Raw genomic sequence first — 41,309 nt, 5'->3', positions numbered from 1 at the left:
GATGCTCAGGCCGAGATCCGCCGTCTCCAGAAAGAGCTGAAACGGGTTACCGACGAACGGGACATATTAAAAAAAGCCGCGGCGTACTTCGCAAAGCTGTCCGACTGAGGTACGCCTTTATCCGTGACAACTCCTGTTGCTGGCCTGTTCGCCTGCTCTGTCGGGTGCTGGATGTTCATCCCAGTGGTTTTTACGCCTGGCTTCAGCAGCCGCATTCACAACGCCATCAGGCAGACCTGAGACTGACAGGACAGATTAAACAGTTCTGGCTGGAGTCGGGATGCGTCTATGGTTATCGCAAAATCCATCTGGATCTGCGTGACAGCGGGCAACAGTGCGGAGTAAACAGAGTCTGGAGACTGATGAAACGTGTCGGAATAAAGGCTCAGGTCGGATACCGAAGCCCGCGGGCACGTAAAGGCGAGGCCAGTATCGTGTCACCCAACAGGCTCCAGCGACAGTTCAATCCGGATGCTCCTGATGAGCGTTGGGTAACGGACATAACCTACATCAGGACCCACGAAGGCTGGCTGTATCTTGCCGTTGTTGTTGATCTGTTCTCACGCAAAATTATCGGCTGGTCCATGCAATCCCGGATGACAAAGGACATTGTCCTGAACGCACTGCTGATGGCTGTATGGCGGCGTAATCCCGAAAAACAGGTGCTGGTTCATTCGGATCAGGGCAGTCAGTACACAAGCCATGAGTGGCAGTCGTTCCTGAAATCACACGGCCTGGAGGGTAGCATGAGCCGTCGCGGTAACTGCCATGATAATGCGGTTGCAGAAAGTTTTTTCCAGTTGTTGAAACGTGAACGGATAAAGAAAAAGATCTACGGAACGCGGGAAGAAGCCCGCAGTGATATTTTTGATTACATCGAAATGTTTTATAACAGTAAGCGTCGGCATGGTTCTAGCGAACAGATGTCACCGACAGAATATGAAAACCAGTATTATCAACGGCTCGGAAGTGTCTAGATTATCCGTGGCGATTCAAATTTCATGAAGCATGGTAACCTCGCTTGTATAGTCTGGAAGATTATCTTTAATGTAATTTAGGGTTTTTGCTGGCACTGAAAGCACTCTCATCTCTGGTTTTATCCGGTTTTCTACTTATCTTCCCCGGATTAATGTTTGTAAAATCATTGATAACGCTGTCAATTAATTGCTTGCGTGTGCCATCTATTTCACTGGCCTGCATAAGTCGCAATTGCTTAATCACTGCAGCTAACGAAACGTCTGTATGCATTCGCAAAATTTCTAGCACAGCCAAACCTGTAATTTCATGTTTCAGGCGTTCACTATCAGTTTTCTTCATAACTCCTTCACTACTTACCCCTATAAGTAAGGGGTTTGTTTTATTCAAAAAGCAGGCCAATTAACGCATTGTAATGTTTCTGTTCTTTCTCCCCGGATGCTTTTTCAAGACGACACAGAAGCTTGGTGCAAAGTGATTTGCGGTTCAGATTTCGTCCATCCTTGAGTATCTCAGTGACGATTTCTCCCAATGTTTCCTGTTGAGTTGGCAGATGCGCCTTCGCAAAGTAACGAGAAATCGCGCTTGCAGTATCAGTGCGAACGGTATGCTGCTGCATGTCATGCTCCTGTAACAAAATGCTGGTGAATATTAAGTTTTATAACAGTAGCAAAGTTGTACCAAAAATGTGTACAACACGAACCATCAATTTTTATCAAAAAGTGCTAAATCAATACAATCAACAACTTGCATCAATATACAACCACATAAAATCAAATTCATTTGTACAATTCACTTCTTTTAACAAATGAATTCGATCTGTTTAAGGACCTTTGTTTGTAAAAATAAAGTTAGAATAATGTATTAGAATCAGGACATAAGCTGGTTTGTTTGATACTGTCCATACCTCTTCCCTTCCCTTGATCCCGGACTGCCCATGCTCACGACCATTATTTACCGTAGCCATCTACGTGATGACGCCCCCCTCAGAGCGCTTGAGGATATGGTGACAGCCGCAAATCTAAAAAACCGGCGATCCGATGTTACGGGGATTTTACTCTTTAATGGCCGCCACTTTTTCCAACTGCTTGAAGGTCCTGAGGAGCAGGTAAAAGAGATTTATCGTTGTATATGTAGCGATCCACGGCACCACAATATCGTTGAGCTGATGTGTGATTACGCGCCTGCGAGAAGATTCGGAAAGGTGGGGATGGAGTTATTTGATTTACAAAAACATGAACGCAATGACGTCCTGCAAGAGGTACTTAACAAGGGAACATCAAAATTTCAGCTCACCTATGATGACCGGGCATTACAGTTTTTCCGCACATTTGTCCTTGCGACGGAAAAATCGAGTTATTTTGAAATACCTGCGCCTGATTACTGGAGTTTTATTGCCGACAACTCTTGTACTCTCCTGGATGAAAGCACACTCCCGTCCAATATCGATTTCAGCTTTGCTTTTCAACCCATTATCGATCCTATGTCGCAGCGCGTCATTGCTCTGGAAGCACTTATTCGTGGTAGAGACGGTGAAACGCCCGCAACTTATTTTGGCAACTTAAATCCTGAAGAACTGTATACCGCGGATCTGCAAAGCAAAAAGGCTGCTTTTGCAATGGCAAGCGCGCTGGGACTTAACGACAAAATGCTGTCAGTCAATCTGCTCCCCATGACCCTGGTAAACAAATCCGATGCAGTCAGCTTTCTGATAAACGAAATCGCGGCGCACGGACTGGTGCCTGAACAAATCATTGTAGAGTTTACCGAAAGCGAAGTTATATCGCGCTTTGATACGTTCGCGCAGGCCGTAAAGTCACTCAAGGCTGCGGGGATCTGTGTGGCGATAGATCATTTTGGGGCAGGTTTTGCCGGGCTTCAGCTTCTGTCTCGTTTTCAACCCGACCGAATTAAGATAAGCCGCGAGCTGATCACGGATGTGCATAAAAGTGGACCAAGACAGGCCATCATTCAGGCAATTATCAAATGCTGCACTTCACTGGAAATCATGATTTCCGCTGTCGGCGTTGAAAAACCTGAAGAGTGGATGTGGCTTGAGTCCGCAGGTATTGAAATCTTCCAGGGTAACCTTTTTGCACAAGCCTGCCTGAATGGTATTCCGTCTGTTGCATGGCCAGAGAAAAATGATTTCTCAGCGTCAAAATAACTAACGCATTGTTATAAATAAACAATCACCACAACCGCCCTCATGCTGAACATAAAAATTCAGCATTTGCTCCCTGCGTGATAGTAAAGTAAATCTTATTTTTGCTAGAATCCTCTGTATGTTTTGTACAATTTGATGCATGTTGTACAAAATAACAGGAACCGCATATCGGTGACGGAGAATCAGGAGTGTTCGGGGGAACTATGGCTTATTACAGCATTGGGGATGTCGCAGAACGTTGCGGGATAAATCCTGTCACCCTTCGGGCATGGCAACGACGTTACGGTTTACTCAAACCTCAACGCAGTGAAGGTGGCCACCGACTCTTTGATGAAGAAGATATTCAGCGTATTGAAGAAATAAAACGTTGGATTAGCAATGGCATACCTGTTGGGAAAGTTAAGGCATTGCTGGAAACCAGTACCCGTCAAGCTGACGACGACTGGAATCAATTACAAGAAGAGATGATGAGCATTCTTCGCATGGCGCATCCACCGAAGCTGCGAGCCAAAATTACCGCACTCGGTCGTGTTCACCCTGTAGATGCGCTGATCGATCACGTTTATCGCCCCGTACGTCAACGGCTGATACTTGACCATAATACATCTCGCATAATGAACAGCATGCTTGATGGCGCATTGATTGAATATGTTGCCACACTGCTGTCTGAAACGCGGCGCAAGTCAGGAAAGGATGCCCTCCTGATGGCCTGGGATGTTGAAGACAGAACCCGTCTGTGGCTCGAAGCCTGGCGCTTATCGCAATCTGGTTGGCACATTGCCGTTCTGGCTGAACCCATTGAATCGCCAAGACCCGAACTTTTCCCTGGGCAAACCCTTTTTGTCTGGACCGGTATTACGCCAACCCGCAGACAAAATGAACTGCTCCAACACTGGAATGAGCAAGGTTATAAGGTCATTTTCCACAGCCCATAACCTACACGTAATACGTGTAAGATAAATAATACAACTCTCATTTTGTGGGTGGTTATTTTGAGTACCATCCAGGGAATATGTTGCCCTCTATCCTCCTGACTTAACCTCGGCCATAGCATAAAAACAAAACAATATACTAACCCATTGGTATTATTTTTTTGCAGACGACATCACCTTTTTCCTAAGTAAAATTCATTAGATCAACTGGCGTACGTCTAATACTTATTCTAGGGTTAAATTATGTCTTCTTGTGCCACATTATTGTTTTTCTAAAGTAATAAATGTGGTTATTTGAAAAAGGTAAAGGATATGGCTCTAGTCTTAGACAAACGCTTAATTCTTTGTTGCTGCGCCTTTTCCATTATTTCTGTGGCTAATGCAGCAACCGTTAACGGAACATTTCAGGTGCTGATGACGATTCAAAAGGCCTGTACCGTGACTGCCGGATCGGCTTCAAATATTACACTTGGTCCGGTGAATACCACGGCGACAAATACCAGTGCAAGCAACACTATTTCAATTAATTGCTCAAAAACCACACCCTATTTTATCGGTCTGGCACCGTCGGCTGCCAATGGAGGGACGACAACGGGTTCGGGCGCCATGTCCTCCGTAGCTAACGCTGCCACCAATACCGATAAAGTGCCCTATCAGCTAAATCGTACGTCAGCAACAGGTCCGGTGTGGGGGAATACCGCCACCGACACCGCACCAGGAAATGGGGTAGCGGCGACGGGTACAGGTCTGGCGCAAACGTATACTGTTTATGCCACCGCACCGAGCGCCAACTTCACTCCTGACGACTATGCCGATACGGTAACGGTTAACGTTAACTACTAACTTCTGGAAGCCATATGAGAGTAAAACTGCCTGTAAAGCAGTGTGCCTGCGCATGCCTGCTAGGGATGGTTGCGAGCGTCAATCTAGCCACCGCCAGCGGACTGCAAATAGCCCCGGTCACGTTAACGTTGCAAGCGACGCAAAATGCCGATGGTATCTGGCTGAGTAACGCGGGTGAAAATGTGCTCAATGCCCAGGTTCGGGTTTTTCGCTGGAGTCAAAGCGCTTATGACGACAAACTTTCCCCCTCTCAGGGGCTGGTGATTAGCCCGCCGATGTTGGCATTAGCCCCAGGAGAACGTCAGTTGATTCGAGTTATTCGCACAAGCCCTCCCTCGGCACATGCCGAAGACGCTTATCGTTTATCGATAGATGAGTTACCGCCTGCAAAAGTCGAAAAAAACAAGCTTCAGTTTGTGCTGCATTATTCTGTTCCTGTTTTCATTCAACCAACATCAGCGGCACAAACGCAGGCAAAACTACAATGGAAATTACAACAACTGGATGGCAAAAAATTTATTGAAGTCAGTAATCAGGGAAATGGGCATGCACAGTTATCTGCTGCAACATTTATAAGCCCTGATGGTACTAAAAAAGTCATTACACCCGGACTATTAGGCTACGTTTTACCCGGCTCAACAATGCGCTGGATAGTCTCCCCGTCAGCCAGGAATAATCATTATGGCGGGAAAGTTGAAGTCACAATCAATGGCCAAAAAACAGTACAAGATCTGTAACAGATCCTGGCTTCTGGTGAAATATTGCTTTCTCAATGGAGTATTAATATCGGGAATGGTTTGCGCACAAACGCTGAATAATAACCAGAATGAAAGTGGTGTTATTAATAGCGCCTCGCAGATTACGGGTGTCGATTTGTATCTCGACGTCACCTTAAATGGAAATCCCGTTGGGCTGGTACATTTTGGCTACGATAATGGAAAGCTTTATGCAGGAGCAGATACTCTGCGTAAAATGGGCTTTCGCTTTGCTCCAGACGCCACTAACGCCGTCGGCCTGAACGATATCCCCCAGCTAACCATTGACTACAACGTTCAGTTGCAAACGCTCTCGCTTACTGCGCCACTCAGTTCACTCGATCTTGCGACCACGCAGCTTAACTCGCCCACCGAAACCGTGCCAACGGCAACAACATCACGCGGGGCGCTGCTCAATTATGATATCTATACGCAACAGGGGGATGAAAGCGCAATCAATACCTTCAGCGAAATTCGCGCCTTCAATGCGGCCGGCGTGCTCAGCACCACCCAGTTGACGCAGTACTCTACCGAGGAATATGCCGATAACAGCGTTGAGCGCCTTGATACCAGCTGGCGTACGTCATTTCCTGATTCGATGTTGGCGTTAACCGTTGGCGATACCCTGACAAGTTCACTCATCTGGTCCCGACCGACGCGAATCGGCGGCATTCAGATAGGCACCGATTTTGGGTTGCAGCCCTATATGCCAACCACCCCGCTTCCAGCATATCTGGGATCCGCGACGTTACCGTCAAACGTTGAGCTGTACGTCGACGGCGTCAGGTACTACAACGGAGAAGTCCCCGCAGGTAGCTTTCAGATCAACACAATGCCTAACATCAGCGGCGCGGGAACGGGTCAGGTAATGATGACAGATGCGCTGGGCAGAACGAGCGTACAAAATTTCTCGTTCTACAACGATCAGCAACTCCTGCGGGAAGGATTAACCGCCTGGTCGGCAGAATTAGGCACGGTACGCGAAAATTATGGTTACTCCTCTTTTGATTATGCCAGCGCACCAGTATTGAGCGCTACGTGGCGTCGCGGGTTTAGCAATACGTTCACCGCCGGGACTCATGCGGAAACCAGCGATGGACTGATTAACGCGGGCTTCAGTAACGACTGGATCCCGGGAACCCGCAGCGGCACGTTTTCGACCTCACTTGCCGCAAGTACCGACTCAGGAAAGAACGGTTATTTGTACAGTTTTGGTTACCGTTGGTCCGGTGAACGGTTTAATTTCAGTACCAGTACCACGGCAACTTCCGGCGATTATCGCGATGTCGCCACCCATTACGGCGAGCCGCCTCCCACGCTTAACAGCAACACAGTCATTGGCTATTCGTTGGAAGCAGCCGGTAATGTCAGCCTGAGCTATTTGCAGTTTCGTTATCCACACGAAAATGCGGTGCGCTACGCCAACGCCAGCTGGTTTAAGTCTGTTACAGACAACATCTCACTGAATGCCGGATTCAATCAGAACATTGACGATAACCGCGATCGCAGTCTCTATTTGATGGTGACGATCACGACCGACAACAATCTGAGCGCCAGCAGCACCCTACAACGTACCAACGACGAAACCGGCTACCAGCTCAATGCCAGCCTGACGCCCCCTGCCGACGGCGGCTGGGGCTGGAATCTGGCCGCCAGTCAGCAGGCTTCCCGGCAAAGTGGCCAGGGAGAAGTGGGATATCTGGGACGTTATGGTAAAGCGTACGCGGGATTCAGCCGTTTACCGGATAACCATTACGGTTATGCAGGCGCAACCGGATCGCTGGTGACCATGGGAGGCGGCCTGTTTGCAGCAAGAGAAATCAATAATGGTTTTGCCGTGGTTTCAACTGACGGCGTGCCTGATGTTCCGGTCAAATTGCAAAATAACCTGATTGGTCGCAGCGATGACCAGGGACTACTGTTGGTCACGCCGCTCAACAGTTATCAAAAAAACCTGATCAGTATTGACCCGATGGATCTCCCCACCAATGTGCGGATCGCACGCGTTGAGACGAATGCCACGCCAGCCGATCGTTCCGGTACCTTGGTTAGCTTTGGCATCACCCCCGTCCGCGCTGCGCAGATTATCCTCGTCGATAATCAGGGTAAGCCAATTCCTGAAGGCAGCATGGCTTACGCCATCAACGGAAAAGGACAATCGTCTGTCGTTGGCTTTGATGGAATGACATGGTTCGACACCCTGGAGCAGCACAACACGCTGCGCGTTGAGACGGACACCGGTAGTTGTCGCGTGCAATTTGACTATCCCGCGTCAGCAAAGGGGATTACGCAAATAGGCCCACTGGTTTGTCGCCCACACTAACAGGAGTGCGCTCATGAGGTTAAGACATTTGCTACTCATCGCTGCCGTACTTTTTTGTCCGGCAATTAGCCATGCGGTAACCTGTTCGGTGAGCAATGTGCAATCCATAAATTTAGGTTCGGTCAATCCACTGTCTGCGACAGGCGCAACGTCATCAATGACGTTCAGTTACACTTGCACCAAAGAGCTTGGTGACGTGCTGGCAGGGATCAATCTCTGTTTTAATATTGGCGCCTCGGCCGTCAGTGGCCAGGTGACACCGCGAAATATGTCGTTAAGCGGAAACCCCGCCAGAACGCTGGCATACCAGCTTTACCAGGATAGCGGGCGCACCAAAGTCTGGGGCAGCCAGTATCAGTCGGGAACCACTTTTCCCATGGTACAGCTTAACCTGCTGAATCTGACGCCAGTGACAGGTTCACTCACGGTATCGGCGCAGATCGTCACGCCACAAATCGCCGCCGTCCCCGGAAACTATCAGGATAGCTATACGGCGGCGACAGCCCTTGTCACCCTTAATCCTGGATTGCTTTTCCCGCCGACCACCTGTGGTGATACCGTTGCCGCCAGGTTTCCTTTCACCGTCACAGCTGCTGTCAGCAAACAGTGTAATATCACCTCCGCGACTAACATCAGCTTTGCTCCCACCAGCGGAACGGGTCGTAATCTCACGGCGTCAAATAACGTAGGCGTAGCCTGCTCTAATAACACGCCTTACACCATCGGACTTCAACCCTCCAACGGCAATACGGCAGGCAGCGGCGTGATGGCAGGCACGGGGTCAAATACGGATAAAGTCCCCTACCAGCTTAGTTCGACGCCAGGTCCTTCCGGTACGATCTGGGGCAATACTGCGCTTAATACCGTTGCGGGCAGCGGCACGGGGACAACGACTACCTACCCGGTTTACGCCACCGTTCCCAGCGCGAACTACACGCCAGACAACTATGCCGATACTGTCACCATCGCCGTGACCTACTGACGCCCAGCTTAACAGCAATAAAGCAAACACATTTTATTATCATATTATTTACTTTTAGAGGTGCGTCATAAATCTGACAAATTGCGATTTTTACAAGTTATGCATATTAAACTACATAAACCGCAAAAAAAACCGCGATGACAGCCAAAATAAAGAATAACTATTCACCACCAAGCCAAAATCCACACTACTCATACCGATAATCCGTGTTAGCCAGGCAGGCCGTTCTATGAAAAAAATGTTAAATTTAGGTTTATATGGTGAGATTCACTGTATACCACGGCCAAATTAAGAATATATTACTTTTATAACTAAGGTTTATCATGGATAAGTTATCTTACGCTTCAGATAGCAGCACATCTGCCTGGAATACCTACCTGCAACAAATCGAGCGTGTGGCCCCTTACCTGGGCGAACTTTCCCATTGGGTGGACACCCTGCGCCACCCAAAACGCGCGCTGATTGTCGATATCCCGGTGCAGATGGATGACGGCACTATCCGTCATTTTGAAGGGTATCGCGTGCAACATAACCTTTCCCGCGGTCCGGGCAAAGGCGGTGTGCGTTATCATCCTGATGTTGATCTTAATGAAGTGATGGCCCTGTCTGCATGGATGACCATCAAATGCGCAGCGTTGAATCTGCCGTACGGCGGAGCCAAAGGCGGTGTGCGCGTCGATCCGTTCTCACTTTCTGAAGGTGAACTGGAGCGTTTAACCCGCCGTTATACCAGCGAAATCGGCATTATCATTGGGCCGCAGAAAGACATTCCTGCCCCGGATGTAGGTACTAACGGAAAAGTCATGGCCTGGATGATGGATACCTACTCCATGAACCACGGCACCACCGTGACCAGTGTGGTCACCGGTAAACCTATTCACCTCGGCGGCTCGTTAGGGCGTGATAAAGCCACCGGTCGCGGCGTTTTCGTCAGCGGTCTGGAAGTCGCGCGTCGTGCGAACATTGAAGTTGAAGGCGCTCGCGTGGCGGTACAAGGTTTTGGTAACGTCGGCAGCGAAGCCGCCCGCCTGTTCGCCGCAGCGGGTGCGCGTGTCGTCGCTATTCAGGATCACACCGCAACGCTGTTTAACTCCACGGGTATCGACATGACCGCGCTGTCTGCCTGGCAGTTAGAGCACAAACAGATTGCCGGTTTCCCAGGCGCTGAAACCATCGCCAGCGAAGCCTTCTGGAGCGTGGAGATGGATATCCTGATCCCTGCCGCGCTGGAAGGACAGATTACCCGTCAGCGTGCAGAAATACTGACCTGCAAACTGGTACTTGAGGGCGCTAACGGCCCGACTTACCCGGATGCCGATGATATGCTGGCAAGCCGCGGTATCATCGTGGTACCTGACGTCGTATGTAACGCAGGCGGCGTAACCGTCAGCTACTTCGAATGGGTCCAGGATATGGCAAGCTTCTTCTGGAGTGAAGAAGAGATCAACAATCGCATGGACAAAATCATGACTGATGCGATGGTGCACGTATGGGAAAAAGCAGCTGAGAAATCCTGCTCCCTGCGTACCGCAGCCTACATTGTTGCCTGCGAACGCATTCTGCTGGCACGTAAAGATCGCGGAATTTATCCGGGCTAATACCGATAATTTCCCCTCGCATAAACCACCTGCCAGGCAGGTGGTTTTTTTTAGCAAAATCCTGCACATAGTCTATCCCCATTAAATACTGCCCGATCTCTCATTTTCGCTGTTTTATGCACCGCTACGTTTCAATATGGAACGTTATAAAATGATGGCGTTCCGTATTGAAACGCCCTTCACAGCAATTTTCTTTTGCGTACCCGTGTGCAAAATTACCTTATCGGCAGCGAGCGGTCGCCGTGACGTTGAACCAACCGATACCCTACATCAGATGCCTGCCCGAATTTGGCAGCCATCCAGGACTGTCTGCGGAGCATAAATAATGAAAAAATTGATCAACCGTGTTGAAGACGTACTGAATGAACAACTCGCCGGACTGGCGAAAGCGTATCCTTCCCTGGCATTGCATCAGGATCCGGTATATGTCACCCGCGCAGATGCGCCGGTGATGGGCAAAGTTGCACTGCTTTCCGGTGGCGGCAGCGGACACGAACCTATGCACTGCGGCTACATTGGTCAGGGCATGCTCTCTGGCGCCTGCCCGGGTGAGATTTTTACCTCCCCCACGCCGGATAAAATGTTCGAATGCGCCATGCAAATTGACGGTGGCGAAGGCGTGCTGCTGATAATCAAAAATTACACCGGCGACATTCTTAATTTCGAAACCGCTACCGAGCTGCTGCACGAAAGCGGTGTCAAAGTCACCACCATGGTGGTGGATGACGACGTGGCGGTGAAAGACAGTTTGTATACCGCCGGTCGACGTGGCGTGGCGAATACCGTATTGATCGAAAAACTGGTCGGCGCGGCCGCCGAACGTGGTGATTCGCTGGAAGCCTGTGCGGCGTTGGGCCGTAAGCTGAATAACCAGGGCCACTCCATTGGCATAGCCATTGGTGCCTGTACCGTTCCAGCCGCCGGACAACCGTCTTTCACGCTGCAGGATAACGAAATGGAATTTGGCGTAGGTATCCACGGGGAACCGGGCATAGACCGTCGCCCCTTCACCTCTCTCGATCAGACCGTTGATGAAATGTTCGATACCCTGCTGGAAAACGGTAACTACAGCCGTACACTCCGCCACTGGGACAACGTCCAGGGCGCGTGGCAGGAAGGTAAAGAAAGCAAGCGGGCGTTACAGAGTGGCGATCGCGTTATTGCGCTGGTCAATAATCTCGGCGCGACGCCGTTGTCTGAACTCTTCGGCGTATATAACCGCCTCGAAAGCCGTTGTCAGGATGCAGGCATTGTCATTGAGCGCAACCTGATCGGCTCTTACTGTACCTCTCTGGATATGACCGGTTTCTCGATCACCCTGTTACAGGTAGATGACGAAACGCTGAGCTTATGGGATGCACCGGTTCACACCCCTGCTCTCAACTGGGGTAAATAAGGAGATTTATGATGTCCCTCAACAGAACGCAAATTGTTAACTGGCTCTATCGTTGCGGCGAGATCTTCACCACAGAAAGTGATTTTCTCACCGGACTTGACCGGGAGATCGGCGATGCCGACCACGGTCTGAACATGCATCGTGGTTTCAGCAAAGTCGTTGAAAAGCTGCCGTCCATCGCAGACAAAGACATCGGCTTTATTTTGAAAAACACCGGTATGGTGCTGCTCTCAAGCGTCGGCGGGGCCAGTGGACCGCTGTTTGGCACCTTTTTTATTCGCGCCGCTCAGGTGACTCAGGCTCATCAAAGCCTGACGCTTGAAGAGCTGTATCAAATGATGCGTGATGGCGCAGAAGGTGTGATTAGCCGCGGTAAGGCTGAACCTGGCGACAAAACCATGTGCGACGTCTGGCTGCCAGTAGTCGAGTCCTTACGCCAGTCCTGCGAGCAGAAACTGAGTGTACAAGCAGCGCTGGAAGCGGCAAGCCAGCAAGCGGAAGCCGCAGCACAAAGCACCATCACCATGCAGGCTCGCAAAGGCCGTGCCAGCTATCTTGGTGAGCGCAGTATTGGGCATCAGGATCCCGGCGCAACATCGGTGATGTTTATGATGCAAATGCTGGCTCAGGCGTCCAGAGAGTAAGGATAAAGCGATGGTAAACCTGGTTATTGTTTCGCACAGCGCCCAACTGGGCGAAGGCGTCGGTGCGCTGGCCCGGCAGATGTTAATGGGCGGTGATTGCAAAATCGCCATTGCCGCAGGCATTGATGATCCTGAGAATCCGATTGGCACCGATCCGATCAAGGTGATGGAAGCCATCGAGTCCGTGGCCGATACGGACCACGTGCTGGTGATGATGGATATCGGTAGTGCATTACTGAGTGCGGAAACCGCGCTGGAACTGCTCGACCCTGGCATTGCCGCCAAAGTGCGTTTGTGCGCAGCACCACTGGTTGAAGGCACACTGGCCGCGACGGTTAGCGCCGCCGCGGGTGCTGATATCGATCGGGTCATCCGTGATGCCATGAACGCCCTCGACGCCAAATGTGAGCAACTGGGTTTACCTTCGCCATCCGCAGCGAAACCCGCATCTGCTGTACAGTCTCCCGATGCAGATGCCCGTTCTGTTGCCATTGTGGTGAAAAACCCTAACGGCATCCACGTTCGCCCGGCTTCGCGGCTGGTTTCCGCGTTGTCTGGTTTTAACGCCGACATGTGGCTGGAGAAAAACGGCAAGTGTGTGGTTCCTGATAGCCTGAATCAGATAGCTCTGCTGCAGGTTCGCTGTAATGACACGCTGCGCCTGATTGCCAAAGGCGAACAGGCAGAGGATGCGCTAGCCGCATTTAAACAGCTGGCAGCAGAGAATTTTGGTGAATCGCTCGAGTCCGCTAATGCTGATAACAAGGCAGCTCAGGCTCCCTCAAAAGTCACGGGGACGGCATTCTGTTACACGCCGTTCTCGCCCGAGGTAAACCCGCAGTTAGCCGCATCACTCCAGGCTGAGCAGCAGCGATTACAGACCGCTATCCAAAGTACGCTGAACGATCTGAGCGAACTCACCGCACTTGCTGAAGAACGATATTCCGCAGATATCGCTGCCATCTTCTCCGGTCACCACACGCTGTTGGACGATCCTGAACTTTTTGAAATGGCCTGCGATGTAATGCGCGAAAAGCAGTGCAGCGCCGCCTGGGCCTGGCATCAGGTGCTGAGCGATCTCAGCCAGCAGTATTTACAGCTCGATGATCCTTATCTGCAGGCGCGATACATTGATATTGAAGATTTGCTGTCTCGTTCACTGCAGCATTTGACGGGAGAGAGCGCACAAATTCCCGCATTTTTGCGCCCCACTATCCTGGTCGCTGATGTCATTTATCCGTCTACGGTACTGCAACTCGATCCGAAGACCATCAAAGGTATCTGCCTGCGGGACGGCAGCGAAGCCTCGCATCCGGCGATTATCGCTCGTGAAATGGGTCTGTGCTGGATGTGTCAGCAAGGCGCGGCTCTCGATAGCATCAAGATGGGCGATACTCTGACCATTGACTGTGTCACACAGCGGATAACCCGCGCAAACTGATTCCGAAGCACACCCTTTCCAACAAAGGGTGTGCTTCTTCTCTATTCACGTCGGGAAATGTCTGTTTATTCGCAAAATGGGGAGCCGATCACGCGCAACGGTCATTCCTGAACTAAGGTTTTCTCATGGTAAATGCCGCTACTTCGGCACGCCGCTAAGGAGATTAACCGATGATAACGCCAGCAACTCGCCATCCTGGCCTGCTCTCTGTTGCAATAAAACTGACGCTCGCAAGCACCTTTTTTGCCCTTTCCTCTTTTACCGTCAACGCCGAGGACGCACCAGCCGCTACGCCTGCGCCGCCTGATATTCTGCTTGGTCCCCTGTTTAACGATGTACAAACAGCAAAACTGTTTCCTGACCAGAAAACCTTTGCCGACGCGGTGCCAAACAGCGATCCATTAATGATCCTTGCCGATTACCGGATGCAGAAAAATCAGTCCGGATTCGACTTACGCCATTTTGTGCAAGTGAATTTCACCTTGCCGAAAGACGGCGAGAAATACGTGCCCCCGGCCGGGCAATCACTGCGCGAACATATTGACGGACTGTGGCCAGTACTCACTCGTTCGACCACTACCGCTGAAAAATGGGATTCGCTGCTGCCGCTCCCGGAGCCGTATGTGGTACCTGGCGGGCGTTTTCGCGAAATATATTATTGGGACAGCTATTTCACCATGCTGGGGCTTGCCGAGAGCAATCACTGGGATAAAGTCTCGGACATGGTGGCAAACTTCGCTTACGAGATTGATTCCTGGGGACACATTCCTAACGGCAACCGGACCTACTACCTGAGCCGTTCGCAACCGCCGTTCTTTGCCTTTATGGTTGAACTGCTGGCGCAACACGACGGAAATGATGCGCTGAAAAAATACCTCCCGCAGATGCTCAAAGAGTACAGCTACTGGATGGAGGGCATCGAAACACTCCAGCCCGGTCAGCAAAATAAGCGCGTGGTTAAACTGGATGACAGCACCATTTTGAACCGCTACTGGGATGAGCGCGATTCGCCTCGGCCAGAGTCGTGGGTAGAGGATATTGCCACCGCTAAAAGCAACCCAAACCGCCCGGCCACAGAAATCTACCGCGACCTGCGTTCAGCTGCCGCGTCCGGCTGGGATTTTAGTTCCCGCTGGATGGACAATCCTAATCAGCTGGGCACTCTGCGCACCACCAGCATCGTTCCGGTCGATCTCAATGCGTTGATGTACAAAATGGAAAAAATGATCGCCCTCGCCAGCAAGGCTGCCGGTGATGATGCCAAAGCGGCGCAGTACGATGGCTTCGCTAATGCCCGACAAAAAGGGATCGAGAAGTACCTGTGGAACGACAAAGAAGGCTGGTATGCCGACTACGATCTGAAAAGCCACAAAGTACGCAACCAGCTCACGGCTGCCGCCCTGTTCCCGCTATATGTCAAAGCAGCGGCAAAAGATCGCGCCAGTAAAGTCGCCACGGCCACCCAGGCACATCTGCTGCAACCGGGCGGCCTTGCTACCACGTCGGTGAAAAGCGGCCAGCAGTGGGATGCCCCCAACGGCTGGGCCCCGCTCCAGTGGGTCGCAGCATCCGGGTTACAGAATTACGGTCAGGATAACGTCGCCATGGACGTCACCTGGCGATTCCTCACCAATGTTCAACACACCTACGATCGCGAGAAAAAGCTGGTTGAAAAATATGACGTGAGCACCACTGGAACCGGCGGTGGTGGCGGTGAGTATCCGTTGCAGGATGGTTTCGGCTGGACCAACGGCGTAACGCTGAAAATGCTCGACCTGATTTGCGCCAAAGAAAAACCCTGTGACAACGTACCCGCATCACGACCGACCCCGGCAAGTACAGCGCCAGTCGAGTCTAAAAAACAGACTCAACCGACGCCATAACATCATAGCCTGAGCCGTTTTACTTCCTGAATCCGCGCTTCGTCGCGGATTTTTCTTTCTTATATTTCCCCCTTCCAGCTGTCTCTATGGCCTCTAGCCCTTATGGGGTATCCGGGGTTTTCATCCGTGAGAAATTGATTCTGAACATGTTTTTATTCGCTGTATATGTAAATATATAGCGATTTTGTAACCTTCAGGATACCGATAATGCCACTGACAAGACGGATGTTTGCCCAACTCGTGGCATCTGCACTGCTGCTACGCCATCTTCCCGCGTTTGCTCAAACCTCGCTGACTGTGGCCATTGGAGACTCTCCGAAGCCAGAAACGACCCAACGCGTGGTCAGCGCGGGCGCACCTGCTGACATGCTGCTGCTGGCCGTCGCACCGGAAAAACTGGTGGGGCTTTCCTCCTTTGATTTCTCTCGCCAGACCGCCATCCCGTTTAACGATAACATTCGGACTTTGCCGAAACTCGGCAGGCTGGCGGGGCGCGCCAGCACGCTCTCGCTTGAAGCACTCCTGGCGCTTAAACCTGACCTGGTTATTGACTGCGGTAATGCCGATGAAACCTGGCTTTCTCAGGCCAGACAAGTGAGCGCACAAACACACATTCCCTGGCTGCTGATTAACGGCGAATTGCGCCATACCCCAGAACAGCTGCGCGCAGTCGGTGAAGTATTGGGCGTCGTCTCGCGAACCGCAATGCAGGCCGCGCTGGCCCGTCGATTTATCGATGATGCAATAGCTTTCTCGCATTCACCCGCGGCGAATCTGCGTTTTTATGCCGCGCGCGGTGCCAGAGGACTGGAGACTGGTTTACAAGGTTCTCTGCATACCGAAGCAGCAGAACTATTGGGGTTGCACAATGTGGCGCACATCCCCGGACGACAGGGGCTCACACAGGTCTCAATGGAAAATCTGCTCAGCTGGCAGCCGGATATTATCCTGGTACAGGATGCGGTGACAGCGCAGTTCCTACGAGAAGATCCGGTCTGGCAAGGAGTCAAAGCGGTTGCTGACCGGCGCATTCTGTTTCTCAGCGGTCTGCCGTTTGGCTGGCTGGATGCACCTCCCGGCATCAACCGTTTACTGGGGTTACGCCGCCTGCACGCCTGGCTTGATCCGCAGGTTGAAGCGAGCTTTAAAACCGATATGCAGCGCTACAGCGAACTGTTCTGGCATACCACGCTCAGCGATGCACAGTATCAACGGCTGGTGGCCGCCTGATGAGAACATCTACCCTCGGTTTTCTGATGATTGCAGCGGTGGTGCTTTGCGCGAGCATCGCTGCGGTATCGGGCGCGTACCGCCTGGATGCACAACAGGTTGTGAATCTTATTACAGGTACTGATGGCGTACCGATGCAGGACAAAATCGTCTTCTGGCAAATCCGCCTGCCGCGCATTCTGGCTGCATTGCTGCTCGGCGCGGCGCTGGCGGGCGCAGGAACCACCTATCAGGGCATGTTCCGCAACCCGCTGGTCTCGCCAGACATTCTCGGCGTGGCGGCGGGTGCGGGTTTAGGTGCCTGTTTAGCAATCCTGTTAGGTTTACCGATCCTGTTCATTCAGCTGTATGCATTCATGGGCGGTTTATTCGTGGTCGCCGGTGTCTGGTTAATTACCCGGCGAGTTAAGCGTCACGACCCGGTGTTAACACTGGTGCTGGTCGGGATTGCGCTGGGTACGGTATGCGGTGCGGGAATTTCACTCATCAAAACGCTGGCCGACCCGTATACCCAACTCCCCTCTATCACTTTCTGGCTGCTTGGCGGTTTATCGACGATCACGCTGCACGACCTGTGGTTCTCGGCACCGCTGATCTTCGCAGGACTCGTCCCGCTATTGCTGCTGCGCTGGCGCATGAACCTGCTCACCCTGTCGGATGATGAAGCACGATCGTTTGGGATCAACGTCTCGCGATTGCGGCTGGGACTGATCGTCTGCGCTACGTTAATCACCGCCTGTACCGTTGCCATCGCGGGCATTATCGGCTGGATTGGGCTGGTTGTACCGCACATCGGCAGACTCCTCAGTGGCAATAACCACCAGCAGTTGCTGCCAGTTTCCATGGGGATCGGCGCCATTTTGCTGCTGCTCACCGATACCCTCGCCCGTACGCTAAGCAGCACGGAAATTCCGCTGGGGATCCTGACTGCATTTATTGGCGCACCGTTCTTTTTGCTGCTTTTGCTACGGGGAAATCGCCCATGACGCTACTGACCGTCCGCCATGCGTCGTTGGGATACCACAGTCACCAGCCCGTGTTACGCGATGTCTCATTTCAGGTTTCGCCCGGCTCCATCTGTTGTCTGATTGGGGCCAACGGCAGTGGAAAAACCACCCTGATGCGCACCATTCTCGGCGTTCTTCCGCCGCTTCACGGTGACATTCTGCTTGATGGCGTCGCCATAAATCATCTCAACGATCGGCAACGCGCCGCCGCTATCGCCTGGGTTCCTCAGGCACATGACGGCGCGTTTGCCTTCACTGCGCTGGACATGGTGATGATGGGGCTGGCCCCGCAATTGGCGGCATTTGTGGTTCCCGGCGCTAAAGAGCGTGAAAATGCGCACCAGCAGATGACGATGCTGGGAATCTCTCACCTGGCGCCCCGACGCTGGAACACGCTGAGCGGCGGAGAGCGGCAACTGGTGTTAATTGCCCGCGCGCTGGCGCAGCGTCCGCGTCTTTTGTTGCTGGATGAACCCGCTTCCAGCCTGGATTTTGGGCATCAAATCCGTCTGCTCGACACGCTAGTGACGCTGAAAAACTCGGGTATGGCCCTGCTGATGTCGACCCATCATCCGTTGCACGCCCGGGCAATCGCCGACAGCGTGGTACGCGTTGAACCGAACGGTGCAGTGTCGCAGGGGCTTCCTGAACAGCAGCTAGCCACCGATCGTCTGGCAGCGCTGTATCGCGTTACACCGTCACAAATCGCCCATCACCTCTTTGGCTCACACAACTAAGGAATAAGAATGCTCATTGACGACATTGATTTTGCCGATCTTTACCGTAAACAGTTACAGCTGGCGAACAGAACCGAGAAAAAACCGGAGCACTGGGATAAGCGTGCGGAAAAAATGGCAGAGAATTGCGCCTCATTAACCGACAGCTATCTGCTACAGCTGTTGGGAAAAATCGACCTGAAAGGGGCGGAGTCGCTGTTTGATATGGGCTGCGGTCCCGGTACGGTTTCGCTGGCGTTGGCTAAAAAGATGCCAATAGTTTACGGAGTAGATTACAGCCAGGGAATGCTGAGCGTAGCTGCCCGCCGCGCTGCGCAAATGAACGCCCGTCACGTACAGTGGGTGCAGCGGGCCTGGGAGGAACACTGGGATGATTTACCCCAGTGCGATATCGCCGTCGCTTCGCGCTCTACGCTGGTTGCCGATATGCGCCAGGCGATGACCAAACTGAATAATCAGGCCCGACTGCGGGTTTACACCACTCATCTCGTCAGTTCATCTTTCGTTTCCCCCACCATTCAGCGTGCACTGGGTCGCGAAGTGATTGAGCTTCCCAACTATATCTATGCGCTTAATGTCCTGTATCAGATGGGGATCCACGCGCATGTTGATTTTATCCGCGGACCCAACTGCCAGCAGGACAACAGTACCTGGACGCGTTTTCTGGAAAACGTGCGCTGGAGTATGGGTGAACTGAGCGCCGACGAGGTCGAACGTCTGGAAACCTGGTATCAACAGCAGGATCCACGCACGATTGCCCCCGCCAGCCGTGACTGGGCGCTTATCTGGTGGGACAGCGTTCCGCGGGAGGCACTGCAATGATCTACTTTTCGCAGGCGCAAACCGACGCGCTGCTGCTGGAAGATATTCAGGGCGGCGACCTGACTACCCGCGCGTTGGGTATTGGCGCACAGCCGGGCGTTATGGAATTTTACCATCGCCAGGGCGGGTGCGTTAGCGGCACCGCCGTTGCCAGGCAAATGCTCGCCTCATTAGGGCTGACCATCAGCGACATGGTTGCCGATGGTGAACAGGTAAGTGCAGGACAGCGATTGATTTGCGCACATGGGAATGCGGCGGCGCTGCATCAGGGCTGGAAAGCGGTACAAAATGTCCTGGAATGGAGCTGCGGGGTTTCGGGCTATCTTGAGAGCATGTTGAGCCAACTGCGCCAACGCTATCCTGATGGGCAGATTGCCTGCACCCGCAAAGCCATTCCCGGCACGCGTTTGTTGGCGACTCAGGCAATACTCGCCGCGGGAGGCATTATCCATCGCGGAGGATGCGCCGAAACGGTACTGCTGTTTGCTAATCACCGCCATTTTCTTACCAATCCAAACGACTGGTCAGGTGCGATTGCGCGCTTACGCAGCCATGCGCCAGAAAAAAAGATCGTGGTTGAAGCAGATACGCCAGATGAGGCATTAGCCGCGCTACGCGCCGCGCCCGATGTCCTGCAACTCGACAAATTTACCCCTGAGCAAGCAACAGAAATTGTCCGCCAGGCCCCTTCTCTGGCCCCCCATTGTACGCTGGCGCTGACTGGCGGCATTACCCTCGCCTCGCTGGCGAGTTATCTCGACTGTGGCATCAGACTTTTCATCACTTCCGCGCCTTACTACGCTCCGCCTGCGGATATCAAAGTTAGCCTGAGCCCGGACACACGTGGCATATAACATTAATAAATGGACTAAAAATAATGAATTTCAACAAAAGTTGTCTTTACACAGCCCTGTCGTTTGCTTTCGCGCACAGTGCTTTTGCTGGGCAGGAAAGCGAAACCATGACCGTCTGGTCAAGCCCGGCCTCCGCGGCAACCACTACGGTTCTCGGCCAGGAAACGATGCAGCAACTGGATAAGCAAAACGTGGCGCAGGCGCTGAGCGTTGTCCCCGGCGTCGTGCTGCAAAAGTCAGGCAACCGCAATGAGCAGCAGGTGAAAGTCCGCGGTTTTGACAGCCGTCAGGTTCCCGTCTATTTTGACGGCGTGCCGGTATACATCCCCTATGACGGCAACCTCGATTTAGGCCGTTTTCTGACCTCCGATATCGCTTCGGTTGAAGTATCCAAAGGCTACTCGTCTCTGCTACAAGGGCCGAACCAGATGGGCGGCGCCATCAATATCACCACCAAAAGACCTACCAAACCGATTGAAGGCAGCATTGGCTATCGCCAGGGCTGGAGTCGTAGCAAAGACAATGCCCACGATATGCACGCTTCATTTGGCGCCAGCAACGATCTCGGCTACATCCAGCTCAGTGGCAGTCAGTTGAAGCAGGATTTCCTTGGGTTACCGCACGGCGTGGACAACCCTGTTGCGGGCAGCAACGGCAAAATGATCAACTCCTCTGCCGATGACAAACGCGGCATCGTGAAGCTGGGCTTTACCCCACGTGGTGATGACGAATATGTGCTGACCTATATTAATCAGGACGGTGAAAAAGATAACCCGCCGTACGCTGGAACCAGCAGTCAGAAATCACGCTACTGGCAATGGCCACAGTACGATAAAGAGAGCTATTACTATCAGGGCACTACCCATCTGGGCGACCGTTTTACCCTGAAAAGCCGTCTGTATCGCGATACCTTTGAAAATACGTTGATGATGTACAACTCGCTTGCCGATCTGAAAAACAAAAAAGGCAGCTACAGTCATTATTCAGACTATAGCGATGGAGCTGGTCTGCAGCTCGCTGCGGATATGCGTGAAAACGACCAGCTCTCTTTCGCAGTGAACTGGAAGGATGATGTTCACCGCGAGAAAGGCGCACCTAATGCGGCTTACGACCGTTACGAAGACCGCACCTGGTCTGTTGCCAGTGAATATCAGTGGGCAGCGGCGGATAATGTCGATGTAGTGGCGGGAATAAGTTATGACTGGCGCGACAGTCTGGAAGGCATGAAGCACGAGAAAAATGGCAGCGTCACCCACTATGATGACAACAATCAGTCAGCTTTCAACTGGCAGATGATGACCAAATATCACTTCGATAATGCTGACACATTAGCGCTGTCCTACTCTGACAGAACGCGTTTCCCGACGTTGAAAGAGCGCTACACCACCTCGAAACCGGCCTATAACCAGGTGGCGCTGGTCAATCCGCAGCTTAAACCGGAACGCGCTCGCAGCGTGGATCTGACCTGGAATGGTTCACTTGGCAAAGACTGGGGATTCGAAGCCAGCGTCTATTACAATCGCATCAGCGATGCCATTCTTTCGCACAATATTGATGCCGATACCATCCAGAATCAGAACAGCGGCCGGGTGGATTACACCGGTCTGGATGCAGGCGTTAAAGGTAAAGTCTTTGATATGCTGGATGTTGGGCTGAGCTATGGCCTGATTCATGCGGATGTCAAACGCAGAGACATCGGCAAAATAACCGATTTGCCGACGCAAACCCTCACCGCATGGATGACGCTGAAACCGTGGGATCCGTTGAGCATTACGCTGTCTGAAGAGGCCCGCTCATCGAGCTATAGCAATAGCGACGGCTCGCAGAAAGCCGCAGGTTTCGCCATTACCCATTTACGCGCCGACTACGCCATCGGTCACGGGTTTAGCGTCAACGCTTCGGTCAATAACCTGTTCGATACACAATACGTGTACAGCGAAGGATTTATCGAAGAAGGCCGTAATTACTGGGCTGGGATTGAGTACCAGTTCTGACTTAGCCATATAGAGAAACGGCCCCCACAGGGGCCGTTCGATTAATCTCGTCGTACAAGCCGGAAGACACCCAGCACAACAATCGCGCCGACCACGGCCACCAGGAAGCTGTGGAGATTAAACCCGCTGACATCGCCGCCAATACCAAACATCGTTGCCAGCCATCCACCGACCACAGCACCGACGACACCCAGAATACAGGTCAGGATAAATCCCCCGCCATCGCGCCCCGGCATAATCAGTTTGGCGATAACCCCCGCAATCAGACCAAAAATAATCCAGGCAATAATTCCCATTTTCAGGCCCTCTTTCCAGTGAACGCACGCGCAAGACATTCCTGCGCCAGCACTTAAAGTATAGGCAAGCCGTCGCGACATGCTTTTATCACGCAGACTTAATTCATTGGGTTTGGTAAAAAATTTCATCCATTTGTATTAAGTTCCGTCGATTGATGCCGATAACCCAACGACAAACCAGGCATCCAGGAGTCATTAGGTGTGAGTAACTACAATGAGCAGTTCCTGAAGCAAAATCCGTTAGCGGTGTTAGGTGTACTTCGGGACTTAAAGTCGCAGCAGGTTCCACTGCGTATCTCCTGGTCGGGCGGCCAGTTCATCAGCAAAGTTCTGGCCGTCAGCCCGGACGAGCTGGTCATGGATTTTGGCAGCCAGGAATATGAAAACCAGGCCGTACAGCGGGCCAGCCAGATCTCGATTATCGCCGAAACGCAGGGAGCCAAAGTAGAATTCACCCTGCCACAGCTGAAAAAAGGCGAGTATCAGCAACTGCCGGCGTTTATTTCATCCTTGCCGCCTTCTCTGTGGTTTGTGCAGCGTCGCGAATATTTCCGCATCGGCGCTCCGCTGCACCCTCCCTATCGCTGCACGGCAAAAATGCCGGACAACAGCACGCTGTGCTTTCGCTTATTCGATTTATCGCTTGGCGGTATGGGCGGGCTGTTAGAAACGGCAAAACCAGAAGGACTGGTAGAAGGTATACGCTTCGCGCAGGTTGAACTGAATATGGAGCAATGGGGGGTGTATCACGTTGACGCCCAGCTCATTTCCATTAGCGAGCGCAAAGTTATCGACAGCAAAAACGAAACCATTACCACTCCCCGCCTGAGCTTTCGTTTTCTCAACGTCGGCCCGGCGGTGGAGCGGAACTTACAGCGGATTATTTTTTCCCTTGAACGCGAGGCCCGGGAAAAATCGAATAAGGTGCGCGAGTAAACTCACACGAACTACATCACATCCAGCGCTTGTTGAAGCTTCCAGATATAGCGCGGGGCCTGCGGCGCCGGATGATTGTCCGCAACATGTTCAATAAATTCATCCGGGCTGAGATCGTTGATCTTATTGATGGCTTTCTTCCTGTCGGAAGAGAACGTTCGCAGCAATGCGCCCGCGCCGTTGGCGTACGATACTACCAGCGCATACTGCATCACCTGCGGATCTTCAATCCCGGCCAGCGGCCCGGTTTCGAGAATACTCAGGTATGCGGCCCCCATGGAGATATTGCGTTCGGGGTTTTTCAACTCGCTGGTCGACGGCTCTCCGCTCCAACCCATGCGGCGATAAACATCGCGTCCTGAAGTTGAGGCTTTCAACTGCATCAGACCAATCGCATTGGACTTACTGACCGCATTCGGATTTCCGCCTGATTCAATGGCAATAATAGCGGTAATCAATTGTGGACTGACACCCCAGGCCGCACCGGCTTTTTCACTGATCGGCATCCATTGCATTGCGCGTTTAACCGGAACTTCAGCATTCCACGGCGGGTTTTTGTAATCATGTTTTGAACTACAGCCCGCAAGTAATACAGCCAAAAAAGCAAACCATCTCAATTTCACGTCATCTATCCTTATAGCCGGAACCTGTCGCTGAGGTGACAACGACATACCTACGCGGCATGATATACATTTGGTTTTAGTTGTAGCAAGGAAATGCCATGTCCCGGTTTCACTTAATTGCCCCGTCGGGCTACTGTATCAATCAGCAGGCTGCCTTACGTGGGCTTGCGCGTCTTACTGAGGCCGGTCATCAGGTCGACAATTCAGCAGTCATTGCGCGCCGCTGCCAGCGTTTTGCAGGTACAGAGGCAGAAAGGCTCGCTGATGTTAACTCACTCGTTAATCTGAAAACCCCCGATACTATTGTGATGGCGGTACGCGGCGGCTATGGCGCGAGCCGTTTACTGGCAGAAATTGACTGGCAGGGGCTGGCAGCCCGCCAGCAACAAGATCCGTTACTGCTGTGCGGACACAGCGATTTTACGGCGATCCAGTGTGGTCTGCTGGCACAGGGGAATGTGATTAGCTTCAGCGGCCCGATGCTGGCGGCGAACTTCGGCGCCGAAGAAATGAACGCATTCACCGAGTACCATTTCTGGCAGGCTTTGCGTAATGCCCAATTTACCCTCGAATGGCAGGGTGAGGGTCCGCAGTGCGCAACTGAAGGTACACTGTGGGGCGGAAATCTGGCGATGATCATTTCGCTGATGGGTACACCGTGGATGCCGGCTATCAAAAACGGCATTTTGGTGCTGGAAGACATTAACGAGCATCCATTCCGTGTCGAGCGTATGCTGCTGCAGCTGTACCACGCCGGAATACTGGCCCAGCAAAACGCCATTATTCTTGGCAGTTTTAGCGGTAGCGCACCCAATGATTACGATGCCGGTTACAATCTTGATTCAGTTTGTGATTTTCTGCGCGCCAGATTATCAGTACCGTTGATCTGCGGCCTCGATTTTGGCCATGAACAACGCACTGTCACCTTGCCTTTGGGAGCCAATGCGGTGCTGAAAAATGATAAAAACGGCACTCAGCTCACCTTAAGTGGGCATCCGGTACTAAAATCGTAAAAAAAGCGGCTAATAGGGCTAAGTAAAACGCTGTTTCTGTCGTTATTATGGTAGGGTTTATTAATACGAAACAGCGTAATTCAGGAGTAACCGAACGTTGGATGCCGCAGCAATTATTAGCCTTTTTATTTTGGGTTCCGTTCTCGTCACCTGCAGTATCTTACTCAGTTCATTCTCATCACGTCTCGGTATCCCAATTCTGGTGATATTTCTCGCTATCGGTATGTTAGCGGGCGTGGATGGTATAGGCGGCATACCTTTCGATAACTATCCATTCGCCTACATGGTGAGTAACCTGGCACTGGCGGTTATCCTGCTCGACGGCGGGATGCGAACTCAGGCCAGCTCTTTTCGCGTTGCGTTAGGCCCGGCGCTATCGTTGGCGACGGTCGGTGTGCTGATTACTTCCGGACTCACCGGCATGATGGCCGCGTGGCTGTTTCATCTGGATCTTATCGAAGGACTCCTGATTGGCGCGATTGTTGGTTCAACCGACGCCGCGGCGGTCTTTTCCCTGCTTGGCGGTAAGGGGCTTAACGAACGCGTTGGCTCTACGCTGGAAATTGAATCCGGCAGTAATGACCCGATGGCCGTGTTTTTGACCATCACGCTCATCGCCATGATCCAAAACCACGAGACCGGTTTAAGCTGGATGTTCGCGGTGCACATTATCCAGCAGTTTGGCTTAGGCATCATTATCGGTCTTGGCGGTGGATATATGCTCCAGCAGATGATTAACCGCATTTCGCTGCCTGCCGGACTGTATCCGCTATTGGCGTTAAGCGGTGGGATCCTGATTTTTGCCCTGACCACTGCGCTGGAAGGCAGCGGTATTCTGGCGGTTTATCTGTGTGGTTTCCTGCTGGGTAATCGCCCTATTCGCAACCGGTTTGGCATTCTGCAAAACTTCGACGGTCTGGCCTGGCTGGCGCAAATCGCCATGTTCCTGGTGCTCGGACTGCTGGTTACGCCATCCGACCTGCTGCCTATCGCAATCCCGGCACTGATTTTGTCTGCGTGGATGATATTCATTGCCCGCCCGCTTTCGGTCTTCGCGGGACTGCTGCCGTTTCGTGGCTTTAATCTGCGCGAGCGCATTTTCATCAGTTGGGTGGGTCTGCGCGGTGCGGTACCCATCATCCTCGCCGTCTTCCCAATGATGGCGGGTCTGGAGAACGCGCGCCTGTTCTTTAACGTCGCCTTCTTCGTGGTACTTATCTCGTTGCTGTTTCAGGGAACGTCGCTTTCATGGGCTGCTAAAAAAGCCAAAGTGGTGGTCCCTCCCGTCGGCTGGCCCGTGTCGCGCATTGGTCTGGATATTCATCCGGATAACCCGTGGGAGCAGTTTGTTTATCAGCTCAGCGCGGATAAGTGGTGTGTGGGCGCCGCACTGCGCGACCTGCATATGCCGGAAGAAACGCGAATAGCCGCCCTGTTTCGTGACAACGTGCTGTTTCACCCCTCCGGCAGTACGCGTCTTCGCGAAGGCGATGTATTGTGTGTTATTGGCCGCGAGCGCGATCTCCCGGCACTCGGCAAGCTGTTCAGCCAGTCACCACCGGTGTCTTTAGACCAGCGCTTCTTCGGCGATTTTATTCTTGAAGCCAGCGCGAAATACGCCGATGTGGCGCTAATTTATGGCCTGGACGATGGCACAGAGTATCGTGATAAGCAGCAAACGCTGGGTGAAATTGTCCAGCATCTGCTTGGTGCCGCGCCCGTCGTCGGTGACCAGGTGGAATTCGCTGGTATGATCTGGACGGTGGCCGAGAAGGAAGATAATGCAGTACTGAAGGTCGGTGTTCGCGTTGCTGAAGATGAGGATGAGTAAAGCGGATATTTTTTTGCCGGGTGGCGGCTGCGCCTTACCCGGCAAAAAAAATGCACTGCCTCTGTAGGCCTGATAAACGCAGCAGCATCAGGCAATTTTATATAAAGTTACACCGTCACAACTGGCACGCGCAGCGCCAGTGAACACATTAACTCGTAGCCTACCGTACCTGCGGCGGTGGCCACATCGTCAATTTTAATCTCTTTGCCCCACAGCTCTACCGGCGTCCCGATCCCTGCCTGCGGGCACGGCGTCAGATCTACCGCCAGCATATCCATTGAGACTGTCCCCACCGTCCCGGTACGTACACCGTCCACCAGCACCGGGGTTCCGCTTGGCGCATGGCGCGGATAACCATCTGCATAACCGGTCGCTACAATGCCAATACGCTGTTCGCCGCTGGCAGTGTAACGGCCACCGTAACCCACCCGATCGCCAGCTTTCAGCGTTTGTATGCCGATTATCTCGCTGCTCAGAGTCATCACTGGCTTCAGGCCGGTGTTGGCGATGTCCCGCCATTGTCCCGAAGGCGACGCGCCATACAAAATAATGCCCGGACGAACCCAGTCATAATGCGCTTCAGGGTGCCACAGCGTGGCGGCCGAATTCGACAGCGATCGTCTGCACTCCAGCCCTTCAGTTGCCTGCGCAATACGCGCCATAGCTTCCTGAATACCTTCCGGGTGCTCTGCATCGGCAAAATGCGACATCAGCGTCATTTCACCGACGTTGGGCATCGCCCGCAGCTGTTGCCAGACCGTGGGAACTCTTTCCGGTAAAAACCCAAGCCGGTTCATACCACTGTTCACCTTCAGGTAAACATCGAGCGGTGCCTTCAGGCGCGCATTCTGCAATGCTTTTAGCTGCCAGTTACTGTGTACACAGGTGGTTAGTCGATAATTGTCATATACAGTCAGGTCTTCAGCGTGGAAAAACCCCTCCAGCATGAGTATCGGGCCTTTCCATCCACGCTCGCGTAGGGTTATCGCCTCTTCAAGATTGAGCATGGCAAAACCATCGGTTGTGCCCAACGCATTCCAGACGCGTTCAATACCGTGTCCATACGCATTGGCTTTTACCACCGACCAGACGCGGGCGTCCGGCGCGGCCTGACGAGTAATGGTCAGATTTTGTTTCAACGCCTGCAGGTCAATGCTGGCCAGTATCGGGCGGGTCATCTCACGTCCTTATCAGTTATGTGCGCCATGTAAATGCCGTGGACGAGAGGGGGTAAACCCCGGACTGTAACGCGCCACGCTCAGATCGTCATAAGGTATGGCTGGCGTGCGGCCAGAAAGGATATCGCTCAGCAGCTGACCGGAGCCGCAGGCCATGGTCCAACCCAGCGTGCCGTGGCCGGTATTGAGCAGCAGATTCTTAAAGCGGGTGCGCCCCACCACCGGCGTTCCGTCCGGCGTCATCGGACGCAGTCCGGTCCAGAAGGTTGCCTGCTCCACATGACCGCCGCGCGGGAAGAGATCGCGTACGACCATTTCCAGCGTTTCACGACGAGGTTGTAGCAGTTCTGTATTAAAGCCGACAATCTCCGCCATACCGCCTACGCGAATACGATTGTCAAAGCGGGTAATAGCGATTTTGTAGGTTTCATCAAGGATAGTAGAAACCGGCGCACCGTCGTCTTGCGCCACCGGAATGGTCAACGAATAGCCTTTGAGCGGATAGACCGGGATATCAACGATCCCTTTCAGCATTGCCGTGGAGTACGAACCAAACGCCATCACATAGGCATCGGCTTTAACTATCTCTTCGCCGCACTGGACGCCATAAATCTGCTCACCATCGCTCAGCAGCTTATCGACCGGGGTATTAAAGCGGAACTTAACGCCTGCCTGCTCCGCCATCTGCGCCAGACGCTGGGTAAACAGCTGGCAGTCGCCGGTTTCATCATTCGGTAAGCGCAGACCACCGGTCAGTTTGTGCGCCACTTCTGCCAGTGCGGGTTCGACTTCCGCCAGACGGTTTGCTTCCAGCAGTTGATATGGCACGCCAGCGTCTTCGAGCACGGCGATGTCGCGAGTGGCGTTCTCATACTGTTGGGCAGTACGGAAAAGTTGCAGGGTTCCGCCCTGACGTCCTTCGTACTCGATACCGGTAGAGGCGCGCAGCGCTTTCAGGCAATCACGGCTGTATTCCGCCAGCCGCACCATGCGTCCTTTATTTTCCATATAGTGGCTGGTGTCGCAGTTGCGCAGCATCTGCCACATCCATTTCAACTGGAACTGGGTTCCGTCAAGACGGACGGCCAGCGGAGCGTGGCGCTGAAACATCCACTTAATTGCTTTTAGCGGTACGCCTGGTGCCGCCCATGGTGCTGCATAACCTGGAGAGATTTGCCCCGCGTTCGCCGCACTGGTTTCCAGTGCCGGACCGGGCTCACGATCAATGACGGTGACATCGTGTCCAGCCTGACTTAAGTACCAGGCGCTGGTCACGCCAACGACACCACTTCCCAGTATGACAACTCGCATAGCCACTCCGTTAACAGTAAAAGAACAATCATCTAATTACATCTTGATAACTCAGTTGAAAATATTATTCAACATATGGCTTTTTTATGGTGACTTACCTCACATATAGCGGTGATGGCTGGGGACTCTCCGCTTTGGCATCTCCTGCTGTGCGTTATTTTTATCCAGCATAAAATTTTGCGGCCATGCCATTTTTCGACGCCTCGCTAACGTGAAATCGCAAAGAAAAAATTTCTGCCGCAGCACGTTTTTTAACACCATGATCTATGCTTGACATGAGGTACTCCAGACAGAGAGTGCCGCCAACAATGAGGGTGCGCGAATGGCTACGATTGATTCCATGAACAAGGACAGCACACGGTTAAGCGATGGACCCGATTGGACGTTTGATCTGCTGGATGTCTATCTGGCAGAGATAGACCGCGTGGCGAAACTCTACAGGCTAGACACCTACCCGCACCAAATCGAGGTGATCACCTCCGAACAGATGATGGACGCTTACTCCAGCGTCGGGATGCCGATCAACTATCCTCACTGGTCGTTTGGTAAAAAGTTTATTGAAACCGAGCGCTTGTATAAACATGGTCAGCAGGGGCTGGCCTATGAGATCGTTATCAACTCCAATCCGTGTATCGCGTATCTGATGGAGGAGAACACCATCACCATGCAGGCGCTGGTGATGGCGCATGCCTGCTACGGACACAACTCCTTCTTCAAAAACAACTACCTGTTCCGAAGCTGGACGGATGCCAGTTCCATTGTCGATTACCTGATCTTCGCGCGAAACTATATAACCCAGTGTGAAGAGCGTTACGGCGTGGATGAAGTCGAAAAGCTGCTCGACTCCTGCCATGCGCTGATGAACTATGGCGTTGACCGTTACAAACGCCCGCAAAAAATCTCCCTACAGGAAGAGAAAGCCCGTCAGAAAAGCCGTGAAGAGTATCTGCAAAGCCAGGTGAATATGTTGTGGCGCACGCTGCCGAAGAAAGAGGAAGAGAAAACCGTGGCGGAAGCCCGCCGTTATCCCTCTGAGCCACAGGAAAACCTGCTGTACTTCATGGAGAAGAACGCCCCGCTGCTGGAGTCCTGGCAACGCGAGGTGTTGCGCATTGTACGCAAGGTCAGCCAGTATTTTTATCCGCAGAAACAGACGCAGGTGATGAACGAAGGCTGGGCCACTTTCTGGCATTACACCATCCTGAACCACCTTTATGATGAGGGTAAAGTCACCGAACGGTTTATGCTGGAGTTTCTGCATAGCCATACCAATGTGGTATTTCAGCCGCCCTACAACAGCCCGTGGTATAGCGGGATAAACCCTTATGCCCTGGGGTTTGCCATGTTCCAGGATATCAAACGTATTTGTCAGTCGCCGACCGAGGAGGACAAATACTGGTTCCCGGACATAGCGGGTTCTGACTGGCTGGAAACCCTGCATTTCGCGATGCGCGATTTCAAAGATGAGAGCTTTATCAGCCAGTTCCTGTCACCAAAGGTGATGCGTGATTTCCGTCTGTTCACCGTGCTGGATGACGATCGTCACAACTACCTGGAGATATCTGCGATTCATAATGAGGAAGGATATCGTGAGATCCGCAACAGGTTGTCGTCGCAATACAACCTCAGCAACCTGGAGCCGAATATTCAAATCTGGAACGTCGATCTGCGTGGCGACCGTTCGCTCACCTTACGCTATATTCCGCATAACCGCGCGCCGCTGGATAAAGGACGCAAAGAAGTGCTCAAGCACGTACACCGGCTTTGGGGTTTTGACGTGATGCTGGAGCAACAGAATGAAGATGGCAGCGTGGAGCTGTTGGAGCGTTGCCCGCCAAGGATGAACGGTCTGTAAATCTTATTACCGGAGGCGGTGTAAACACCATATCCGGCCTACGAAGTGCACGTATTGTAGGCCGGATAAGACGCTTTGGCGTCGCCATCCGGCATGGAGCGATTAACGGCCCTGAATAGCTAAGTCGCCCGGCAGGCTCTTTTGCATGCGATGCCAAATTTCGCCGCTGTCGTGACCATAGCGGCGCACCGTTTCATACACCTGCTCATGAGCGCCCTGCTCGCAGAGTTCTGACAGTTTACGGTAGAAGCTCAGCGCCAGCGCGCGCGCTTCCGGATTGGCAAAATAATGACGACCAATGCGGGTATATAATCCTTTCATACCATTAAGGATCAAACCGTAAATCGGATTGCCGGAGGCAAATGCCAGACCGCGAAAAATGTTATAATCCAGATCGGCAAATGCGTCAGCGTGGTCAGCCACCTGATTTGCCGTCGCCAGAACCTCCTGCGCTTTATCAGGATGCTGGCGAAACGCAGTACGAACAAAGATCGTCGAAATATTGGTACGCACAGACAGCAGATTATCAATCAACTGCGGGACACTCTCGTGATCGAGACGCGCCAGCGTTTCAAGAATATTCAGCCCGGAGGTTTCCCAGAAGTTATTCACCTTCGTCGGTTTGCCGTGTTGAATGGTCAACCAGCCATCTCGCGCCAGACGCTGCAATACTTCGCGTAGCGTGGTACGTGTCACCCCAATAAGTTCGGAGAGTTCACGTTCAGCGGGCAAAATAGTGCCAGGTGGGAAGCGGTTATTCCAGATACTTTCAATGATGTACTCTTCCGCGAACCCAGCCGGGCTTTGCGCCTTAATGACCATAGTAAAAATTCCATTACACAGCAAAACATAGTTACACACATCATACCAGATGGGTATCTTAGCTGATAGCTGACGCAATGAAGAAAAAGTGGATCAAGGCTTCATTTTCCAAATAACGCTACAGTACAGCCAACCTTGCCAGTCTCGTGAATAGCTTGCCTGTACTCCCTCCTCCCGCTAAGCTTTGCGGTCAAACATAAAAACATGATTTCATTTTTAAAGGTAGGGAAATCACCATGGAGCTATCATGGGGCCGCGCGATGTGGCGCAATTTTTTAGGTCAATCACCAGACTGGTACAAACTTGCACTGCTTGTCTTCTTAGTCATTAACCCGATTATTTTTTTCATCAATCCTTTTATCGCCGGCTGGTTGCTGGTGGCCGAGTTCATTTTCACGCTGGCGATGGCGTTAAAATGCTACCCATTGCTGCCGGGCGGGCTGTTGGCTATCGAAGCTGTCATTATTGGCATGACCAGTGCCACGCATGTTCGTGAAGAGGTTGCCGCAAACCTTGAGGTGTTATTGCTGCTGATGTTTATGGTGGCAGGCATCTATTTTATGAAGCAGTTGCTACTGTTTATTTTCACGCGTTTGCTGCTCACTATTCGCTCCAAGACGCTGCTGTCGCTGGCATTTTGTGTTGCGGCCGCTTTCCTCTCGGCGTTCCTTGATGCGCTGACCGTCGTGGCCGTGGTAATCAGCGTTGCGGTCGGTTTTTATGGCATCTATCATCGCGTTGCCTCTTCCCGCGCGGAAGACAACAACATGCTCGATGACAGCCATATCGATCAGCACAATAAGGTCGTTCTTGAGCAGTTCCGGGGTTTTCTGCGTAGCCTGATGATGCACGCGGGAGTCGGTACGGCGTTAGGCGGCGTAATGACCATGGTGGGCGAGCCACAAAACCTGATTATCGCCAAAGCGGCTGGCTGGCATTTTGGCGACTTCTTCCTGCGCATGTCGCCTGTCACCGTCCCGGTACTGATTTGCGGCCTGTTAACCTGTGTGCTGGTCGAGAAATTACGCTGGTTTGGCTATGGCGAAACGCTGCCGGAGACCGTCCGTGATGTCCTGCAACAGTTTGACGATCAGAGCCGCCAACAACGTACCCGTCAGGACAAAATCAAACTGATTGTCCAGGCGATTATTGGCGTCTGGCTGGTCGTTGCTTTGGCCCTGCACCTGGCAGAAGTCGGATTGATCGGTTTGTCGGTCATCATTCTGGCAACCTCGTTGACCGGCGTCACCGACGAACATGCGATAGGTAAAGCCTTTACCGAGTCGCTACCCTTCACCGCGCTGCTCACCGTGTTCTTCTCAATTGTCGCGGTGATTATCGATCAACAGCTCTTTTCGCCGATAATTCAGTTTGTTTTGCAGTCTTCTGAGCATGCTCAACTGACGCTGTTTTATCTCTTCAACGGCCTGCTGTCTTCGATCTCTGATAACGTTTTTGTCGGCACTATTTACATTAACGAAGCCAAAGCCGCACTGGAACAAGGGACTATCAGTCTCAACCAGTATGAGCTGTTGGCGGTGGCAATCAATACCGGGACCAACCTGCCTTCCGTGGCCACACCAAACGGCCAGGCCGCATTCCTGTTCCTGCTGACCTCTGCACTGGCGCCATTAATTCGCCTCTCTTATGGTCGCATGGTGTGGATGGCTCTGCCTTATACTCTAGTCCTGACGCTTGTCGGTCTGCTTTGCGTCGAGTTCACGCTGGTACCGGTGACCGAGTGGATGACTCAAACGGGCTGGTTAGCTACACTTTCATAACAATTAACCGGGCAAATCACTGCCCGGTTTGACTTTTTGCATGATAAATATCCGATTACGCAAATTTTCAATTCCCGCTAGTGGCGCATAAAGTGAATTGGTTTAAACTGCGGTCTCTACGCATGTTGCAGGGAAATGATTATGTTGCGATTTTTAAACCAGTGCTCCCGAGGTCGTGGAGCATGGTTATTGTTGGCGTTAACCGCCTTTGCGCTGGAGCTCGTCGCGCTGTGGTTCCAGCACGTCATGCTGCTAAAACCTTGCGTGTTGTGTATTTACGAACGTAGCGCATTATTCGGCGTGATGGGTGCAGGGCTGGTTGGTGCTATCGCACCAAAAACACCGCTGCGCTATGTGGCGATGATAATCTGGATTTACAGTGCCTGGCGCGGACTTCAGTTAGCGTATGAGCACACCATGATTCAGCTGCACCCATCACCGTTTATGACCTGTGATTTTGCCGCACGCTTCCCAAGCTGGCTGCCACTGGACAAATGGCTGCCGCAGGTGTTTTTAGCGTCCGGTGACTGTGCTGAGCGCCAGTGGTCTTTTTTAACCCTGGAAATGCCGCAGTGGCTGTTGGGGATCTTCGCCGCCTACCTGGTGGTCGCCGTGCTGGTGGTGATAGCACAGCCGTTCAAGCCGAAAAAACGTGACCTCTTCGGTCGCTAATAGAGACGCTCCTTCGGGAGCGTTTTTTTTGCCTTAAATTCATTGCCTGCTGGCATCTATAAGATGTATATTAAATACATCTTATAGATGCCACACCAAGGAGATGTCTTATGTCCCATTTACGCATCCCGGCAAACTGGAAAGTTAAACGCTCTACTCCCTTCTTTACCAAAGACAACGTCCCTGCAGCACTGCTTTCTCACCATAACACTGCAGCAGGCGTTTTTGGCCAGCTTTGTGTGATGGAAGGTACGGTAACGTATTACGGCTTTGCCAATGAAGACGCAAAAGAGCCTGAAGTAAAAGTGGTGATTAATGCCGGTCAGTTTGCGACCAGTCCACCGCAGTATTGGCATCGCGTTGAATTAAGCGACGACGCCCAATTCAACATCAATTTCTGGGTTGAAGATGACAACCATGGAGATGAGATGTATCAGGCGAAAAAGTCTTAAGCCTTAACGCCTGCTAATCGATGGGCGGCTTAGTCCGCCCATGAAGGTTTGTTCAGAATATGATCCTGCCAGTCACGCACTTCCGATTCTTTCACCGCAATATGACGTACTGAAATACGTTCACCGTGCATCGCCGCTTTTGATCCCGTCAGCAGTGGATGCCACTCCGGCAGCCCTTTACCTTCAGCTAGCAGACGATACGCACAGGTCATCGGCAGCCATTCAAAGGTAGGCAGATTATCGCGCGTCAGTTTGATACAGTCAGGCTCGTACTCGAATCGACGTTCGTAATTACGGCACTGACAGGTTTTGATATTGAGCTGCTTACACGCGACGTTAGTAAAATAGATTTCGTCGGTGTCTTCATCCATCAGCTTATGCAGGCAGCATTGACCACACCCGTCACATAATGACTCCCACTCGGCATCGGTCATTTCATCCAGGGTTTTACTTTGCCAGAAAGGTATGTCGCTCATCAGGGTATCCGCTATTGCAATAAAGCTGCACCTTATAACCAGTCTGGCACGCTGATGCAAGTTTTGCCGCCCGAAAAGGCGGCAAGAAGAGATTACAGCACGCGTGTCGTCAGCGTTTGACCATGAAAACTGATAGCCAGTTCATCACCGCTGTTTAACGGCCCAACGCCCGCTGGCGTCCCCGTCAACACAACATCGCCCGCTTTGAGGGTAAAGAAATGACTCATGTAGGCAATCAAAGGAACGATTTGATGGATCATATCCGCCGTGGTGCCGTGCTGACGCTGTTCACCGTTGACCGTTAATCCGAGCATCGTATCCTGTGGATCGCCGTTAAACTCCGCCACCGGAATAAACCCTGACAGCGGGCAAGAGTTATCAAAACCCTTCGCTTTTTCCCATGGCTGCCCCGCCTTCTTCATTTTGCCCTGAATATCACGCAGGGTCAGATCCAACGCGACGCCATAGCCCGCGATGGCTTTTCGCACATGTTCTTCCGTCGCCTGACGTAAGGTCGCGCCAATCAAAACAGCCAGCTCAACTTCATGGTGAACCGAACCCATATCAGATGGGATAACCAGCGGCTGACGCAAATCGCACAGCGCGGTTTCCGGTTTAATAAACAGCACCGGCTCTTCCGGAGGCGTTCCACCCATCTCTTTAATATGGTTGGCATAGTTACTCCCTACGCAAACCACCTTACTCACCGGATAATCCAGCAGAGCACCATGCCAGTTATGATGTTGATACATTACTTTCCCCTAACGTAGTTATCAATTTCAGGTACTGCATCGATGGGGCGTGCTGCTGCCGGATGCAGTTTAACGTTTATCGTCTGGTGTATTTTGTTTCGTCGTGGCCAGATGCTGTTTAAGTAAATCTTCTGGCGGCGGTGGTATTTGTAAATAATAGCCCTGCTCGGTGAGTGCCTGTTTTACTTTTTCCAGATCGGCATTAACCAGCTTTTTACGGCCATCAAGCGGCAACATCATTGCCAGCGTAGGCTGACCAAATCCTTTCATCAGTTCTTCAGGAACTCGCGAGAAATCGTCTTTTTTTTCGACATATAAATAGGTCTGGTCACGTTTACTGCTTCGGTAGATCACACAAAACATATCTTTTACTCTGAATTCACGGAATGGTGGCTTGCCTCAATATAATACTGACTATAACATGCCTTATAGTCTTCGGAATATCACCCCGCGCTGGGGATGATAAATAGCAAATTGAGTAAGGCCAGGATGTCAAACACGCCAATCGAGCTTAAAGGCAGTAGCTTCACCTTATCAGTGGTTCATTTACATGAAGCAGAACCCGAGGTTATTCGTCAGGCGTTGGAAGACAAAATCGCGCAGGCACCTGCTTTTTTAAAACATGCTCCCGTAGTGGTTAACGTGAGTGGTCTTGAAAGCCCGGTAAACTGGTCAGCGCTGCAGAAGGTTGTCGCGTCTACCGGATTGCGCATTATCGGCGTTAGCGGATGCAAAGACGCCAGACTCAAGGCTGAAATCGACGAAATGGGTCTTCCTTTACTGACTGAAGGTAAAGAAAAAGCTATTCGTCCTGCGCCCGTTGAGGCCCCGGCTCCCGTCGCTCCGCCACAAAACGTTACTCCCATCACAAAAACACGATTAATAAATGTGCCGGTTCGTTCCGGTCAGCGCATTTATGCACCACAATGTGATCTGATTGTTACAAGCCACGTCAGTGCAGGCGCAGAGCTTATCGCTGATGGCAATATTCATGTTTATGGAATGATGAGAGGCCGTGCGTTGGCAGGCGCAAGCGGTGACAGGGAAGCGCAAATTTTTTGTACCCATCTGACGGCAGAACTAGTGTCTATCGCAGGTGTTTATTGGCTGAGTGATAAAATCCCAGCAGAATTTTATGGCAAAGCGGCACGTCTGCAATTAGCAGAAAACGCTTTGACAGTTCAACCGTTGAATTGATCCCTTTTTAACAAGGAATTTCTATGGCACGCATTATTGTTGTTACTTCGGGTAAAGGGGGCGTTGGCAAAACCACCTCCAGCGCGGCCATCGCTACAGGTTTGGCCCAGAAGGGAAAGAAAACTGTCGTTATTGATTTTGATATCGGCCTGCGTAATCTTGATCTGATTATGGGTTGTGAACGCCGTGTCGTTTACGACTTCGTCAACGTTATTCAGGGCGATGCGTCGTTAAATCAGGCGCTAATCAAAGATAAGCGTACCGAAAATCTCTTTATTCTTCCGGCCTCACAAACTCGTGATAAAGACGCGTTGACGCGTGAAGGCGTCGCGAAAGTTCTGGACGATCTGAAAACGATGGAATTCGACTTCATCGTCTGCGACTCTCCGGCGGGTATTGAAACCGGTGCGCTGATGGCCCTCTATTTTGCCGATGAAGCGATTATTACCACCAACCCGGAAGTCTCCTCTGTACGTGACTCTGACCGTATTCTGGGTATTCTGGCGTCGAAATCTCGTCGCGCGGAAAACGGTGAAGATCCAATTAAAGAGCATCTGCTGCTTACGCGCTACAACCCTGGCCGCGTAAATAAAGGTGACATGCTGAGCATGGAAGACGTACTGGAAATTCTGCGAATCAAGCTGGTTGGCGTGATTCCTGAAGATCAGTCAGTCCTGCGCGCGTCTAACCAGGGTGAGCCGGTTATTCTCGACATCAATGCTGATGCCGGTAAAGCCTATGCTGATACCGTAGACCGTCTGTTGGGAGAAGAACGTCCTTTCCGCTTCATTGAAGAAGAGAAGAAAGGTTTCCTCAAACGCCTGTTCGGAGGATAAGTTATGGCATTACTGGATTTTTTTCTCTCGCGGAAAAAGAGCACAGCGAACATCGCTAAAGAGCGACTGCAGATTATTGTTGCGGAACGTCGTCGTAGTGACGCCGAGCCACATTATTTACCGCAGCTGCGCAAGGATATTCTCGACGTTATCTGCAAGTATGTACAAATTGATCCCGAAATGGTCACGGTACAACTTGAACAAAAAGACGGCGATATTTCGATCCTCGAACTTAACGTGACATTACCTGAAGCGGAAGAGTCTAAATAAGCTCTTTTGTCGCTAAATCATGGTTACGAAAAAGGCAGATTATTCTGCCTTTTTTATTTTCTATCTCTGACTAACCTATCGAGCATTTATTCCAAAGTAAACTTTGGGTAGTTTTCGGCAAAATAGCGGCGCAAATACTCAACCGTAATACGGATTTTTGCCGACGTCGCCAGCCGGGAGACATAAACCGCCCATATATTGGCGGGTTGATAATACTCAGGCAATATATGCACCAGATGTCCGCTGGCAATGTTGTCGCAAACGTCCCACCACGAACGCAAAGCAATTCCCTGCCCATCCAGACACCATTGATGTACCACTTCGCCATGGTTAGACGACAGCGGCCCCGTAACCTTTATTGAGTGTGCGCCCTCTTTATTACGCATTTGCCAGATACCAAACGGATGGTCGCGTTCTTTAATAACCAGGCAGGGAAATGTAGAAAGATCGTTCAGTTGTTTCGGCACTCCATGCTGCGCCACAAATTCCGGCGAGGCGCACAGAATACGGTAGTTAGTCGCCAGCTTGCGGGCAATCAGGTTCGGCGCGATATCATCCCCGATACGAATATCAAGATCGACGCCCTCATTGACCATATCTACCAGACGGTCTTCAACATCGAACCTCAGTTCTAACTGCGGGTACTCTTTTGCCAGCGCAGACAGCGCCGGAGCGACCACCCGGCGGCCAAAACCAAAGCTACTGATAATTCGTAGCATCCCCTGCGGGATCTGCCTGGCATCGGACAGCTCGTCCATCATCTGATCGACATCCTGCAGGATCCGCTGTGCCCATTCGTAGATCCGCTCCCCCTCTTCCGTGATGGTTACGCGCCGCGTTGTTCGGTGCAACAGCACCACGTTCAGCGTTTGTTCCAACAGGGCAACGCGCTTACTGATAAAAGCCGGAGATACGCCCAGCTCTTCGGCAACGGCGGCAAATCCCGCACGACGGGCAACCAGCATAAAGACGCGTAAATCATTTAACAGCGGCAGATTATTCATGATCTGTGTTTTATGTTTCACCAGTTAGGGGGATTAACTATTAATCAGTCAATTATAGGATACGGGGAAAGTCAATTTTGATGGCGTACAAGTGAGAGCTGCTATGAAGAAAACCTGTCGTATTGCCGCTATCCCCGGAGATGGCATTGGTAAAGAAGTCCTGCCTGAAGGCATTCAGGTGTTGCAGGCAGCCGCCGAGCGTTGGGGGTTGTCACTCAGCTTTGAGCAAATGGAATGGGCCAGCTGCGAGTACTACGCCCATCACGGGAAGATGATGCCGGATGACTGGCATGAGCAGTTACAATCCTTCGATGCTATCTATTTTGGTGCCGTTGGCTGGCCGGAAACCGTACCGGACCACATCTCATTATGGGGTTCACTGCTTAAGTTTCGCCGCGAATTCGACCAGTATGTCAACCTGCGCCCGGTACGCCTGTTTCCAGGCGTACCTTGCCCGCTGGCAGGCAAGCAGCCTGGCGACATTGATTTCTATGTGGTGCGCGAGAACACCGAGGGAGAATACTCTTCACTCGGCGGACGCGTAAGCGAAGGTACAGAACACGAAGTGGTTATCCAGGAGTCGGTCTTCACCCGTCGCGGCGTGGATCGTATATTGCGTTACGCTTTCGAGCTGGCGCAAAACCGCCCGCGCAAAACCCTGACCTCGGCGACTAAATCCAATGGACTGGCCATCAGCATGCCGTACTGGGACGAGCGCGTGGAAGCAATGGCGGCTAACTATCCCGAGATCCGTTGGGATAAACAGCATATTGATATACTCTGCGCCCGCTTTGTGATGCAGCCGGAGCGTTTTGACGTGGTGGTTGCCTCCAACCTGTTTGGTGACATCCTTTCCGATCTGGGTCCAGCCTGTACCGGAACGATTGGCATTGCGCCTTCAGCCAACTTAAACCCGGAACGCACCTTCCCGTCCCTGTTCGAGCCAGTACACGGTTCGGCCCCCGATATCTACGGCAAGAACATCGCCAACCCTATAGCGACTATCTGGGCTGGCGCCATGATGCTCGACTTCCTTGGCAACGGTGATGCCAACTATAAAGCCGCCCACGACGGTATTCTGGCAGCAATTGAACAGGTTATTGCCAGCGGCCCGAAAACGCCAGATATGAAAGGCAACGCCACCACCCAACAGGTAGGTGAAGCCATCGCTCAGGCACTGCGTTAGAGGTCAAACCACGAAATATGAGCCGCGTCACTGACGCGGCTTTTTTATGCGTTTTATGTCGCCAAAAACCTGCGCCAATTCACCTTTTATTATTTCCGTTCCGTGTTTTATTGCTTCACGTATCGGGCAATTGTTTAATTCATGTAAAGAACAAATAATAAAATTGTTAAATACAAAATCACTAATTCCCTACAGCATGATAACAACGACAGGCTAATGCCATACGCGGGCAACT

General features: G+C 52.0%; 38 protein-coding genes and 3 pseudogenes. 29 read left to right on the top strand and 12 right to left on the bottom strand.

Annotation, left to right across the window (positions count from 1 at the left end):
* Positions 1–977, top strand: a pseudogene (locus OGY37_RS08605) (IS3 family transposase); the annotation flags it as partial.
* 67 nt (positions 978–1,044) lie between these two features.
* Here the strand turns inward: OGY37_RS08605 and OGY37_RS08600 are convergent.
* Positions 1,045–1,317, bottom strand: a complete 273-nt coding sequence (locus tag OGY37_RS08600; protein ID WP_008784991.1) for a hypothetical protein — start codon at positions 1,315–1,317, stop codon at positions 1,045–1,047.
* A 40-nt stretch (positions 1,318–1,357) separates the two neighbouring features.
* Positions 1,358–1,594, bottom strand: a complete 237-nt coding sequence (ycgZ, locus tag OGY37_RS08595; RefSeq protein ID WP_003833500.1) for a regulatory protein YcgZ — start codon at positions 1,592–1,594, stop codon at positions 1,358–1,360.
* A gap of 318 nt (positions 1,595–1,912) precedes the next feature.
* Between ycgZ and OGY37_RS08590 the strand changes: the two genes are divergently transcribed.
* The 17 genes from OGY37_RS08590 to OGY37_RS08510 all read left to right on the top strand — a co-directional run bounded on the left by OGY37_RS08590 (position 1,913) and on the right by OGY37_RS08510 (position 22,583).
* Positions 1,913–3,142 (top strand): diguanylate phosphodiesterase, encoded by a 1,230-nt coding sequence (locus OGY37_RS08590; RefSeq protein ID WP_286620570.1) that lies wholly within the window; start codon positions 1,913–1,915, stop codon positions 3,140–3,142.
* A gap of 203 nt (positions 3,143–3,345) precedes the next feature.
* Positions 3,346–4,077: a MerR family transcriptional regulator gene (locus OGY37_RS08585; RefSeq protein ID WP_286620568.1), complete on the top strand. Its 732-nt coding sequence runs from the start codon at positions 3,346–3,348 to the stop codon at positions 4,075–4,077.
* A 309-nt stretch (positions 4,078–4,386) separates the two neighbouring features.
* Positions 4,387–4,917 carry a Csu type fimbrial protein gene (locus OGY37_RS08580; protein ID WP_003833507.1) on the top strand — a complete coding sequence of 177 codons (531 nt, stop codon included), beginning with the start codon at positions 4,387–4,389 and terminating at the stop codon, positions 4,915–4,917.
* A gap of 14 nt (positions 4,918–4,931) precedes the next feature.
* Positions 4,932–5,654, top strand: a complete 723-nt coding sequence (locus OGY37_RS08575; RefSeq protein WP_003833508.1) for a fimbrial biogenesis chaperone — start codon at positions 4,932–4,934, stop codon at positions 5,652–5,654.
* Between the two features lie 55 nt (positions 5,655–5,709).
* Complete coding sequence (locus OGY37_RS08570; RefSeq protein WP_284968710.1) at positions 5,710–7,995, top strand: fimbria/pilus outer membrane usher protein; 2,286 nt, start codon at positions 5,710–5,712, stop codon at positions 7,993–7,995.
* 13 nt (positions 7,996–8,008) lie between these two features.
* Positions 8,009–8,977, top strand: coding sequence for a Csu type fimbrial protein (locus OGY37_RS08565; RefSeq protein ID WP_286620563.1), 969 nt, complete (start codon positions 8,009–8,011; stop codon positions 8,975–8,977).
* A 323-nt stretch (positions 8,978–9,300) separates the two neighbouring features.
* On the top strand, positions 9,301–10,575 hold the full coding sequence (locus OGY37_RS08560; protein WP_032943729.1) for a Glu/Leu/Phe/Val family dehydrogenase: 1,275 nt from the start codon (positions 9,301–9,303) through the stop codon (positions 10,573–10,575).
* 325 nt (positions 10,576–10,900) lie between these two features.
* A complete protein-coding gene (dhaK, locus tag OGY37_RS08555) occupies positions 10,901–11,971 on the top strand; it encodes a dihydroxyacetone kinase subunit DhaK (RefSeq protein WP_003833521.1) in 1,071 nt (356 codons plus the stop codon).
* A gap of 11 nt (positions 11,972–11,982) precedes the next feature.
* Positions 11,983–12,615, top strand: a complete 633-nt coding sequence (gene dhaL, locus OGY37_RS08550; protein WP_020996617.1) for a dihydroxyacetone kinase subunit DhaL — start codon at positions 11,983–11,985, stop codon at positions 12,613–12,615.
* Between the two features lie 10 nt (positions 12,616–12,625).
* Positions 12,626–14,056, top strand: a complete 1,431-nt coding sequence (dhaM, locus tag OGY37_RS08545; RefSeq protein ID WP_063940851.1) for a dihydroxyacetone kinase phosphoryl donor subunit DhaM — start codon at positions 12,626–12,628, stop codon at positions 14,054–14,056.
* Between the two features lie 170 nt (positions 14,057–14,226).
* On the top strand, positions 14,227–15,939 hold the full coding sequence (locus OGY37_RS08540) for an alpha,alpha-trehalase (RefSeq protein ID WP_286620561.1): 1,713 nt from the start codon (positions 14,227–14,229) through the stop codon (positions 15,937–15,939).
* 207 nt (positions 15,940–16,146) lie between these two features.
* Entirely contained in the window at positions 16,147–17,169 is a 1,023-nt protein-coding gene (locus tag OGY37_RS08535) for an ABC transporter substrate-binding protein (protein ID WP_286620559.1), read from the top strand.
* Positions 17,170–17,195: 26 nt separating this feature from the next.
* The gene (locus tag OGY37_RS08530; protein WP_410743355.1) at positions 17,196–18,155 is read left to right on the top strand and encodes a FecCD family ABC transporter permease; all 960 of its coding nucleotides are present in this window, start codon (positions 17,196–17,198) and stop codon (positions 18,153–18,155) included.
* Positions 18,152–18,913: an ABC transporter ATP-binding protein gene (locus OGY37_RS08525; RefSeq protein WP_286620556.1), complete on the top strand. Its 762-nt coding sequence runs from the start codon at positions 18,152–18,154 to the stop codon at positions 18,911–18,913. Before OGY37_RS08530 ends, OGY37_RS08525 begins: the two co-directional genes overlap by 4 nt.
* Positions 18,914–18,922: 9 nt before the next feature.
* Complete coding sequence (locus OGY37_RS08520) at positions 18,923–19,735, top strand: class I SAM-dependent methyltransferase (RefSeq protein ID WP_063940854.1); 813 nt, start codon at positions 18,923–18,925, stop codon at positions 19,733–19,735.
* Complete coding sequence (modD, locus tag OGY37_RS08515) at positions 19,732–20,589, top strand: ModD protein (protein WP_191235519.1); 858 nt, start codon at positions 19,732–19,734, stop codon at positions 20,587–20,589. The genes OGY37_RS08520 and modD overlap by 4 nt, the downstream gene beginning before the upstream one ends.
* 23 nt (positions 20,590–20,612) lie before the next feature.
* Complete coding sequence (locus OGY37_RS08510) at positions 20,613–22,583, top strand: TonB-dependent receptor plug domain-containing protein (RefSeq protein WP_286620553.1); 1,971 nt, start codon at positions 20,613–20,615, stop codon at positions 22,581–22,583.
* Between the two features lie 41 nt (positions 22,584–22,624).
* Here OGY37_RS08510 and OGY37_RS08505 read toward each other — a convergent pair whose 3' ends face one another.
* On the bottom strand, positions 22,625–22,879 hold the full coding sequence (locus tag OGY37_RS08505; RefSeq protein WP_003020908.1) for a GlsB/YeaQ/YmgE family stress response membrane protein: 255 nt from the start codon (positions 22,877–22,879) through the stop codon (positions 22,625–22,627).
* Between the two features lie 201 nt (positions 22,880–23,080).
* Between OGY37_RS08505 and ycgR the strand changes: the two genes are divergently transcribed.
* Positions 23,081–23,815 (top strand): flagellar brake protein YcgR, encoded by a 735-nt coding sequence (gene ycgR / locus OGY37_RS08500; RefSeq protein ID WP_003833545.1) that lies wholly within the window; start codon positions 23,081–23,083, stop codon positions 23,813–23,815.
* 11 nt (positions 23,816–23,826) lie between these two features.
* Here the strand turns inward: ycgR and emtA are convergent, their stop codons facing one another.
* Positions 23,827–24,438, bottom strand: a complete 612-nt coding sequence (gene emtA / locus OGY37_RS08495; RefSeq protein WP_286620550.1) for a membrane-bound lytic murein transglycosylase EmtA — start codon at positions 24,436–24,438, stop codon at positions 23,827–23,829.
* 98 nt (positions 24,439–24,536) lie between these two features.
* On the opposite strand from emtA, the gene ldcA reads away from it, so the two are divergent.
* Both ldcA and OGY37_RS08485 read left to right on the top strand, forming a co-directional pair.
* Positions 24,537–25,451: a muramoyltetrapeptide carboxypeptidase gene (gene ldcA / locus OGY37_RS08490; protein ID WP_003833548.1), complete on the top strand. Its 915-nt coding sequence runs from the start codon at positions 24,537–24,539 to the stop codon at positions 25,449–25,451.
* A 97-nt stretch (positions 25,452–25,548) separates the two neighbouring features.
* Positions 25,549–27,264, top strand: a pseudogene (locus OGY37_RS08485) (potassium/proton antiporter); the annotation flags it as partial.
* Here the strand turns inward: OGY37_RS08485 and OGY37_RS23485 are convergent.
* The 3 genes and pseudogenes from OGY37_RS23485 to OGY37_RS08475 all read right to left on the bottom strand — a co-directional run.
* A pseudogene (locus OGY37_RS23485) lies at positions 27,223–27,327 on the bottom strand (hypothetical protein); the annotation flags it as partial. The pseudogenes OGY37_RS08485 and OGY37_RS23485 overlap by 42 nt on opposite strands.
* Positions 27,328–27,389: 62 nt before the next feature.
* Positions 27,390–28,460, bottom strand: a complete 1,071-nt coding sequence (dadX, locus tag OGY37_RS08480) for a catabolic alanine racemase DadX (RefSeq protein ID WP_003833552.1) — start codon at positions 28,458–28,460, stop codon at positions 27,390–27,392.
* A 12-nt stretch (positions 28,461–28,472) separates the two neighbouring features.
* A complete protein-coding gene (locus OGY37_RS08475) occupies positions 28,473–29,771 on the bottom strand; it encodes a D-amino acid dehydrogenase (protein ID WP_003833553.1) in 1,299 nt (432 codons plus the stop codon).
* 322 nt (positions 29,772–30,093) lie between these two features.
* On the opposite strand from OGY37_RS08475, the gene OGY37_RS08470 reads away from it, so the two are divergent.
* A complete protein-coding gene (locus tag OGY37_RS08470; RefSeq protein ID WP_003833557.1) occupies positions 30,094–31,626 on the top strand; it encodes a SpoVR family protein in 1,533 nt (510 codons plus the stop codon).
* A gap of 102 nt (positions 31,627–31,728) precedes the next feature.
* On the opposite strand, the gene fadR is transcribed toward OGY37_RS08470, so the two are convergent.
* Entirely contained in the window at positions 31,729–32,448 is a 720-nt protein-coding gene (gene fadR, locus OGY37_RS08465; RefSeq protein ID WP_003833559.1) for a fatty acid metabolism transcriptional regulator FadR, read from the bottom strand.
* A 236-nt stretch (positions 32,449–32,684) separates the two neighbouring features.
* On the opposite strand from fadR, the gene nhaB reads away from it, so the two are divergent.
* The 3 genes from nhaB to OGY37_RS08450 all read left to right on the top strand — a co-directional run bounded on the left by nhaB (position 32,685) and on the right by OGY37_RS08450 (position 35,353).
* Positions 32,685–34,229 carry a Na(+)/H(+) antiporter NhaB gene (nhaB, locus tag OGY37_RS08460; RefSeq protein WP_198579615.1) on the top strand — a complete coding sequence of 515 codons (1,545 nt, stop codon included), beginning with the start codon at positions 32,685–32,687 and terminating at the stop codon, positions 34,227–34,229.
* Between the two features lie 141 nt (positions 34,230–34,370).
* Positions 34,371–34,901, top strand: coding sequence for a disulfide bond formation protein DsbB (gene dsbB, locus OGY37_RS08455; RefSeq protein ID WP_003844060.1), 531 nt, complete (start codon positions 34,371–34,373; stop codon positions 34,899–34,901).
* Between the two features lie 110 nt (positions 34,902–35,011).
* A complete protein-coding gene (locus OGY37_RS08450) occupies positions 35,012–35,353 on the top strand; it encodes a TehB family protein (protein WP_003020940.1) in 342 nt (113 codons plus the stop codon).
* A 29-nt stretch (positions 35,354–35,382) separates the two neighbouring features.
* Here OGY37_RS08450 and ycgN read toward each other — a convergent pair whose 3' ends face one another.
* The 3 genes from ycgN to OGY37_RS08435 all read right to left on the bottom strand — a co-directional run bounded on the left by ycgN (position 35,383) and on the right by OGY37_RS08435 (position 36,944).
* A complete protein-coding gene (ycgN, locus tag OGY37_RS08445) occupies positions 35,383–35,829 on the bottom strand; it encodes a cysteine cluster protein YcgN (protein ID WP_003020944.1) in 447 nt (148 codons plus the stop codon).
* Positions 35,830–35,921: 92 nt separating this feature from the next.
* Positions 35,922–36,581, bottom strand: a complete 660-nt coding sequence (locus OGY37_RS08440; RefSeq protein ID WP_198579572.1) for a fumarylacetoacetate hydrolase family protein — start codon at positions 36,579–36,581, stop codon at positions 35,922–35,924.
* 69 nt (positions 36,582–36,650) lie between these two features.
* On the bottom strand, positions 36,651–36,944 hold the full coding sequence (locus OGY37_RS08435; protein WP_198579571.1) for a YcgL domain-containing protein: 294 nt from the start codon (positions 36,942–36,944) through the stop codon (positions 36,651–36,653).
* A gap of 126 nt (positions 36,945–37,070) precedes the next feature.
* Between OGY37_RS08435 and minC the strand changes: the two genes are divergently transcribed.
* Genes minC through minE form a run of 3 tightly spaced genes read left to right on the top strand, consistent with a single transcriptional unit; the run spans position 37,071 to position 38,884 of the window.
* The gene (gene minC, locus OGY37_RS08430; protein ID WP_003833736.1) at positions 37,071–37,778 is read left to right on the top strand and encodes a septum site-determining protein MinC; all 708 of its coding nucleotides are present in this window, start codon (positions 37,071–37,073) and stop codon (positions 37,776–37,778) included.
* A 23-nt stretch (positions 37,779–37,801) separates the two neighbouring features.
* Positions 37,802–38,614: a septum site-determining protein MinD gene (gene minD, locus OGY37_RS08425; protein WP_003020956.1), complete on the top strand. Its 813-nt coding sequence runs from the start codon at positions 37,802–37,804 to the stop codon at positions 38,612–38,614.
* Positions 38,615–38,617: 3 nt separating this feature from the next.
* The gene (gene minE, locus OGY37_RS08420) at positions 38,618–38,884 is read left to right on the top strand and encodes a cell division topological specificity factor MinE (RefSeq protein ID WP_003833739.1); all 267 of its coding nucleotides are present in this window, start codon (positions 38,618–38,620) and stop codon (positions 38,882–38,884) included.
* Positions 38,885–38,970: 86 nt separating this feature from the next.
* Here the strand turns inward: minE and OGY37_RS08415 are convergent, their stop codons facing one another.
* Complete coding sequence (locus tag OGY37_RS08415; protein WP_003833741.1) at positions 38,971–39,888, bottom strand: LysR family transcriptional regulator; 918 nt, start codon at positions 39,886–39,888, stop codon at positions 38,971–38,973.
* Between the two features lie 103 nt (positions 39,889–39,991).
* Between OGY37_RS08415 and OGY37_RS08410 the strand changes: the two genes are divergently transcribed.
* The gene (locus OGY37_RS08410) at positions 39,992–41,074 is read left to right on the top strand and encodes a tartrate dehydrogenase (RefSeq protein ID WP_126317861.1); all 1,083 of its coding nucleotides are present in this window, start codon (positions 39,992–39,994) and stop codon (positions 41,072–41,074) included.
* The last annotated feature ends 235 nt before the right edge of the window (positions 41,075–41,309 follow it).

The sequence above is a fragment of the Citrobacter sp. Cpo030 genome (genome assembly GCF_030333005.1).
Taxonomy (GTDB): Bacteria; Pseudomonadota; Gammaproteobacteria; order Enterobacterales; family Enterobacteriaceae; genus Citrobacter; species Citrobacter portucalensis.
Note: the sequence above shows the minus strand (reverse complement) of the source record. Positions and strands in the feature narration are given on the sequence as shown.

Coding starts and splice junctions, on each gene's coding strand:
- OGY37_RS08435 (WP_198579571.1), bottom strand. CDS start 36,944: ATGTTTTGTGTGATCTACCGAAGCAGTAAACGTGACCAGACCTATTTA.
- ycgZ (WP_003833500.1), bottom strand. CDS start 1,594: ATGCAGCAGCATACCGTTCGCACTGATACTGCAAGCGCGATTTCTCGT.
- OGY37_RS08590 (WP_286620570.1), top strand. CDS start 1,913: ATGCTCACGACCATTATTTACCGTAGCCATCTACGTGATGACGCCCCC.
- dhaM (WP_063940851.1), top strand. CDS start 12,626: ATGGTAAACCTGGTTATTGTTTCGCACAGCGCCCAACTGGGCGAAGGC.
- OGY37_RS08580 (WP_003833507.1), top strand. CDS start 4,387: ATGGCTCTAGTCTTAGACAAACGCTTAATTCTTTGTTGCTGCGCCTTT.
- dadX (WP_003833552.1), bottom strand. CDS start 28,460: ATGACCCGCCCGATACTGGCCAGCATTGACCTGCAGGCGTTGAAACAA.
- OGY37_RS08415 (WP_003833741.1), bottom strand. CDS start 39,888: ATGAATAATCTGCCGCTGTTAAATGATTTACGCGTCTTTATGCTGGTT.
- minD (WP_003020956.1), top strand. CDS start 37,802: ATGGCACGCATTATTGTTGTTACTTCGGGTAAAGGGGGCGTTGGCAAA.
- minC (WP_003833736.1), top strand. CDS start 37,071: ATGTCAAACACGCCAATCGAGCTTAAAGGCAGTAGCTTCACCTTATCA.
- OGY37_RS08570 (WP_284968710.1), top strand. CDS start 5,710: ATGGTTTGCGCACAAACGCTGAATAATAACCAGAATGAAAGTGGTGTT.
- minE (WP_003833739.1), top strand. CDS start 38,618: ATGGCATTACTGGATTTTTTTCTCTCGCGGAAAAAGAGCACAGCGAAC.
- OGY37_RS08560 (WP_032943729.1), top strand. CDS start 9,301: ATGGATAAGTTATCTTACGCTTCAGATAGCAGCACATCTGCCTGGAAT.
- OGY37_RS08410 (WP_126317861.1), top strand. CDS start 39,992: ATGAAGAAAACCTGTCGTATTGCCGCTATCCCCGGAGATGGCATTGGT.
- OGY37_RS08505 (WP_003020908.1), bottom strand. CDS start 22,879: ATGGGAATTATTGCCTGGATTATTTTTGGTCTGATTGCGGGGGTTATC.
- OGY37_RS08565 (WP_286620563.1), top strand. CDS start 8,009: ATGAGGTTAAGACATTTGCTACTCATCGCTGCCGTACTTTTTTGTCCG.
- OGY37_RS08600 (WP_008784991.1), bottom strand. CDS start 1,317: ATGAAGAAAACTGATAGTGAACGCCTGAAACATGAAATTACAGGTTTG.
- OGY37_RS08535 (WP_286620559.1), top strand. CDS start 16,147: ATGCCACTGACAAGACGGATGTTTGCCCAACTCGTGGCATCTGCACTG.
- fadR (WP_003833559.1), bottom strand. CDS start 32,448: ATGGTCATTAAGGCGCAAAGCCCGGCTGGGTTCGCGGAAGAGTACATC.
- OGY37_RS08530 (WP_410743355.1), top strand. CDS start 17,196: ATGATTGCAGCGGTGGTGCTTTGCGCGAGCATCGCTGCGGTATCGGGC.
- OGY37_RS08575 (WP_003833508.1), top strand. CDS start 4,932: ATGAGAGTAAAACTGCCTGTAAAGCAGTGTGCCTGCGCATGCCTGCTA.
- OGY37_RS08510 (WP_286620553.1), top strand. CDS start 20,613: ATGAATTTCAACAAAAGTTGTCTTTACACAGCCCTGTCGTTTGCTTTC.
- dhaL (WP_020996617.1), top strand. CDS start 11,983: ATGTCCCTCAACAGAACGCAAATTGTTAACTGGCTCTATCGTTGCGGC.
- OGY37_RS08585 (WP_286620568.1), top strand. CDS start 3,346: ATGGCTTATTACAGCATTGGGGATGTCGCAGAACGTTGCGGGATAAAT.
- OGY37_RS08540 (WP_286620561.1), top strand. CDS start 14,227: ATGATAACGCCAGCAACTCGCCATCCTGGCCTGCTCTCTGTTGCAATA.
- OGY37_RS08525 (WP_286620556.1), top strand. CDS start 18,152: ATGACGCTACTGACCGTCCGCCATGCGTCGTTGGGATACCACAGTCAC.
- dhaK (WP_003833521.1), top strand. CDS start 10,901: ATGAAAAAATTGATCAACCGTGTTGAAGACGTACTGAATGAACAACTC.
- ycgN (WP_003020944.1), bottom strand. CDS start 35,829: ATGAGCGACATACCTTTCTGGCAAAGTAAAACCCTGGATGAAATGACC.
- dsbB (WP_003844060.1), top strand. CDS start 34,371: ATGTTGCGATTTTTAAACCAGTGCTCCCGAGGTCGTGGAGCATGGTTA.
- modD (WP_191235519.1), top strand. CDS start 19,732: ATGATCTACTTTTCGCAGGCGCAAACCGACGCGCTGCTGCTGGAAGAT.
- ldcA (WP_003833548.1), top strand. CDS start 24,537: ATGTCCCGGTTTCACTTAATTGCCCCGTCGGGCTACTGTATCAATCAG.
- OGY37_RS08470 (WP_003833557.1), top strand. CDS start 30,094: ATGGCTACGATTGATTCCATGAACAAGGACAGCACACGGTTAAGCGAT.
- OGY37_RS08450 (WP_003020940.1), top strand. CDS start 35,012: ATGTCCCATTTACGCATCCCGGCAAACTGGAAAGTTAAACGCTCTACT.
- OGY37_RS08520 (WP_063940854.1), top strand. CDS start 18,923: ATGCTCATTGACGACATTGATTTTGCCGATCTTTACCGTAAACAGTTA.
- nhaB (WP_198579615.1), top strand. CDS start 32,685: ATGGAGCTATCATGGGGCCGCGCGATGTGGCGCAATTTTTTAGGTCAA.
- OGY37_RS08475 (WP_003833553.1), bottom strand. CDS start 29,771: ATGCGAGTTGTCATACTGGGAAGTGGTGTCGTTGGCGTGACCAGCGCC.
- OGY37_RS08440 (WP_198579572.1), bottom strand. CDS start 36,581: ATGTATCAACATCATAACTGGCATGGTGCTCTGCTGGATTATCCGGTG.